Below are 46,676 nucleotides of genomic sequence, written 5' to 3'. Positions count from 1 at the left end.
ATCGTCGACGAGGTCGACTCCATCCTGATCGATGAGGCCCGCACCCCGTTGATCATCTCGGGCCCCGCCGACGGTGCCTCGAACTGGTACGCCGAGTTCGCCCGGCTGGCGCCGCTGATGGAGAAGGACACCCACTACGAGGTCGACCTGCGCAAGCGCACCGTCGGCGTGCACGAGAAGGGTGTGGAGTTCGTCGAGGACCAGCTCGGCATCGACAACCTCTATGAGGCCGCCAACTCGCCGCTGGTCAGCTACCTCAACAACGCGCTGAAGGCCAAGGAGCTGTTCAACCGCGACAAGGACTACATCGTGCGCGACGGCGAGGTCCTGATCGTCGACGAGTTCACCGGCCGCGTGCTCTACGGCCGCCGCTACAACGAGGGCATGCACCAGGCCATCGAGGCCAAGGAGCACGTCGAGATCAAGGCCGAGAACCAGACGCTGGCCACCATCACGCTGCAGAACTACTTCCGGCTCTACGACAAGCTCGCCGGCATGACCGGTACCGCCCAGACCGAGGCGGCCGAACTGCACGAAATCTACAAGCTCGGCGTGGTGCCCATCCCGACCAACAAGCCGATGATCCGCGCCGACCAGTCCGACCTGATCTACAAGACCGAGGAAGCCAAGTACATCGCGGTGGTCGACGACGTCGTCGAGCGCTACGAAAAGGGCCAGCCGGTGCTGATCGGTACCACCAGCGTCGAGCGCTCGGAGTACTTGTCGCGGCAGTTCCAGAAGCGCCGCGTGCCGCACAACGTGCTCAACGCGAAGTTTCACGAGCAGGAGGCGACGATCGTCGCCGTCGCCGGCCGTCGCGGCGGCATCACGGTGGCCACCAACATGGCCGGCCGCGGTACCGACATCGTGCTGGGCGGCAACGCCGACTTCCTCACCGACCAGCGGCTGCGTGAGCGCGGCCTCGACCCGGTCGAGACGCCCGACGAGTACGACGCGGCGTGGCACGACGAACTGCCCAAGGTCAAGGAGGAGGTCAGCGCGGAGGCCGCCGAGGTGATCGAGGCCGGCGGCCTGTACGTGCTGGGCACCGAGCGCCACGAGTCGCGCCGCATCGACAACCAGCTGCGCGGCCGCTCCGGGCGGCAGGGCGACCCGGGCGAGTCGCGGTTCTACCTGTCGCTGGGCGACGAACTCATGCGCCGGTTCAACGGTGCGGCGCTCGAGGCGATGCTCAACCGGCTGAACCTGCCCGACGATGTGCCCATCGAGGCCAAGATGGTCACCCGCGCGATCAAGAGCGCCCAGACCCAGGTGGAGCAGCAGAACTTCGAGGTCCGCAAGAACGTCCTGAAGTACGACGAGGTGATGAACCAGCAGCGCAAGGTGATCTACGCCGAGCGCCGACGCATCCTAGAGGGCGAGAACCTCAAGGAGCAGGCGCTGGACATGGTCCGCGACGTGGTCACCGCCTACGTCAACGGAGCGACCGCCGAGGGCTACGCCGAGGATTGGGACCTGGAGGCCCTGTGGACGGCGCTGAAGACCCTGTACCCGGTGGGCATCGACCACACGACGCTCACCCGCCGCGACGCCGACGCCGACCTGGATGACCTCACCCGCGAGGAGTTGCTCGAGGCGCTGCTCAAAGACGCCGAAAACGCCTACGCCAGAAGGGAAGCCGAACTCGAGGAGATCGCCGGCGAGGGGGCGATGCGCCAGCTGGAACGCAACGTGCTGCTCAACGTCATCGACCGCAAGTGGCGCGAGCACCTCTACGAGATGGACTACCTCAAGGAGGGCATCGGGCTGCGCGCGATGGCGCAGCGCGACCCGCTCGTGGAGTACCAGCGCGAGGGTTACGACATGTTCATGGCGATGCTCGACGGCCTGAAGGAGGAGTCGGTCGGGTTCCTGTTCAATGTCACCGTCGAAGCGGTGCCCAGTCCACAGGTCGCGCCGGTCGAAGCGCCGGAGGGCCTGGAGGAATTCGCCAGCGCTGCGGCCGTCGGCGCCGAAGGCGGCAGCACCGCGACGGCCGTGCGCGAAGAATCGCCAACCCGGTTGCGCGCCAAGGGGATCGACAACGAGGCGCCGGCCATGACCTACTCCGGTCCGTCCGAGGACGGCTCGGCGGCGGTGCAGCGCAACGGCGGCGAAGGCGGCAAGGCGCCGGCCGGCGTGCCCGGGGGTGCCAGCCGGCGTGAGCGCCGCGCCGCGGCGCGACAACAGGGCCGCGGTAGCAAGCCACCCAAGTCCGTCAAGCGGCGCTAGCCGGGCGATCCGACCGGAGGCGCCCTGCGCCGAGTGTGAAGCTAGCCGCACACTCGGGGCCGAACGTGCGGCTAGCCGCACACTCGGCGACAGCCTGCGCCAGCAACCCCTATGCCCTAGGCTTATCAGGCATCGGCTTTCGTGTGGCTATAGTGACGCCGCGCCGATGAGGGGTGGAGAAAGGGACGAGTTCCATGCCCTTCGACGGAGCCGTGTCGCGGACTGACGTTCTGGCGGCGCTATCTCTGGCGATCGACCTCGGGCTCGGGCAGCCGATGGATCACATGCTGCGGTCGGCGGCGATGGGCTCGCGATTGGCGACGCAACTGGGACTCGACGAGCGCGAGCGCGGAACCGTTTTCTATACGGCCCTGGTGATGTGGATCGGCTGTCACGCGGACTCGCACGAGTATGCGCAGTGGTTCGGCGACGACATCGCGGTGCGACACGACAGCCACTACATCGACTGGTCCGGTGCGCCATACCGTCGATTTCTCATGACCAATCTGGGGCGTGGGACGACGTTGCCCAAACGAGCCCAGTTGGCGGCCAAAGTCTTCTGGGACGCCCGCGGGAATCTGGGCGCATTGGTGCAGTCCCATTGCCTGTCGGCCGCTCTGCTTGCCGAGGAGATCGGGCTGGGCGCCGATGTTTGTCAAGCGCTGCCCTACGCGTACGAGCGATGGGACGGCAGCGGTCTTCCCGCCGGAGCCGCCGGAAACCAGATCCCCGTGGCGATGCGGGTGGCGCAGATCTCCGACATCGCCGATGTGCACCATCGCGCTTACGGCGCAGGCGCCGCAATCGCCGAAATTCGCCGTCGCAGCGGCAAACAGTTCGATCCGGAGATCGTCGCGGTGTTCATCGCGGCGGCCGATGACCTACTGCGCGAGGACGAAGACGTGTGGTCGATCGCCGCGGGTCTGGCTCCAGATCCGGGCGAAGCGCTGAGCGGACCCGCGCTGGACCGACTCCTGTGTGCGATGGGTGACTTCGCGGATCTGAAATGCCCCTTCACTCTTGGCCATTCACGTGCCGTCGCTCAGCTGGCGGAGAACGCCGGGCGATGCGCGGGCCTGCCGCAAGACGACATCGATATCCTGCGCCGCGCAGGCTACGTTCACGATCTCGGTCGCATCGGTGTGTCGAACCGAGTGTGGGAAAAGCCGGCCGCGCTAACCGATGTCGAACGCGAGCGCGTGCATTTGCATCCCTATCTGACCGGCAGGATTTTGGCCCGGGTCGGTGGGCTGAAGGCCGTCCGAGAGGTCGCGGTGAACCATCACGAGCGACTGGACGGCTCGGGATACCCGAATGGTCTGCGCGGTGATGACCTGTCGGGTCGTGACCGCGTGCTCGCCGCCTCCGAAAGCTATTGCTCCGCAACGGAACCGCGACCGTATCGCGACGCCAGGAACGGGGAGGCCGCGGCCAAGAAACTGCGGGACGAAGCGGTCCGCGGCCGCCTGGACGGTGACGCCGTCGAAGCCGTCCTGCAGGCCGCCGGCCACCGGCCGTCGCGCAGAGCCGCCAGGCCGGCCGGGCTGACTCGGCGCGAGGCCGAGGTGTTGCTCCATGTCGCGCAGGGACTCTCCAATAAGGAGATAGCTGCGGCGCTCTGGATTTCCGAGAAGACGGTACGCAATCACGTCGAACACATCTATGCCAAGATCGGGGTCTCGAACCGGATCGGTGCCAGCCTGTACGCCACCCGGCACGGCCTGGCCGGCGCCATCCCCGACTGAGGAATCCGATCTATGGGGTGAATGCCCCATGTGTCCGCGGGGAATCGACGCGAACATTTCGGCATGACCAGCAATGCCTTCGGCCCGGCGGCCGCGGCCACCCAGCCGGAACGGCAACCGGGGGTTTGGGACCGGGTCCTCACCGACGGCCACGCGTCTCTGGTCAGGGCGAGGCATGCGTTTCGCTACCTGCCCTCGGCGCCGCGATGCAAGCTGTGCAACAACCCGTTCGGCGGACCAGTCGGTCGCCTCTTCGCGGTGGCCGGCTTCCGCCGCTCGCGTAAGAACCCCAACCTGTGCATGCGATGCTGTGATGCGCTGCCGCCAGGGGGAGCGGAGGTGGACATCGCGGTGTTGTTCGCCGATGTTCGCGGCTCCACGGCGTTGGGTCACTGTCGACCCGCCGCGGACTTCGCCGCGCTGCTCAACCGGTTTTACTGTGTCGCAACGCAAACCCTGCTGCGTCATGACGCGGTGATCGACAAACTCATCGGTGACGAGGTGATGGCGTTTTTCGTCCGGGGCATCAGCGGTCGCCGGTATCGCCAACGGGCCGTAGAGGCGGGAGTCGATCTGCTCGAAGCGGTTGGGTACGGCGCGCCAGGCGGGGCCTGGCTCGACGTCGGCGTCGCGGTACACGCGGGCGTCGCGTACGTGGGCAACGTGGGCGGGGCTGTCGTCGATTTCACCGCCCTCGGTCGCCCGGTCAACGCCGCGGCCCGGATGCAACAACTCGCGGCCGGCGGTGAGTTGTTGATCGCCAGCGGGGTCGCCGACGAGCTGACTGCCGGCATGGCATTGCGCACGCTCAGTCTGCGGGGACAAGAAGAGCCGATCAACGTCTTCGTCCACAAGTCCTGAGCCGAACGCCCGGGGCCCGCGACCTCTGCTGAGCGTCGCGGGCCCGGAACACGGGGCCGTCACCGCCAAGATGCGCCGGGCCGGGAGCGACGGTGCAGTACCCAGGCGGTAGCCAGTGTGAGCGCGACGGCGAACGAGGCCAGCGCGATCAGACTGGCGACGGTACCCCCCTGGAAGGTGCTGCGGTAGGCGGACATCGCCGGCAGCGTGGCGGCGTAGCGGTCGAGGCCCAGCTCGCGGCCCAGCGCATCGAAGGCGTGGCGGTTGGACAGGACCAGGCTCATCATCCGTCCGGGGGTGGCCATCTGGTCCACCGGGACGATGGCCCCACCGAACAACACCTGCGGGAAGCACAGCATCGGCAGGGCGAGGGCCGCCTGCGCGGCGTTGGAGACGGCGGCCGAGGCGAGCAGTCCCAGCGCCAACGCCGAGGTCGCTTCGACCAGGATCGTCGCGAACAGCGAGGCGTACACGTCCCATCCGGCCGCGGGGAGCCGACCGAGTGCGCGCAGCACAACCAGCAGCACCGCGCTCACTCCCGCCAGAACCGGAAGCAGCGCGGTCACCTTCGATGCCACGTAAGCGCCCACGCTGAGCCCTGCCAGGCGCTCGCGCCGGAAAACGGCCATCTCGCCGACGATTTGGAGCAGGCCGTAGGTCAGGCCGAAGAAGAAGCCGTCGAAAGCTATCCAGAACACGATTTGGGCCGGGCCGACGCCGGCCGCGCTGCCCGCATCGAACTCGCCGCGCTTGAACAGCGTCGCCATCATCACCGTCACCAAGACGGGCGAGCCGAGCAGGATCGCCAGGGTCAGCCGATTGCGCGCCAGGACATCGACATTGCGCCGTGTGAGGAGCCACCATTGCCGAACCCTGCCCGTGCCCTTGACGCCGGACGGGGTAGGCGGCGCGGACCGTTGAGTCGAGCCGCCACGGTTTGCCGAATTCGCGCGGCTCGCCGCGAACCGCTCCGCCCAGCCGCCCGGAGTGTGGTCGCCGGACAGGCGCTCGTACACCTCGGTCAGGGTGTTGACCCCGAAGTAGCGCCGCGCCGCGGCCGGGCTCCCGGTGAAGGCCAGGTGGCCGTCGCGAGCCAGGAACACCACCCGATCACACCGGTCGATGCCGGCCGGCTCGTGTGTGGTCAGAACGACGGTGACCCCGCGTTGGCTGAGGCGGCGCAGCAAGCGCATCACTTCGGCCGCAGTGGAAGGATCGAGCCCCGAGGTGGGTTCGTCGAGGAAGAAGAGGCGGGGCCGGGTCAAGAGCTCCACGGCGATGCTGGCCCGCTTGCGTTGACCGCCGGACAGCGCGCGCACCGGCACGTCGGCCCGATCGGCCAGGTCGAGGTCGGCCAGCGTCTCCTCGACGACCCGGTCCGCCTCCGCCGCGGACGTCCCTGCGGGGAGGCGGAGCAGCGCCGCGTAGCGCAGCGTGCGGCGCAGGGGCATCTCCAGGTGGATGATGTCGTCCTGGGGCACGTACCCGACGCGGGAGTCGACGCGCGGACGTCGGGAAACGCCGTCATGCCGAAGCTCCCCGGCGCTCGGCGGTTGCAGGCCCGCGAGGACCTCCAGCAGGGTGGTCTTGCCCGCCCCGCTGCCGCCGGCGATCGCGACCAATTCGCCCGGTTCCACCGACAGCGACAATGCGTGGAGGAGCTGACGCCCGCCCACCTGCCGGCTGATGTCGATCGCGTCGACCCGCGCGCCACCGGGCGCTCCTACCGCGTGATCCGATCGCTGAGTACCGAGCCGATCCATTGTCGCTGCGGTGCATGTCGCTTCGGTCATGATCTGGCCTCCGTACCTTTCGAAATGGCTTTGTCGTGGCCGATCATCGGTCTGGGGAGTCCGTGCTCGCATGAGGCGTTTGCCTCAAAATCGCCGAGTCCGCCGGCGGGCGCGCCCCGACAATGGACTAGTCAAAATTGGCTAGGGCAGGCCAGGGAAGAAAATGAGGCAAATGGCCCATAGGCGAGCGCCCGCCGGCGGCCCACACTTGGCCTATGAAGCGATACTTGACGGTCGGTTACGGCGCCGGCGCATACCTGATGTTTCTCGCCGCATTCTTATATCTCGTGGCTTTCGTGGCCGGGCTCTGGGTGCCGCGCACCGTCGATCACGGGCTCTCTGCGCCCATCGGCCAGGCGGTACTGGTCAACGTGCTGCTGGTTGCCGCGTTCGGCGCCCAGCACAGTGTGATGGCGCGGCCGGCATTCAAGGCGTGGTGGACGCGATTCGTGCCGGCGTCGATCGAACGCAGCACGTATGTGGTGCTGTCAAGCGCTGTGCTGGTGCTGCTGTATTGGCAATGGCGGACGATGCCGGCCGTCGTCTGGGACGTGCGGCTGCCGGCCGGGCGTCTGACGCTGTGGACGTTGTTCTGGCTGGGGTGGGCGATCGCGCTGGCCTCGACCTTCATGGTCAGCCACTTCGATCTGTTCGGCCTTCGGCAGGTGTATCTGGCGTGGCGCGAAAGGCCCTACACCCACATAGGTTTTCACGCTCGACTGCTCTATCGCCTGGTGCGTCATCCGCTCATGCTCGGCTTCCTCATCGCCTTCTGGGCGACGCCGACCATGACGGCCGGACACCTGCTCTTCTCGATCGGCATGACGAGTTACATCCTGATCGCGGTGCAATTGGAGGAGCGCGATCTGGTCGCTGTGCTCGGCGATGAGTACCAGGAGTACCGCCGCAGTGTGTCGATGCTGGTGCCCTTCACCCGTCGCCAGCAACGCCGGCTTGGTCGGCAACCGGCCCAACCGGCCGGCCAGCATTAGCTTTCCAGCAGCGCGGCGATCCGCTCCAGCGTCGCGGCCATGCCCCGCTCGGTTTGGCGGGGCATGGAACCGCTGGTGATCATCCACTTCTGCTTGTCGCGTGACACGTCCCAGGTTTCGCGCACCAGGGTGCCGTCGTCCGTGGCAACGAGTTCGTATCTCCAGATGCGGCCGCCGACCAGACCGCCCATGCCGAAGGTCTGCCACGCGATGCGGCGATCCGGTTCGTACTCGATGACCGTGTTGGTGGTGCGGTAGGGCAGGAACAACGTCTCCTTGCGGCCCCGCATCGCCATCGAGAATTTCGAACCCATCGTCAGTGGGATCGATTTGTCCGACGCGTGGTTCACGGTGCCGGAGCCGTCGAACGCGGCGTGCCTGCCGGCGTCGGCCAGCAGCGCGAAGATCGCGGCGGGCGGCGCCTTGATGACACGCTCGACGCTGACCGTGTTTTCCTGCATCCGCTTACAGTAACGCCGGGCGACCTGTCAGGATTGACGTATGGACGTCAAGGAGGTGTTGCTGCCCGGGGTCGGTCTTCGCTACGAATTCACCGATCAGAAGGGCGACCGCATCGGCATCATCGCGCGGCGCGGCGGCGATTTCGACGTCGTCTCGTATGCGCGCGAAGATCCAGACGAGGCCCGGCCGCTGCTCCACCTCAGCGATCAGGAGGCCGAGGCCGTGGCCCAGATCCTGGGGGCGCCGCGGATCGCCGAGCGGTTCACTGAGCTGGCCCGCGAAATCCCCGGACTCGAGACGGGCCAGGTGCACATCGTGGCCGGCAGCCCCTTCGTGGATCACCCGCTGGGAGATACCCGGGCCCGCACCCGCACCGGCGCGTCGATCGTGGCGATCGTGCGCAATGAGGAAGTGCTCGCCTCGCCCGGGCCCGCCGAGATGCTGCACGCCGACGACGTGCTGATCGTAATCGGCACCGAAAACGGCATCGCAGGCGTCGAGAAAATTATCGACAAAGGTTGAGCCAGTGGAAATTTCGGGGACGCTGCTGTTGCAACTCGGCGCCCTCCTGGCCACTCTGGCCGTATTGGGCGCCGCCGCACGGCGATTCGCATTGTCGCCCATACCGGTGTACCTGCTGGCCGGTCTGGCGCTGGGCAACGGCGGCATCCTGCCGGTGGCCGCCGGCGGGCAGTTCATCACCACCAGCGCACCCATCGGCGTCGTCTTGCTGCTGCTCACCCTGGGCTGCGAGTTCTCGGCGGCGGAATTCTCCAGCAGCTTGCGCCACCACCTGCCGTCAGCGGGCGTCGACATCGTGCTCAATGCCGCACCCGGCGCGATCGCGGGCTGGCTACTGGGTTTGGACGGCGTGGCCATCCTGTGCCTGGCCGGCGTCACCTACATCTCCTCCTCGGGCGTCATCGCGCGGCTGTTGGAGGACTTGCGCCGGCTAGGTAACCGCGAGACACCGGCGGTGCTGTCGGTGCTGGTGCTCGAAGATTTCGCGATGGCCGCCTACCTGCCGCTGTTCGCGGTCTTGGCCTCCGGCGGCGGATGGCTGCACGCCGTCGGTGGCATGGTCGTGGCGGTGGGCGCTCTGGTGGCGGCCTTTGCCGCGTCCTACCGGTGGGGTCACCATGTGGGGCGGCTTGTGGAACACCCCGACTCCGAACAGCTCATGCTGCGGGTGCTGGGCATCACCCTGATCGTGGCGGCCATGGCCGAGTCCCTGCACGCTTCGGCCGCGGTCGGTGCGTTCCTGGTCGGCCTCACGCTGACCGGCGAGACGGCCGAGCGGGCGCGTCAGGTGCTGGGCCCACTGCGCGACCTGTTCGCCGCCATCTTCTTCCTGGCGATCGGCTTCTCGGTGGACCCGTACGAGCTGATTCCTATGCTTCCGGCGGCGCTCATCCTGGCGGTGGTGACCGCGGCGACCAAGGTGGCCACCGGGATGTTCGCCGCCCGGCACGACGACGTTGCCCGGCGCGGACAGCTGCGGGCGGGCACCGCGCTGATCGCCCGCGGTGAGTTCTCGTTGATCATCATCGGATTGGCCGGCAAGTCGCTGCCCGCCGTCGCGGCGCTGGCGACGTCCTACGTTTTCATCATGGCGATCATGGGGCCCATTCTCACCCGCTACACCGGCGGCCCGCGGCCGGCCGGCGCGGCATCGACGACCTGAGCGGTGTCCCGCCGTCACCCGATATGCAGGGCCACCACCATCCACCGGGTTGCGCCCGCGGCGGTGACCTGCTCGACGCGGCAAGCGATGGCGTGCATGCGGTTCCCGCGGCTGTAAGAACCGAAGACCTCGGCCGCCGAATCAGGATCGCGGTGACCGGCCGGCTGCAGCCGCATGCGGCGCAACACGGCTGCGTCTCGATTACGGCTCGCGGCGCCACGGCCGACCGCCGCCACCGAATCCACCAGGCTCGTCGCCAGCAGCGGATTCAATTGGGCGGCAGGGCGGCGGCGGTCGATGACTTCCAGCACGCGGCGCAGCGCGGCATCGGCGAAGGCGGCCGCCTGACGCAGCCGGGGAGACATGACCGCGGCCGGATCCGGTGCCGGCGTCCTGCTGGGCCGGCCGGTGTAGGGCCGTGGCGGTGCGTGACTGCTGCCGCGGCGCAGCGGCGGGCGGGGGGATTGCCTGCAGTGTGGGGCGGTGCGCGACACGTCCTGCGCCGGCGGCTCGTACTCGCCGACTGGTATGACGGTGAAAGCGTCAGGTGGATTCGCAACTGGACTACTGTTCAACGCGCACTCTCCAACTCCTCGGCCGGACCTTCGAGCCTGCTGGAGAGGGGCAGACGTGGTGAGTCAGTGGTCATCATGGCACAACTCGACCGCACGCGTACCCACGCTGACTGGTGCACGGCGACACGATTACCGTGGGCGGGACATCGGGCCCAGCGGCCCCAGCGGCCCCGGGGGCCCGGGCGACGAACGACCAGGAGGACAGCGCCGCATGGTGACTCGCTTGTCCCCGGCGGACGCATCGTTTTATCGGCTGGAGAACACCGCGACCCCGATGTACGTCGGATCGCTGTCGATCCTGCGCCGCCCCCGTGCCGGCTTGAGCTACGAGACGCTGCTGGCCACCGTCGAGCAGCGGCTGCCGCAGATACCGCGCTACCGGCAGAAGGTGCGGGAAGTGCGCGTCGGCACGGCCCGGCCGGTCTGGGTGGACGACAACGACTTCGACATCACCTATCACGTGCGGCGCTCGGCGTTGCCCTCTCCGGGCAGTGACGAGCAGCTGCACGAGCTGATCGCGCGGCTGGCAGCGCGGCCGCTGGACAAGTCGCGCCCGCTCTGGGAGATGTATCTGGTCGAAGGCCTGTCCCAGAACCGGCTGGCCCTCTACACCAAGTCGCATCAAGCGCTGATCAACGGCATGTCGGCGCTCGAGATCAACCACGTCATCGGCGATCGGAGGAAGCGCCCGCCACCTTTCCCCGAGGACATCTGGATTCCGGAGCGCGACCCCGGCAACACCCGGCTGGTGTTGGGAGCGATCAGCGAATGGGTCACGGGGCCGGGCGCCCAGCTGCAGGCCGTCGGGTCGATGCTCGGCGGTCTGGTGACCAACCACGGCGAGCTGATCGACGCCGGCCGCCGGGCCGCCGACCTGGTGCGCACGGTTACCCGGGGGACCGCACCCAGCAGCCCGCTCAATGCCACCGTGTCGCGGCACCGGCGCTTCACGGTCGCACGGGGCAGCCTGGAGGATTACCGCACCGTGCGCGCCCGGTATGACTGCGACGTCAACGACGTGGTGCTCGCGGTCATCGCCGGGGCGCTGGGTAACTGGCTGATGTCGCGGGGAGTGGCGGTGTCGCCGACCGCGACGGTGCGGGCGATGGCGCCGTTGTCGGTGTACGACGATGGCGACCTCGACGCGAGCGGTCCCGGTCAGGCGATCGGCCAAGTGACGCCGTTCCTCGTCGACCTGCCGGTGGGAGAGCCCAACGCCGTGGTGCGGCTGTCGCAGATCGCGCACGCCACCGAGTCGAACCCGACGGCCGCCCGTCTGGTGGACGCCAGGACCATCGTCACGCTCTCGGGTTTCGCCCCACCGACGCTGCACGCCATGGGAATCCGCGTGGCGACCAGTTTCCCGAGTTTCTCCAAGCGCACGTTCAATCTGTTGATCACCAACGCGCCCGGCGCCCAATCGCAGATGTACATCGCCGGCACCAAATTGCTGGAGACCTACGCGGTGCCGCCGCTGCTGCACAACCAGGCGCTGGCCATCGGCGTGACGTCGTATAACGGCGAGCTGTACTACGGAATCAACGCCGACCGCGAAGCCATGAGCGATGTCGACCTGCTGCCCGGGCTGCTGAACCAAGCGCTCGAAGAACTGCTCGAGGCGTCCCGGTCCTAGTCGGCGGTGAAAGGCGGTGCGCGCGGCTATCATTCGAAGGTGTGAGTACCGCGACAAACGACGGCAAGTCGAAGGCGGCGAAATCGTCCACGCCGCGCAAGATCCCCGATGACGTCTATCGGGCCGAATTGTTCCGGCTGCAAACGGAATTGGTGAAACTACAAGAGTGGTTGCGCCATGCCGAACAACAACTGGTCGTCATCTTCGAAGGCCGTGACGGAGCGGGTAAGGGCGGCACCATCAAGCGGATCACCGAATACCTGAACCCGCGTGTCACGCGGATCGCGGCGCTGCCCGCGCCGACCGACCGTGAGCGTGGCCAGTGGTATTACCAGCGTTACATCGCTCACCTGCCCACCAAAGGGGAGATCGTGCTGTTCGACCGGTCGTGGTACAACCGGGCCGGCGTGGAGAAGGTGATGGGATTTTGTACGCCCCAAGAGCATGCGTTGTTCTTGCGGCAGACGCCGATCTTCGAGCAGATGCTGATCGACGACGGGATCCTGTTGCGCAAGTATTGGTTCTCGGTGTCCGAGCACGAACAGCTGCGCCGGTTCAAGGCCCGGCGCAATGACCCTGTGCGGCAATGGAAACTATCCCCGATGGACCTGGAATCGCTGTATCGGTGGGATGATTACTCGCGTGCCAGGGACGAGATGATGGTGCACACCGACACCCCGGTGAGCCCGTGGTACATCGTGGAATCGGACATAAAGAAGCACGCGCGGCTGAACATGATGGCCCATCTGCTGTCGACGATCCCTTACCAGGACGTCGAGCGGCCCGTAGTCAAGCTGCCCAAGAACCCGGTGGTGAGCGGCAACTACCAACGCCCGCCGCGGGAGCTGTCCACCTACGTCGACGACTATGCGGCCACACTGATCGGATGACGCTCGTCTACATTCCGGCCACGCTGGCGATGTTGCAGCAGCTCGTCGCGGACGGCTCGCTGCGCCCGGTCAACGGCACCGCGTTCGCACTGACGCCGCGGTTGCGCGAGGCCTATGCCGAGGGCGATGACGACGAGCTGGCCGACGTGGCGCTGCGCGAGGCGGCGCTGGCGTCGCTGCGGCTGCTGGCTGCCCGGGAATCGGATGCGGCACAAGGGGCCGGCACGCCATCGCAGTCCTTGCCGCCCCGGCGCGCGGTGCTGGCCGCCGACGTCGAGGACGTCACGTACCGACCCGACCTCGACGACGCCGTGGTCCGGCTGTCCGGGCCGGTGCCGATCGACGACGTGATCGCCGCCTACGTCGACAACGCCGGGGCTGAACCGGCAGTGGCGAAGGCCATCGAGGCCGTCGACGCCGCCGACCTGGGTGATGAGGACGCCGACCTGATCGTCGGCGACGCGCAAGACCACGATCTGGCCTGGTACGCCAACCAGGAACTGCCATTCCTGCTGGAACTGATGTGACGCCGATGTGACGCGATCGGGGCACCAGCGCTAGCTACGACACCGTAAGTTACGGTACCGTAGGTTTCGTGAGGCGCACAGAATCGATCAGAATGTGAGTGCAAGCAAGACGACGCATCGCGAGCAGGAGCTTCCCCTGGGCAGACGTAACCCATCGATCACGGGCAACGTCGTCGACACCAAGCGACCTGTTGTCGCCGGCGCGGACCGGCATCCCGGCTGGCACGCGCTGCGCAAGCTCGCCGCCCGCATCACGACGCCGCTGTTGCCCGACGACTATCTGCATTTGGCCAACCCGCTGTGGTCGGCGCGCGAGCTGCGGGGCCGCGTCCTGCAGGTGCGCCGAGAGACGGAAGATTCCGCGACCCTGGTCATCAAGCCGGGCTGGGGCTTCAACTTCGACTACCAGCCGGGCCAGTACATCGGTATCGGGCTGCTGATGGACGGGCGCTGGCGCTGGCGGTCGTACTCCCTCACCTCGGCTCCGGCCGGCGCACGCTCCGGCTCCGGTTCGGCCCGCACCGTGACCATCACCGTGAAGGCGATGCCGGAGGGCTTCCTGTCGTCGCACCTGGTGGCCGGGGTCGAGCCGGGCACCATCGTCCGGCTGGCCGCGCCGCAGGGCAACTTCGTGCTGCCCGACCCGGCGCCCGCGTCCATCCTGTTCCTCACCGCGGGATCCGGGATCACTCCGGTGATGTCGATGCTTCGTACCCTGGTGCGCCGCAACCAGATTGGTGACATTGCCCACCTGCACTCGGCACCCACCCAATCCGACGTCCTGTTTCGGGCCGAGTTGGCCGAGCTGGCCGCCGAGCATCCCGGCTATCGGCTACAGCTGCGCGAGACGCGCACCCAGGGCCGGATCGACCTGTCCCTGCTGGACCGGGAGGTGCCGGACTGGCGCGAACGCCAAACGTGGGCCTGCGGGCCGGAGGGCATGCTCGCCGAGGCCGAGCGGGTCTGGTCGGCCGCGGGCGTCGGCGACCGCCTGCACCTCGAGCGATTCGCGGTGTCGAAGGCCGCACCCACCGGCGCCGGCGGCACTGTCACCTTCGCCCGAAGCGGGCGCACCGTGGCTGCCGACGCGGCGACGTCGCTGATGGATGCCGGTGAGGGCGTCGGGGTGCAGATGCCCTTCGGGTGCCGCATGGGGATCTGCCAGTCGTGCGTAGTGAATCTGGTGGAGGGCCATGTCCGTGATCTGCGGACCGGCCAGGAGCACGATCCGGGTACCCGGGTGCAGACGTGCGTGTCTGCCGCTTCCGGCGACTGCGTGCTCGACATTTAAGGCTACTCACAGGTAACCTACGGATTCGTAGGTTACGATAGCGTAGGTCTGGAACACGTTAAGACCACAATCAACCGCAGGGAGATGACGACGATGGCCGTCACAGACGTCGACGTATTCGCCCATCTGACGGACGCCGATATCGAAAGCCTGGCCGTTGAGCTCGATGCCATCCGCCAGGACGTGGAAGACTCACGCGGCGAGCGGGACGCTCGCTACATCCGCCGCACCATCGCGGCCCAGCGCGCGCTTGAGGTGACCGGCCGGCTGCTGCTGGCGGCCAGCTCGCGGCGTTCGGCCTGGTGGGCGGGGACGGTGACCCTGGGCGTGGCCAAGATCGTCGAGAACATGGAGATCGGCCACAACGTCATGCACGGCCAGTGGGACTGGATGAACGACCCCGAGATCCACTCCTCGACGTGGGAGTGGGACATGAGCGGGTCGTCCAAGCACTGGCGCTACACGCACAACTTCGTCCACCACAAGTACACCAACATCCTGGGCATGGACGACGACGTCGGCTACGGCCTACTGCGCGTCACCCGCGACCAGAAATGGAAGCGCTTCAACATCCTCAACCTGGTGTACAACACCCTGCTCGCGCTGCTCTTCGAGTGGGGAGTCGGCTTGCAGCATGTGGAGCTCGGCAAGATCCTCAAGAAGCGGATGGACCAGGACGACGCCCGGCAACGGACCGACGAGTTCCTGGCCAAGGCCGGCCGCCAGGTGCTCAAGGACTACGTCGCGTTCCCGGCGCTGACCTCGTTATCGCCCGGCGCGACCTACATGTCCACGTTGAAGGCCAACGCGCTCGCCAACGTGATTCGCAACGTGTGGGCCAACGCGGTGATCTTCTGCGGCCATTTCCCCGACGGCGCAGAGAAATTCACCAAGACCGACATGATCGGCGAAACCAAGGGGCAGTGGTATCTGCGTCAGATGCTGGGTAGCGCCAACTTCGAGGCCGGCCCGGCGCTGCGCTTCATGAGCGGCAACCTGTGCCACCAGATCGAGCACCACCTGTACCCGGACATGCCCAGCAACCGGCTGCACGAAATCTCCGCGCGGGTGCGCCAGGTCTGCGACAAGTACGACTTGCCTTACACCACAGGCTCTTTCCTGTTCCAGTACGCCAAGACGTGGCGGACGCTGGCCAAGCTCTCGCTGCCGAACAAGTACCTGCGTGACGACGCCGACAACGCGCCGGAGACGCGCAGCGAGCGGATGTTCGCCGAGCTCGAGCCCGGCTTCCTGGGCACCGATCCGGCGACCGGCCGCCGCCGCGGTCTCAAGTCCGCGATCGCAGCCGTGCGTGACTGGCGGCGTGGGAAGCGGGCGGCCACGGCCGGCCGTGTGGTCGACGATCTGGCCGCTTAGTCCGCTGCATCGGCCGGTGACGGCCCGGGCCAGCAAAGGGAAACACGCCGAACGTGTTCTCTTGGCGAATATTCCGCCGATTTCGCGCCCTGAGCGCACGCTCGGCATGGCCGTTGAGACTAGCTGGTCGCATAGAAGTCCGTAGCACGTATCGGGGCGACACCGAGTTCGCCCGCGATCGCGTCGATCGCCTGTTGCGCGACGCCCAAATCAACCCGATAGTCGGCGGTGAAATAGGGTCCGACGTAGCGCTCGTAGTGCCAGCACGCTTCTTCGGAAGTGAGCCGGTCGAGGAACCAGTTGATGTAGTCGACGGCATGGCCTGGTTGTTCGACGAGAAGCCGCAGCGCCCGGCGGTTGGCCCGCATCAGGGCCAGCAACGCGGGGCTGTCCGGTGGGATGTGCACCGGGTCGACGGCAACGCCCACCGTGGGGATCTGGAAGTGATCGCCGACCCAGGCCAGCAGGTGAAACCCCTCTTCGGCGGCGATTTGTTCGGGGGAGAGGGTGCTGCCGACGTAGGCGGCATCGATCGATCCGTCGCGTAGCCGGCGCAGGTCCATCTGGTAGTCGCCCGGATGCCGCACCACGCAGCGCAGGTCGCGGTCCGGGTCCAGCCCGTGCTTGCGCAGGACGATGCGGGCGAAGGTGCCCGGGGGGTTATCGGCGGCGTGCACGGCCAGGCGCCGCCCGCGCAGATCCGCCATCGACTTCACTTCGGCGTTGCCGATGAACCAGAACAGCGGGCCATCGGTGTTGACGCTCAACGCTTTCCAGCCGATCCCGTCCTGCAGCCGGGACAGCAGGGCGCGGCCCAGGCCGATCACCGCGGCGTGGCGCAGCCGCTGCGCGTTCCAACCGACCCCGTCGCGGATGGCGACGTGGACGCCTTCGTCCTGGTAATACCCCTCCTGATCGGCGACATGGGCGACCAACTCCTCGTGAATGCCACGCCCGACGTAAGCGAGATCGATCGTCTGCACCCTGACCCCTTCCCGATAACCGATCCGGTGTCAATTCATGGCCAAGCCGCCGTTGACCTCGAGGCAGTGGCCGGTGATGAAACCGGAATCCTCGCCGGCCAGAAACACCACCGCGTTGGCCACCTCGCCGGGGCTGACGAGCCTGCCCATGGGATTCGTCGCGCCGAGCTGGTGTATTTCTTCGGCCGTCAACAGCGCGTTCGCCGTGGGATCGGCGACGGTGGCCGGCGCAATGAGATTGGCGGTGATCTGGTGCGGAGCCAGCTCGAGCGCGACGTACCGGACAAACTGGTCCATTGCCGCCTTGGCGGTTCCCACCGTGATCATGCCCTGTCGGGGCCGGCGGGACAACACCGTGGTGAGATAGATCAGCCGGCCATAGGATCTTGAAATCATGTCGGGGACAACGGATTTGGTCATCAAGAACGCGGCGTGCAGTTCGCGGTCCAGCTTGCCGCCGAGCTGCTCCCAGCTAAGGTCGGCGAACGAGGTGACGTCGTAGGCGATCAGGGCGTTGTGGACCAGCACATCGATGCCGCCCCACTTTTCGGTCGTCGCGCTGCTCATCGCCGCGACGTCCTCGGGTTCGGTGACGTCGGCCCGAATCGCGATGGCCTCGCCACCGGCGGTGGTCGCGGCCGCGACCACCTCCTCGGCCTCCGCGGCGCTGGACCGGTAGTTGACGACCACCCGAAATCCCTGCTCCGCCAAGGCCAATGCGGTTGCTGCTCCTATTCCCCGGCTGGCTCCTGTGATCACCGCGACACGACCCACCCGCGCTACCTCCGACCGCGCTTACCGCGCCTGGCTGGCAGTCGCGAACGATACTCCCGCGGTGCACCCGGGTAAAGGGTTGCCCGCCTGTTGGCCATACTGAGAGATGTGCAGGTGTTCGTCGGATCCCAGGTGTCGCATTGGGATTTCGCGCGCAGCACGGCCAGTGTCGCGTTGATGACCGAGTTCGGTTGCAAGAACGGGCTTGCCGTCGCCGACGTGCTCAACGGGTCGGGTCTGTCGGAGGCTGACCTGCGCGATCACGATCGGATGATCGTCGGGCGTCAGGAGTTGGCGGTGGCGACGAATCTGGTGAACCAACTGGGTGACGCGGCCAACTTGGGAATGCGGGTGGGCGGCAGTTATCACGTCGGGTCCCTGGGAATCTTCGGCTTCGCCTGCCTGACCAGCTCGACGCTGGGCGATGCCGTCCGGTTCGCGGCCCGGTTCTACGAGCTCAGCTACGGCTTCTGCCTGCCGACCGTCACGGTCGAGGGACCGGTGGCGGCGCTGCGACTCGACCTGCCCGACCTGACCGGTCCGGTCGCTGAGTTTCTGGTGCGGCGGGACCTCGCGGCGATCGCGCGCGTCATGGGCGAGTTGCTCGGCAGCCCGGTCCCGTTCACGTCGATCGAATTCAGCGGCCCGGCGCCGTCGTCGGGTGACGACGCGGCCCGCGAGGCGTTCGGCGTCGGACCGCAGTACGGCTCGCCGGCCAATGTCGCACGCCTACCGCTCGCGCTGCTGGACGAACGGCTGCCCCGCGCCAGCGAGATGAGCGTGGCCATGTGCGAGCAACAGTGCCGCGCCCTGTTGGAACGCCGTCGGGCCCGGACCGGTGTCGCCCTGCGGGTGCGAGAACGGCTGGCGTCGATCGACGGCGAACCGCACACGATCGCGGCCGTCGCCCGGCAGTTGGCGATGAGTGAGCGGACGCTGCGCCGGCGGCTGGCCGAGGAGAACACCACCTTTCGGGAACTGGTCGAGGAGGTCCACCGCGTGCTGGCCGAGGAGCTGCTGGCCACCGGCGCGCTGTCGGTGGAGGACGTCGCACTGCGCCTGGGGTACGCGGAGGCGACCAGCTTCATCGCCGCGTTCAAACGCTGGACCGGCACGACGCCGGCCCGCTACCAGCGCTCGGTGGCTCCCCGTGGCAGGTCGCTGGCCGTCTGAATGCCCCAGCGGCCGCTGTGGCCGCAATTATGGATTTCGCGACCGCAATCGGCTGCAGGGATGCCGGCGCTCGCTCCTAACGTCTGAGTCATGACTTCAACCCATCGCCCCCGCGTGCTGATCGTCGGGGCGGGCTTCGGTGGGCTCGCCGCCGCCTACGAACTGTCCAAGGACGGCCTCGCCGACGTGACGGTGCTGGAGAAGGCCGGCGACGTCGGCGGTGTCTGGCGGGAAAACACTTACCCCGGTGCCGCCTGCGACGTCCCGTCGAACCTGTATTCGTATTCCTTCGCACGAAAGACGAACTGGGGACGCCGTTACGCCGAGCAACCCGACATTCTGGCCTACATCCGTGACACCGCGGACCGGTTCGGCCTGCGCGACTTGGTGCGGACGGGCGTAGAGGTCACCTCCGCCCACTACGACGACGAAACCGCCACCTGGCAGCTGCGGACGTCGGACGGCGAGACCTTCGAGGCCGACGTTCTGGTGCCGGCGGTGGGCCAGCTGTCGCGGCCGGCGCTGCCGGCGATACCGGGCATCGACGCTTTCGCGGGGCCGTCGTTCCACTCGGCGCAGTGGCGCCACGACGTCGACCTGACCGGCAGGCGCGTGGCGGTCCTCGGAACCGGCGCATCGGCGATCCAGTTCGTCCCGCGCATCCGCGAGGTCGCGGCCCACGTCACCGTCTTTCAGCGCTCCGCGCCCTACGTCATCCCGAAACCGGATCGCGCCTACACCGCGGCGCACCACGCCGCCTTCAGAAAGGTGCCAGGATTCGCCGCCGCCATGCGAGAGCTGATCTGGGAGATCTCCGAGTTCTTCGGTCTCGCGCTGACCAAGGTCGCACCGCTGGCCGGCCTGATAGGCATCGCCGCGTCGCTGAACATCAAGCGGCACATCAAGGATCCGGTGCTGCGCGCCAAGGTGACCCCCGACTATCCGATCGGCTGCAAGCGGGTGCTGTTCAGCAGCGAGTGGTATCCGGCGCTATCCCGCGACAACGTCTCGGTCGAGACCGGTGCGATCACCGAGGTGACGGCGGCCGGGGTGCGCACCGCCGACGGCCGGCTGCACGAGGTCGACGTCATCATCTACGGCACCGGGTTCAAGGCCACCGAATTCCTTGCGCCGATGACGATTACCGGCCGCGACGGGCGCGACCTGCACTCGCAATGGGCCCGGGGGGCCCGCGCCCACCTCGGCATGGCCGTACCCGGCTTCCCGAACATGTTCATGATCTACGGCCCGAACACCAATCTGGGCAGTAGCTCGATCATCCTGATGATGGAGCAGCAGGCCCGCTACATCCGCCAGATCGCCGAGCAGCTCGCCAGTGGCGGTCCGGGCCGCGCGTTCGAGGTGCGGGAGGCCGTCGAGCAGGCCTACGACACCGAGATCCAGTCCCGCCTCGACAACGGGGTCTGGACCGCCTGCGACTCCTGGTACCGCACCGCTTCGGGCCGGGTCACCACCAACTGGCCGGGCCTGGTGCGCGAATATCAGCGGCGCGCAGAGGCGGTCGCGTTCGACGACTACCTGGAAGTGTCGCCAAGTTCCGCAAGAGAAACCGAGCAGGTCGGCGCATGACCCCGTTCGACTACGACGTAGTCGTGATCGGATCCGGTTTCGGCGGTTCCGTCACCGCGCTGCGCCTGAGCGAAAAGGGTTACCGCGTAGGCGTCCTCGAGGCGGGCCGGCGATTCCGTGACGAAGACTTCGCCAAAAACAGTTGGCATGTCCGGGATTACCTGTTCAAGCCCGCCGTCGGTTGCTACGGCATTCAGCGGATCGACCTGCTCTCCGAAGCCGTGGTGCTCAGCGGCGCCGGAGTGGGAGGCGGATCGCTGGTCTACGCCAACACGCTCTACGAGCCGGGCGACCCCTTCTACGCCGACGCGCGTTGGAGTCAGATCACCGACTGGAAAGACGAGCTCGCCGCGGCTTACGACCAGGCCAAGCGGATGCTCGGCGTGGTGACCTATCCGCGAATGACGCCCTCGGACAAGGTGATGTTGCAGATCGCCACCGACCTCGGCGTCGCGGATTCCTTCCACGCCACGCGGGTCGGGGTGTGCTTCGACGGCGGCCCGGATGCGCGGGGCCGCCCGGCCGACCCGGGCGCGCCGGTCGGCGATCCCTACTTCGGCGGGGCCGGACCGGACCGCAACGCCTGCCTGCACTGCGGCGAATGCATGACGGGCTGCCGGCACAACGCCAAGAACACACTGGTCAAGAACTACCTGTATCTCGCGGAGAAACTCGGCGCCAAGGTCCACCCGCTGACCACGGTCGTCGATGTCCGGCCGCGCCCCGGTTGGGGGTTTGACGTGATGACGCGTCGCAGCGGCGGCAAGATTCGCCGGCGCAGCCGCACGTTCACCGCCGAGCAGGTGGTGTTCTCGGCTGCCGCCCTGGGCACGCAGCGGCTGCTGCACCGGTTGCGCGACCGCGGCAGCCTGCCGCATGTGTCGTCACGGCTGGGGGAGCTGTCGCGGACCAACTCCGAGGCGATCCTGGCGGTGCGGGCGCGCCGCGACGACGTGGATTATTCGGAGGGCGTGGCGATCACGTCGTCGATCCACCCGGACAGCCACACGCACGTGGAGCCCTGCCGCTACGGCCATGACTCCAACCTGATGGGACTGCTCGGCACCATCTTGGTCGACGGCATGGACGGACCCGGAAAGGGCCGGGGTCGCTGGCGAACCGGGTTGAAAGAGTTTGTGCGCCAACGCCAAGACCTGCGCCGCCTGCTCAACCCGAAGCACTGGTCGGAACAGACCATCCCGCTGCTGGTGATGCAGACCCACGACAACTCGTTGACCACCTACACGCGGCGCTCGTTGTTAGGGCGACGCATGGCGACGCGTCAGGGCGTGGGAGAGCCGAACCCGACCTGGATCCCCGTCGGCCACGAGGTTGCCCGGCGCGCGGCAAAACACCTCGACGGCATCGCCGGCGGCGCGTGGGCGGATCTGGCGGATATCCCGATGACGGGACATTTCATCGGCGGCTGCGTGATCGGTGAGACCGCGGCCGACGGCGTCGTCGATCCCTACCACCGCATGCATGGACATCCCGGACTGCACGTGATCGACGGATCCACGATCACTGCGAACTTGGGGGTGAACCCGTCGCTGACCATCACCGCACTCGCCGAACGCGCAACCTCGTTGTGGCCCAACAAAAGAGAGCCGGACCCGCGCCCGCCGCTGGGATCGCCCTACCTGCGCGTCAGCCCCGTGGCACCGACCAATCCGGCCGTCCCGGCAAGTGCGTCCGGCGCTTTGCGTCTCGCGTACGGCGCTGGGCGCACCTAGGTTCGGGCGGAAAGGATTTTGCGCTCGACGCCCGGCCTCATTGACGCTGTGGGCGGCCGCCGTTAGCCTCTGAACAAAGATTTGGTCTACTGCCCGGGCTCGTTCAGCGTGTCAGAGGAGCACCCCCATGGCAACCGAACAGTTCGACAGGCGGGGCGCCGAGCGTCAACGCCTGTCGGCCCGGCAGGCGTTCGGCATCGCCGCCGGCCTTATGGTGCTAAGCCTGATCGTGCACAGCTGGAGCGAAGGACAGGCGTGACGAACAAGCGGGCCAGGGCTCGCCCCCTTGCCATAACCAACGCTGCACTGCGCATCGGCGTGAAGGTGGTGCCCTGGCTTCCGCCTTGGCTCAAGCGCCTGCTCGCCGGCGGTGGCAGGATCACCGTCGACGGCAACACTCTCGACCCGACGCTCCAATTGATGATTGCCGGTCAACGAAGTACTCGCACCGGGGGCCTGTCGGCTTCCGGCGATCCGGAAGTCGCCCGCGCCATGATGCGTAGCTCACACTTGCTCATGGCGCCCAGAATCGATGTCCCCACACGAGATTTCGCGATCCCAGGTCCCGAAATCCCGCTGCGGACACGCCACTACCGTCCGGCAGTTGACGAGGCGGCTCCGATGCTGGTGTTCTTCCACGGCGGCGGCTTTGTGGTGGGCGACATCGAATCCCACGACGGACTCTGCCGAATGATCTGCCGCGACGCGGCGGTACATGTGCTGTCGGTCGACTACCGGTTGGCACCAGAGCACAAAGCGCCGGCCGCGGTCCACGATTGCTTCGCCGCGTATCGATGGGCACTCGGACACGCCGCGGAACTGGGCGCTGACCCGTCCCGAGTCGGCGTTGGCGGTGACAGCGCGGGGGGGAACTTGGCGGCGCTGGTCGCGCTGCTAAGTCGCGACGACGGGATTCCGCAGCCGGTGCTGCAAGTACTGATGTATCCGGTCGTTGATCTGTCCGAAGAAACTCAGTCTCGAAAGTTGTTCTCCGATGGGTTTTTTCTGTCCAAGCGCGACAGGGATTGGTTCACGGAATTGTATCTGGGCGGCACTGATGTTGCCGCAGACGAGACGCGGGTATCGCCGCTGAAGTCGGCGAAGCTTCACGGTCTGGCACCGGCTCTGGTGCTCACCGCGGGATTCGATCCGCTGCGTGATGAGGGCAACGAGTACGCCGCGGCGTTGCGCGCGGCCGGTGTCACGGTGGACCACCGGCAGTTCGATGCACTCGCGCACGGCTTCGCCAGCGTCGCAGCGTTCGGCGGCGGCAGCGCCGATGCGTTGATCGCCACCATCTCGGCGATCCGCGCCCACTTCAGCCGCAGCTGAGAGCCGGTCCGAGTCTGCCGTCAGGGGCGTGTGACGAGGTAGGTCTCGTTGTTCAGGTCGGCGGTGAGTTCCTCGACATCGAAGGGGCGGTCCAGCCTTGCGTGCAACGCCTTCGGATCGGTCAGCAAGCTTATTTCCGCGGTTTGATGGGCGAAGAGTCGGCCGATCAGTGGATAGATTCGACGCATGATCGCTCGCTCTGCCGATGTGCAGCGCGACGCGCAGTAGCCGACGTGGCCGATTTCGTCGGTGAGGATTTCGCTGTAGAGAAGTTCGATTCGTTGCGCGACTTCCGGTTCGTCGGCGAAAAGCCTTCTGCCGGCGCGGCGTATGCGCGAACTCGTCTTCTACCCGACGGGTGGAGAAGAAGTGCAATCCGAGCATGTCCCGAAAAACCGTTTGACCCAAGCGGCTTTCGGCGCTGAGCACATGATGCACGAGTTGGGAGAGCACCGACGCCAGATCGCCCTTGGCGTCACCGAGTTCACTGATGATCCGGGTCTCATCGACACGTTCCGCGTCGATGAGCACATGCTCCTTCGTCGCGAAGTGGAAATAGAACGTCCCTCGGGCCACGCCCGCGTCGGCGACGATCGCGCTGACATCGGCCGCGGCCGCTCCTCGCCGCGAGATCTCCGCCAGCGCCGCGTCGAACAGGCGGGGGTTTTTAGGCGTCGCGCCTGGCGGACTCCCGCGGCCGGCGATCGGGTCGCGGACGGCGCCGGGGGTGACCCCATGGAGGCACGGTACGCCAATTCACTGATAGTCGTCAATGACGGGTGTCAGCGAGGTGCATTGCCAAACCGATGATCTCGGCGTTACCAGGGCGATGACGTCTGCCAGCGGTACTAACCCGACGCCACTCGCGCGCTGCGCGTTCAGGTCGCAGGTCACCCAGCCGGCGGCGCCGCCAACTTTGCGTAGCCGATTACGCTATCGAGCGCCGAAGCGCGGGCGCATGATTGTTACCGGTGCAAGGAAAGGTGGTCCGATGTCCGCGTCCCAGCCCCTACCGGTAGAGACCTGCGACGTTTGCATCGTCGGAGCAGGCGTCGCCGGGCTGAATGCTCTGTTCGCCGCGAGCCGTTACCTGTCACCGGACAACAAGGTGATCCTGATCGATCGTCGGGCGCGCGTCGGCGGCATGTGGGTCGACGTGTACCCGTATGTGCGGCTGCACCAACCGCACCCGATGTTCACCGCGGGCAACATCGCGTGGACCATCGGCAAGGATCGCGCCTACCTGGCAACCAAAGGCGAGGTGCTCGACCATTTTCAGCACTGCATGGACGTGATAAGGGAACGCGTACGGGTGGACGAGTACTTCGGCTGGGACTTCGAGTCCGGGGACGAAACGAACGGCATCGTGCGGGTCACCGCCAGGGCCGCCGACGGCCGGACTCTCGCCGTCGAGGCCAAGCGACTGATCAAGGCCTATGGCCTGGGAATCACGCCGAACGAACCGCTTGACATCTCCAGCACACGCATCCATTCCGTGTCTCCCGACTACTGCGACGTCCGGGCGGGCGACATCAGCGAAAGTGATGCGCCGGTGTGGATCATCGGTGGCGGAAAAACCGCGATGGACACCGCGCATGTGTTGATCACTGCGTATCCCGGGCGGGAGGTGAACCTCGTAGCAGGACGGGGAACTTTTTTCTCCAACCGCGACAGCCTGTTTCCGTGCGGTACCGGTCGCTGGTGGAAGGGCACCCCGCCGGCGGCCGTCGCCACGCGGCTGAGTCGCCGGTACGACGGCACGAACGAATCAGACGTCCAGGGTTGGTACCGAGGCACCCATGGCACGTTCTTGACCCCTCAGGCGGACAACTTTGTGTTGGGAGTGTTATCTGAGGCTGAGAACCGCACCATCTCCGCGGGGCTAAACGATGTCGTCATGGACTATTTCGCGGATGCAGTCGATCACAACGACACCACCGAGTTGGTGTTCCGGAGCGGATCCACGAAGACGATTCAACCGGGCAGCTGGGTCGTCAACTGCACCGGATATGTCAAATTTCCGGTCGAAACCGCGTACGAGCCTTACGTTTCGCCTGGCGGCGCAATCGTTTCCATCAACGTGCAGTCCGCCGTGCTGCACTTGCCCGCGTTCATGGGATACTTCCTGGGGCATCTGCTGTTGTTGGACAAGCTCAGTGACGTCCCGCTCTACGAAATCGACTGGAAGAAACTGAGGCAGAAGGCGCCGGTGGCATTTCCGTACGTGCTGTTCGCGCTCGTCCAGCACAACCTGAGTCTGATCTACGACAACGTGCCCAGGCGCGTATTCGAGGAAAACAACCTCGATTTCGACAAGTGGTACCCGCTACCGCGCCGCCTGCCAGGTCTGGCGCGGTTCGTGCTCACGCACCGCCGGGAACGCGAACGCCAGCGCCGTGTTCTTGACACTGTCCGGGAGCGTTTCGATATCCGCTGCGGCCCACTGGGCCAGGAGTTTGCACCCAGCGTCACAACGTAACTGGGCGAAAGGCTAGCCCGGTTCGCTCGATGGTGGTGGCGTTGACCATTCCGCCACAAATCACGACCCGCCGGCAACCTTTTCGACCAGCGCAGCCAACTTCGCATCGAGTTGCTCTGCGGCGCTCAGCAATTCGGGATTTGACTCAACCACCATCAGCGACGACGGCTTGACGTAGGTCAAGCTGCTGTGGCCCTCGCCCTCGTCGGCGAGCAGCAGCTCCACCGGGGCGAACAAGCCGGCCTTGATGTCATGGCGCAGCATGGTGATCGCGATCAGCGGGTTGCCGAGGATCACACGTATCGCTTTGCGGTCGATGCCGGCCTTCGTGATCCAGGCGCCGTGGTCAAGCGTGCCGAACAACATGAATCCGCTTGGTCCGACGTGAGGTTCGACGCGCGCTTGATACGATTTCCAGTCGCCGGTGGCCGTTGCAATGTCGTCGATCGGCACCGGCTGCTCGCCGATGTCGGCAAGCAGCGCAGCGAGGAGCTCGTCATAGTTCTTGGTGCTGTCGTAGCGCACCCGCACGCCGTCGAAGCGGATTTCGCGGGGATCAGAGGCGGACATCGTCGGCTACAGCTTCCCTAGCCGCTGGTCCTCGCCGATCTTGAGTATCGGGGTCCGATTCTCCGGCTGGATCCGCTCCCAAAGGCCGCCCCCACCCAGCTCCCTGGCAATTTGATCTTGACGCCTGAACCACTCCTCGGCATTCCTGATCCGGTTCGGGTGGATCTCATCGAGCAGCGCATAATCCCGTTTGACCACACGGTATTTCCAGAGATTCCAGAAGCCGGTGAAGTTGTCGCGTACGTTCATGGTGCTCTTGTCTTTCCGGTCAGCGTTGTATCCCGCGGGCGCGTCGGCGATGACGCTCAGTGGGCCGTCTCGCCAGTACGTGTCCAGGTCGGTGTCGACGTACCGCGCCGGATGCCCGGTAACCTTCTCGAACGCGGCGGCGAGATCGGCGTAGGCGACATCGTCGACAGCGACCTCGAGGTCCATGCCGTTCGCGCGCTCGGGATGGTCGAAAAGCCAACGCACATAGAAACCGCAGTCCTCGAGCGACACGTGCGGCACCGCCCCGTCGCCGAGTGGAACACGCCACGTCAGGACGCCGTTCTCCACGGTGGGGGTCATCGGCGTACCCGGCGAGATCACCATCTCGATGTAGGGACCCGAGGTGAACAGGGCCGCGCCCATCCGATCGCGATTCACTTGATTTTGGAACAGAATCCACTCGCCAACGCGGCCCTTACCGTCGTAGTGACCGGCGCGGAACCGAGAGTCGTATCCCGCCTTCTTCAGCCCGTAGTCGAGGTTCCCGTACACGAAGAACCTCACTTTTTCTTCGATGGCGATTTCGTAACTGCGGAGCGCCCAGTAGGTCTCGCTCTTCTCGCCCGCGTTGAACCCGTCGATGTTGACGAATGCTCCATCGCAACTGCGGAATCCCTCACGCAGCGTGGCTTCGTCAGCGAAGGATCCCTCGACGGCGGAGACGTTTTCCAGTTCAAGCAGTTCCCTGGCTCGCCGGCCGCCGACATCACGGGTGAGGAACCGAACCGAATACTTCTTGTCGGCGACGAGCGCGCCGATGACGGGCATGCCCTGGGCTCCGGTGCCGCCGACAACGAAGATGTTCGAGGTGGTGTGGGTCGACATTGGCCGGCTCACAGCCGCTCGATGATGGTGGCGTTGGCCATGCCGCCGCCCTCACACATCGTCTGCAGCCCATACCGACCGCCGCGCTGTTCCAGCGCGTTGACCAGCGTGGTCATGATGCGAGCACCGCTGGCGCCCAACGGGTGACCGATCGCGATCGCCCCGCCGTTGACGTTGGTCTTGGTCAGATCCGCGCCGGTGTCTTTCGCCCATGCGAGCACGACGGGCGCGAACGCCTCGTTCACCTCGAACAGATCGATGTCGGCGAGCGTCAACCCGGCGCGCCGTAACACCTTCTCGGTGGCCGGAATGACACCGGTCAACATGTACAGCGGGTCGGAGCCCACCACGGTGGTGGTGTGGATTCGCGCCAGCGGACGCAACCCCAGCTTCCGGGCGACCTCGCTACTGGTGATCAGCAGCGCCGCACTGCCGTCGGACAGCGGCGACGAATTGCCGGGTGTGATCTCCCAGTTGATCTGCGGGAAGCGGGCTTTGGCCGCGTCGCTGTAGAACGCCGGTTGCAACCCGGCCAGCGTCTCGACCGTGGTGCCCGGGCGGATGATCTCGTCGGTGGCCAGCCCGGCGACCGGAATGAGCTCGTTGTCGAACAGGCCTTCCTTGGTGGCGCGGGCGGCCTTCTCGTGGCTTCCCGCGGAGAACTCGTCGAGCTGGGCGCGCGAGAAGCCCCATTTCGCGGCGATCAGTTCGGCGCTGATGCCCTGCGGCACCAGCCCGTCGGGGTAGCGCCGTGTCATGTCCTCGCCCATCGGGTTGCTGCCCGGCAACACCTGGGTGCCCATCGGCACGCGGCTCATCGACTCCACGCCACCGGCGATGACCAGGTCGTAAGCACCGGCGATCACGCCTTGGGCGGCGAAGCTGATGGCCTGTTGGCTGCTGCCGCATTGGCGGTCGATCGTGACGCCGGGGACCGACTCGGGGAACCCCGCGCCCAGCAGGGCATTGCGCGCGATGTTGGCCGCCTGGTCGCCGACCTGGGTGACGGCCCCGGCGATGACATCGTCGACTTGCGCCGGATCGACGCCGGTGCGCGCCACCAACTCGCGCAGGCTGTGGGCCAGCAGATCTGCCGGCAGCACGTCGTGCAGCGCGCCACTGGCCTTGCCCTTGCCGATGGGGGTGCGGACGGCTCCGACGATGACGGCGTCGTGGACCTGGTTCATGACTCCTCCTCGAGCCCGATCGATCTAGGTATAGATCTCTATACCCAGATAAACACCTCGGTATGCTTAAAGCAACCCAGCTGCGGAGGTGATTTAGATGACACTGCTGCAAGGACCGCTGGCCGATCGCGATGCCTGGTCGGCGGTGGGCGAGTGCGCGATCGAGAAGACCATGGCGGTCGTCGGAACCAAATCCGCGATGCTGATCATGCGCGAGGCCTACTACGGCACCACCCGATTCGACGACTTCGCCCGACGGGTGGGCATCACCAAGGCCGCCACCTCGGCGCGGCTGAGCGAACTGGTCGGGCTGGGGTTGCTGCGGCGACAACCCTATCGGGAGCCCGGACAGCGCAGCCGTGACGAATACGTGCTCACCGATGCCGGCATCGATTTCATGCCGGTGGTGTGGGCGATGTTCGAGTGGGGGAGGCGTCACCTGCCGGGCCGCAATCGGTTGCGGCTGATCCACCTGGCCTGCGGCGCCGAGGCGGGCGTCGAAATCCGTTGCACCGAAGGCCATCTGGTGCCACCCGACGAACTCGGTATGCGACTGGCTAAGCAGTCTGGTTGAGCGCGGCCAGCAGCCGGCGCGCCGCGGCGACGCGGCGCACGGCGGGGCCGGTCAGTGTGTCCAGGGCGCACTCGGGGTCGGCGGGCGGCCCCATGTGCCCGCAGCCGCGCGGGCAATCCGCAATAGCCTCGGCCAGGTCGGAAAACGCCATCATGACGTCGTCGGGCCGGATGTGCGCGAGCCCGAAGGATCGGATGCCCGGCGTATCGATCACCCACCCGGTGGTGCCCAGCGGCTCCGTCAACGGCAGCGCCACCGACTGCGTCGAGGTGTGCCGTCCCCGGCCCATGCCGGTCACGTCGCCGACGGCGCGGTCCGCGTCGGGCACCAGGCGGTTGACCAAGGTGGACTTGCCGACGCCGGAATGCCCGAGCAGCACCGTGATCTTGCCCGCGAGCAGGTCCGCCACGGCGAGCAGGGGATCGTCGCGGCCCGCGGTGACCACCGTCAGGTCCAGGTCGACGAACTGCTCCGCGAACGGCTCCGGCGGGGCGAGGTCGGTCTTCGTCAGGCACAGGATGGGCGTGAGGCCGCCGGCATAGGCGGCGATCAGCGTCCGGTCCACCAGGCCGGTACGGGGTGGGGGGTCGGCCAGCGCCACCACGATCAGCAGCTGATCCGCGTTGGCGACCACAACCCGTTCGGTCGGATCGGTGTCATCGGCGGTGCGCCGCAACACCGTTCGGCGTTGGCCGCGGCGCACGATGCGGGCCAACGTGTCGGGTCGCCCGGATAGATCGCCGACCACGTCGACGTCGTCACCCACGACGATCGGAGTGCGGCCCAGTTCGCGGGCACGCATGGCAGTGACCCTGCGATCGACGTCGCCGCCCAGCACGCATCCCCACCGGCCCCGGTCGACGCTGACCACCATCGCGGCCTCCGCGTCGGCGTGCTCGGGGCGAGTCTTGGTCCGCGGTCGCGAGCCCCGGCCGGAGCGGACCTTGACGTCGGACTCGTCGTAGTCGCCTGGCCTCACATGCCGTGCTCCAGCATGCGGGCCCACAGCCGCGGGAAGTCCGGCAGCGTCTTGCTGGTGGCTCCGATGTCGTTCACTTCGACGCCGTCCACCCGCAGCCCGACGATCGCGCCAGCCATCGCCATCCGGTGGTCGGCATATGCGTGCCACACCCCGGAGCGCAGCGAAGTCGCGGTGATCACCAGGCCGTCGGACGTTTCCGCGCAATCGCCGCCCAGGCGATTGATCTCGGCGCTCAGTGCGGCGAGCCGATCGGTCTCGTGCCCCCGCAGGTGAGCGATGCCGGTGAGGCGCGACACCGATCCGGGCGTCGCCAGCGCCGCCAGGGCGGCCACCGACGGTGTCAGCTCGCCGACGTCGCGAAGGTCGACGTCGAAACCGCCGTACTCCCCGGACCCGCGCAACTCCAGATACGAATCGGTCTGCGTGACAACGGTGTTCAGCTTGCCCAACACCGACAGGATGTTCTCGGCGGGCTGCACGCTGTCGGCCGGCCAGCCGGTGATACGCACGGTGCCGCCGCTGACCACCGCCGCCGCCAGGAACGGAACGGCGTTCGTGAGGTCCGGCTCGACCTCCCAATGCCGCGCCGCGACCGGCCCCGGGCGCACCGTCCAGCGGTTGGGCACGGAGTCGTCGACGTCGACGCCCGCCTGACGCAACATCACCACCGTCATGGCGATGTGGGGCGCCGACGGCAACGCTGCGCCGGTATGCCGCACGGTCACTCCTTCGTCGAAGGAGGCGGCGCACAACAGCAACCCGGAAACGAATTGCGAGGAGGCCGAGGCGTCGAGTTCCACGGTGCCGCCGGTGATCGAACCGGCGCCCAGCACCCGGAACGGGAGACCGGAGCCGTCGATCCGGACGCCGAGCCCGCGCAGCGCGTTCAGCAGTGGCGCGATGGGCCGTGCCCGTGCCTGCTCGTCGCCGTCGAACTCCACCGCCGACTCGGCCAGCGCCGCCAGCGGCGGCACGAACCGCAGTACCGTGCCGGCCAGGCCGCAGTCGACTTGCGCCGGCTGCTCGGGTGCGACGCGACCGCTCACGGTCAGCTCCGTCTCGTCACCGTCCACCCGCAAGCCAAGGGTGCGCAGCGCCCCGATCATCAGGTCGGTGTCCCGGCTGCGCAGCGCCCCGCTGATGGTCGGGGTGCCCTGATCTTGGGCTGCCGCCAGCCCTGCGAGCACCAGCGCCCGGTTGGTCTGCGACTTCGAACCCGGAACGGTCACGGTCGCCCGCACGGGCTGCGAGGCCAAGGGGGCCGTCCAGGTACTCATCGCTCCATCATTGCGTGTCGCCGGTTTCTGCCACCATGGAATGCATGTGTGGACGGTTCGCGGTAACGACCGATCCGGCCTTGCTGGCCGAAAAGATCAAGGCGATCGACGAGGCCACCGGCGCCCACCCGGGCTCCACCGCGCCCAACTACAACGTGGCCCCGACCTCGACCATCGCGACCGTCGTGAGCCGGCATTCCGAGCCCGACGACCAGCCGACACGGCGGGTGCGGCTGATGCGCTGGGGTTTGGTGCCGCCGTGGGCCAAGGCCGGTTCCGATGGCGCGCCCGACACCAAGGGCCCGATGCTGATCAACGCCCGTGCGGACAAGGTCACCACGTCGCCCGCCTTCCGGGCCAGCGCCAAGTCCAAGCGCTGCCTGATCCCAATGGACGGCTACTACGAATGGCGGGTCAACTCCGACGATGCGGCCGGCAGGAAGACCCGTAAGACGCCGTTCTTCATGTTCTCCGAGGACGGAGAGCCGCTGTTCATGGCGGGCCTGTGGTCGGTCTGGAAACCGGCCAAGGACGCTTCGCCGCTGTTGAGTTGCACGATCATCACCACCGATGCACCGGGGGAACTGGCCCAGATTCACGATCGGATGCCGCTGGTGATGCCCGAGCGGGACTGGGACCGGTGGTTGGACCCGGACGCCCCGATCGACGAGGACCTGCTGGCTCGCACGCCCGATGTGCGCGCGATCCGGATGCGCGAGGTGTCGACGTTGGTCAACAACGTCCGCAACAATGGCCCGCAGTTACTCGAGGCGGCCGAGCCGCAGCCCGAGCAGACGACGCTTCTTTAGCACGGTGGTCGTGCCGCCTCCGCGCTTCCGTCCTCCTCGTCGTCGCCATCGCGAAGGAGTTTCTCGGGGTGATGGAAGGTATTGATGCGCGGTCGGCCTCGGTCCAAGTGCGGGGGCGGGATCCATTCGGTATCACCTTTGGCATTCTTGCGGGTGGTCCAGCCCCCGGGGCGTAGGAGACGGTGCTGAGGTCCACATGCGAAGGTCAAGTCGTTGACATCGGTGGTATGACACTTGGACCAGTCGGTGACGTGATGCACTTCGCAGTAGTAGCCTTTCACGTCGCAGCCCGGTGCCGAGCAGCCGCGATCCTTGGCGTACAACACAATTCGCTGCCCGGGTGAGGCGAGCCGTTTGGTGTGATATAACGCCAGCGCCTTGCCCTTGTCGAAGACGGCCAGGTAATGACGGGCGTGGCGAGCCAGGCGGATCACATCGCTCATCGGCAGTATCGTGCCGCCGCCGGTCAGTCCCCTGCCGGCGGCGGCTTCGAGCTCATTGAGTGTGGTGGTGACGACGATCGAGGCCGGCAAGCCGTTGTGCTGACCCAACTTTCCGGAGGCAAGCAGTGCGCGCAGTCCTGCGTTGAGGCCGTCATGGTTGCGTTGCCCGGCTGATCGCGGGTCGCGGTCGATGGCGTCCTGGGTGGGTGTGCCGTCCACGCACGGCGTCTCATCGAGGGGATTGCACATGCCTGGTGCGGCCAGCTTGGCCAGCACGGCTTCCAGAGTGGCGCGCAATTCCGGCGTCAGCCATCCGCGAATCGCGGACATGCCGTCGGCTTCCTGGTGGCCGAAAGCCAAGCCGCGGCGGCGGGCTCGGTCCTCGTCGCTGAACGTACCGTCGGGGTTGAGGCAATCGGTCAGCGTGTCGGCCAGCCCGGCCAGCTGCTCGGGCCGATAGTGACTGCCTTGCTTGGCCAAGTCGGCTTCGGCGCGCTCCCGGGTGAGCTGGTCCACCCAGCCGGGCAGGTGATGCCAGAAGCGGCGGATCACGGCGACCTGCCCGGCTCCCAGTGTGCCCTCGCGCTGCGCCGCGGCGGTGCTCGCCAGTGCCGGCGCAATCGGCTCGCCGGTCAGTCCGTGGCGGGGTCCCAGGTCGGCGGCTTCTTTGATGCGCCGCGAGGCTTCGGCGCGGCTGATCAGGACCCGTTCGGCCAGCGCGTGGGACAGCTTGCCGCCGAGTTCGGCCGGGGTCGCTTGGCGTGCAACGTGATTGATCAATTGATGTTCGGCGGCCGGCAGCCGTCGGCGCACCTTCTCGCAGCGCTCCAAGAGAGCCAGGCACTCCCGCGGGGCCAACGCGTCGAAAGTCAGGTTCCCTACGCCGTCCAGCGCGTCATCGAGGGCATCGAAGGCCGCCGTGATCGCGTCCCGATCGATGATGCCGCCCGAACTCATACAGCGAAACTATCGGAGCCCACCGACAAAAAGCGCCGGCCGGCGACTCCTGAACCCACAGTGGCACAAGTGATTTCATTATGCGTTTTCCGTATGCGAAATGGGGCTAGTCTTTGCGGTTCAGCGGCCACCCGACTCCATCGGATGCTACGCGCGCTCAGCTCCCTTTGAGACGGCTTTGGCCACGGCTTCCAGCAGGCGGCCGAGTTGCTCGGCGTCCCCGACGTCGCGGTCTCCGGCGGCCAGTCGGGTGAAGACGCCGACGATGAACGTGGTGACGGCGGTGCTCTGCGCGGCCAGCAGCGTGGGATTTTCGGTCTCCGGTTGCAGGTGGGCGATGGCATCGCGGGCCATGCCGTTGATCCGGGCGACGAACACCTGCGACGTTTCGGCCAGACCGGGATCGCGTGCGGCGGCCCGCGGATGCGCTTGAGCGCGGCAGTCTGCTGCGCGGCGTCGACGGCGACGTCACCGACCACCACCCGGCAGCCCTGCTCGCCTAGGCGGGTGGCTGCGGCCGCCCCGAGGCCGGTTGTGCCGCCAGCGATGATCGCCACCTTCTCAGCCAGACCGCGCAGTCCCATGAGCGCCCCCTCCGCATCGAAAATGTTGACTTAACCTCTAGAACTGAAGAGGATCGCCAGTCATGGCAGGCTTTCATCGGGAGCGTCCTGGAGTAGGTGACCTCTCGGCGGCGACGGGCACACCCGCGCAGCCCCTGGGCGACGGCGTCTGGATGTCGCCAGGCGTCTCCAACTCCTACGCGGTCGCCACCGATGACGGGCGGGTGATCGTCAACACCGGACTGGTCTTCGAAGGGCCCTTGCACCGCAAGGCTTTTGGCGACGTGGCCGGTCCCGCTTGAGCCATCATCGTCACCCAAGGACACGCCGATCACTGGGGCGGGGTGAACTCGCTGCGTCACGAGGGCACCCAAGTGGTGATGCACCCGCGGGGGATCGGTATCGTGATCCGATCCTTTACATCGAGTCGCTGAGCACGGTGCTGGAATATGGACCCCGGCAGCTGATCACGCGCCACCTCGATCCCATCGAGGGCGCCGATCGTATCGCCGAAGAGGTCACCGCGATGCGCGACGCAATGCATGCAGTGCACGACCGGACCGCCGAATTGATGAATTCCGGCGCCGACATCCACCCGGCCATGCGCGATGTCAAAGTGCCCGAGCACCTTGACATCGGCGAGGGTTACGGCAAGACCTCCTGGAACGTGCGGGCCATTTGGGAAATGTACACAGGCTGGTTCCGGCATCACTCCACCACCGAACTGTATGGCGTGCCGGCGGATTCGGTTGCCGCCGACGTGGTGAGCGCCGCCGGCGCCGGCGCACTGGTACACGCGGCCCGGGCTCACCTGGCCGCCGAGGCGCACGAGGACCCTTGGCCGGCACCGACAACTTCTGGGAGAAGGCCTGGCTCACCAAGTCGATCAATGAATTGAGGACGACCGAATGAACACCGTCACCTTCGATTTCACCGGCGCCCACGTGCTGGTGACCGGCGGCACCAGCGGCATCGGCAACGCGGTCGCCGCCGCCTTCGCCGGCGCGGGGGCCGCCGTCACGGTGACCGGCACCCGCGGTTCGGTCGCGGACTATCCCGAAACCGAGCTGGGCGCGTTCACCTACCGCCAGTGTCAGATCCAGGATCCTGAATCGGTTGACGCCCTGGCGGATTCGATGGGTGACCTGGACATCCTGATCAACAACGCGGGCGGCCCCTATCCCGCCGGCGACGAATACGACCCGGAGGGCTACGTCGCGTCGGTGACGCAGAACATGCTCGGGCCCATGCGGCTGACCATGCGCTGTCATGAGCGCCTCAAGTCCAGCCAGGCGCCGGGCGGCGCGAGCGTCGTCAGCGTGGTCTCGATGTCCGCCTTCCGCTCGGCGGTCTTCGTCCCGGGCTACGCCTCATCGAAGATGGGACTGGTCGCCCTGACCATGAACCTGTCCCGCCGCTGGGCCGACGACGGGATCCGGGTCAACGCGATCGCGCCCGGGTTCATCGACACCCGAATGACGCGTCCGGCCATGGGAATTCCCGAGGTGATGGACGTCGAGATCGGATTCCACACCCCGTTGGGCAGGCCCGGTACTCCCCAGGACTGCGCCGGCGCGGCGCTGTTCTTGTGTACCGACGCCGCCTCGTACATCACCGGCAGCACCATCGCCGTCGACGGCGGATACCTGACGGTCTAGCGCGATGAGCGACCGCAACGATTTCGACAACCTCGCCACCGCCGACGACGTCTTCAGGCTGGCGGCTCAACGCACCGGCCGCACCGAAATCGACTCCGACTCATGGCGGGAGGGATTGCAGCTCATCCTCGAAACGAGGTCAACACCTCGCCAATCTTCACCCCGTTCGGCCGTGAACGAGTCCTCGACGACGCCACCAACGCGCTGGGGCGGCGCATGCAGGTGCACGGGTACACACCCGGTCCCACGCCAGCGCGCTGGAATCGACGACCGTCGGCAGCCTGCTGGGCCGACCGAAGGGCGACACCGCACGCACCGACCACGTAACCCGTTGCTCCGCTCGGCGACCGGGGCTTCGGCCATAAGGGCCTTCGCGACTCCGAGCGCCGCGGCGGCCGCCTTCAGCGAGAGCCGCGCGGTCGCCGGCACGATCGCGACCGCCACTGAGTCGGGGACCGCGATGATCAGCGTCTTGAAGATCTGTCCGGGCTCGATGCCGGCGCCCTCGGTGAGCGCTTTGACCGCCTCCGCGCCGAACGACTGTTCGCGTCGATCGAAGGTCAGGACCTCATGCGGCACAACGGCTTTCACCAGCGCGGCGATGCCCGGTGTGGCGGCGCTTGCGGGATTCTTTCGATGGTCGTGGCCCCTGCGCCCGGCTCCGCCGCGCTTGCGAACACGACGGGTCAGGGGCCCGAATACCCGGGCGGGTTGACGCCATCGACCCAGAAGTCGACGCCCAGCTTCGAGCCGGGAACGCAATTGTAGACCGACAGGTCGGTGACGCCCGCGTCCACCAGCACGTCCTCGCACAGCAGCATGTTGCCGGTGAATTCCTTGGCCGGCTTGTTGAGGATGACGTAGGCCGCGTCGGAGTAGACCTCCGGCTTGCGGGCGCGTCCCATGGCCTCGTCGCCGCCGAGCAGGTTCTGCACTGCGGCCGTCGCCACCAGCGTGCGCGGCCACAATGTATTGGACGCGATGCCCTCCTCGCGCATCTCCTGCGCGATACCCAAGGCGCACAACGTCATACCGAACTTGGCCATCATGTACGCCGTTGGCTTCAGCCACTCCTGGCCCAGCAGCACCGGCGGGGACAGCGTGAGGATGTGCGGGTTCTCCCGGCCCTTCATGTGGGGCAGGCACGCTTGGGACACCGCGTACGTGCCACGCACCTGAATGCCGTTCATGAGGTCGAATCGCTTCATCGGGACCTCGAGGATGGACCCCAGGTTGATCGCGGACGCGTTGTTGACGCAGATGTCGATGCCGCCGAACTGCTCGACGGTCTTGGCCACGGCAGCGGCCACCGAATCCGGGTCGCGGACGTCGCCGACGATCGGCAAGGCCTGGCCACCGGCCTCTTCGAGTTCTTCGGCGGCCGTGAATACGGTTCCCGGCAGCTTCGGGTGCGGCTCGGCCGTCTTGGCGATCAACGCGATGTTGGCACCGTCTTGTGCGGCGCGCTTGGCGATCGCCAGGCCGATACCGCGGCTGGCCCCGGAGATGAACATGGTCTTGCCTTGGAGCGACGTGGCGTGGGACATGGCGTCACACTAACGCCACGCCCAAATCGCACCGATGGGGGTCCGATCCGGGCGGCCGGGGCCGGTACGCGGCCGAATCGCGCGGCCGAGATAGCGCGGAAATAGCGAGGTCGCGCACGGCGTTGACCCAATCGGTCTCACATGTGGTGGAGAGGACCCGGGCGAACAATGTCGGGGTCAGGCTTTAGATTGGGAGGAGCAGCGTGGTGTCAACGGCGACGAGCCTGTTAGGCGAGGAGCGGTTGGCTGGCTTCCTTGCGAGTCTGGCGGCACTTTCGGTGCTCTCCGACACCGCCGCAGAAGGGACCAGGTTAATCGACATGGCCGATGCTTTGAGTGGCAGCGATGGCGCGACGGGGCCCGAGATTTCCGGGCCCGCGGCGCACGAAGAGACGGACGCGGAATTAACGGCGCGATTCGAGCGCGATGCGATTCCCCTGCTGGACCAGCTTTACGGCGGTGCGCTGCGCATGACGCGCAATCCCGCCGACGCCGAAGACCTGCTGCAAGAAACCATGGTCAAGGCCTATGCGGGATTCCGCTCATTCCGGGCCGGCACCAATCTCAAGGCCTGGCTGTACCGGATCCTGACCAACACGTACATCAACAGCTACCGCAAGAAGCAGCGCCAGCCCGCGGAGTATCCGACCGAGGAGATCACCGACTGGCAGTTGGCCTCTAACGCCGAGCATTCGTCTACCGGGCTACGTTCGGCAGAGGTCGAGGCCCTAGAGGCGCTGCCGGACTCGGAGATCAAAGAGGCGTTGGCGGCTTTGCCGGAGGAATTCCGGATGGCGGTCTATTACGCCGACGTCGAAGGCTTTCCGTATAAGGAAATCGCCGAGATCATGGATACGCCGATTGGAACGGTAATGTCACGGCTGCACCGCGGCCGACGGCAGCTACGTGCCCTGTTGGCCGACGTTGCCAAGGAGCGGGGCTTCAACCGCGGTCAGCAGACGCACGAGGAGGTGTCGTCATGAGCGAGTTTTCCGGCCAGGGCGGTTCCTCGCCCGACGCCTGCCCTAACGACGAGTCGCACGGCAGCGTCGGTTGCGCGGAGGTCATCCGCCAGGTCTGGCTGTTGCTCGACGGTGAATGCGGCCCGGAGACCCGCGAGCAGCTGCGCCGGCACCTCGAGGCGTGCCCCGGCTGCTTCAAGCACTACGGGCTCGAGGAACGGATCAAGGCGTTGATCGCCACTAAATGCAGGGGTGAGAAGGCCCCCGAGGGGTTGCGCGAGCGGCTACGGGTCGAGATCCGGCGCACCACGATCATCCGGGGTACGCAGTAGCGTCCGTCAGGCGTTGGGCCGCTTGCCGTGGTTCGCCTTGCTGTGCTTGCGGTCGCGCTTCTTACGGCCTCGTTTGGCCATGGTGAAAACCTCCGTGATTGCTGTCAAACCAGGCGCCCGGCGCCCGTTGGCCTGATCGCCATTCTCGCACGCGACGTCACATGCAGTGTCTTCGCCCTCGTGGGGACCCATCCCGGCCCGTGCGCCGCGGCCGCGACGAGCCCTGTGGTTCGATGTATCCGAGCCTGATGGTCCTGATTGAACCGTGATGACCAGCAGCCAGCGTGCGCGAAGTCCGAGACGAGTGGGGTGAAGATGGCGGAGGATGTGCGTGCCGAGATCGTGGCCAGCGTGCTCGAAGTCGTTGTGAACGAGGGCGACCAGATCGGCAAAGGCGACACCATCGTGCTGCTGGAGTCGATGAAAATGGAGATCCCCGTCCTGGCCGAAGTCGGCGGCACAGTCAGCAAGGTCAGCGTGTCGGTGGGCGACGTGATTCAAGCCGGCGACCTCATCGCGGTGATCAGCTAGCCGTCGGGCCCCTCGATCAGTTGCCGGGGAACGACCCGGGGAGTAAGCGATGTCAACTCTCGGTGATCTGCTCGCCGAACACACCATGCTGCCGGGCAACGCGGTGGACCACCTGCACGCCGTGGTCGGGGAGTGGCAGCTGCTGGCCGACCTGTCGTTCGCCGACTACCTGATGTGGGTGCGTCGCGACGACGGGGTGCTGGTCTGCGTGGCGCAGTGCCGGCCGAACACAGCGCCCACGGCACTGCAGACCGACGCGGTGGGCACCGCCGTCGGATCCGACCGCTTGAGCCTGGTGGCCGAGACGTTCGCGTCGGGCACCGCCAAGCGGAAAGACGTTGCGGAGCACGAAGATTCGTGGTTGCCCGGGACCCACGTCGAGGCGTCTCCCGTGCGCTACGGCGGCAAGGTGGTGGCCGTGCTCACCCATCATCAGACCGCGTTGGCCGCCGAGCGCAGGTCCGGTCAGCTAGAGATCGCCTACCGGGAATGCGCCACCGATCTGGTCCGCATGCTCGGCGAGGGAACTTTTCCGGACGTGGGGGACGTGGTGATGTCGCGCTCGACCCCGCGGGCGGGCGATGGGTTCATCCGCCTCGATGTGGACGGCGTCGTCGCCTACGCCAGTCCCAACGCGCTGTCCGCCTACCACCGGATGGGCCTGACCACCGAGCTGGAGGGGCGCAACCTCATCGAGGTCACGCGTCCGCTGATCTCCGACCCCTTCGAGGCGCAGGAGCTCGCAGAGCACGTGCAGGATCTGGTGGCCGGCGGGCGCAGCATGCGCATGGAGGTCGACGCCGGGGGAGCCACCGTGCTGCTGCGTACCCTGCCGCTGATGGTCGACGGCGCTAGCACCGGGGCCGCGGTGCTGATCCGCGACGTCACGGAGGTCAAGCGGCGCGACCGGGCTCTGATATCCAAGGACGCCACCATCCGCGAGATCCACCACCGGGTGAAGAACAACCTGCAAACCGTGGCGGCACTGTTGCGATTGCAGGCCCGCCGGACCGTCAACGCGGAGGGGCGGGAGGCCCTGATCGAGTCGGTGCGGCGGGTGTCGTCGATCGCGTTGGTGCACGACGCACTGTCGATGTCGGTGGACGAGCAGGTCAACCTCGACGAGGTGATCGATCGGATCCTGCCGATCATGAACGACGTGGCGTCGGTGGACCGGCCGATCCGCATCAACCGGGTCGGCGACCTGGGTGTGCTGGATTCCGACCGGGCGACCGCGCTGATCATGGTGATCACCGAACTGGTGCAGAACGCGATCGAACACGCCTTCGACCCGGCGGCCGAAGAAGGCTCGGTGACGATTCGCGCGGAGCGATCCGCCCGCTGGCTCGACGTCGTGGTGCACGACGACGGTCGCGGACTCCCGGAGGGGTTCAGCCTCGAGACCTCCGACAGCCTCGGGCTGCAGATTGTGCGCACCCTGGTGTCGGCCGAGCTGGACGGCACCCTGGGCATGCGTCAGGCGCCCGCCCGCGGCACCGATGTGGTGCTACGGGTGCCGATTGGCCGGCGGAACCGTTTGCTGCTGTGAAGGCGCACTGCAGCCGCACGCAAATGTGCGGCCCCGACTTTCGTCGAGGCCGCACTATTTGCGTTAGGTGGGTTATACCCCGCTGCGGGCCTTCGTCCGGGCGTTGCGGCGCTTCAGTGCACGCCGCTCGTCTTCGCTCATGCCGCCCCAGACGCCCGAGTCCTGGCCCGTGTTCAGGGCCCAGCCGAGGCACTCTGTGGTCACCGGGCACCGATTACAGACCAGTTTCGCGTCAGCGATCTGCGCGAGCGCCGGGCCGCTGTTCCCTACCGGGAAGAACAGCTCCGGGTCTTCGTCACGACAGACCGCCTTGTGGCGCCAATCCATACGTCTTTACTCCTCACTGAGTGCGCAGCAAGGCGCACGGCTATTTTCTTCGGCTGTTTGACGCGTGCAGAATAAAAGGAGTCCGGACTCCTACGTAGTTTCTGCATGCAACCTTTTGATCGTTTCACAGGCTCAACAGATGTCAATAGCGTTAGTTCGCTCGTGGGCTATCTCACTTTGATCAAGTCGTAGCCAAGCCCTCACTCCGTTGTACTACACTGCACGGGCTACTTCGGCGAAATATCCTTATCTCGCGCTGGCTGGGCGCAGTATTAATGCAGGTCAGTGCGTCTTTTTACTGGGCGGCGCCACCACCGCCAGCGCGTCCGGGACCGCTTTGAACGTCATGGTTTCGCGCACGCCGAGATAATCGCCGTCGAACTGGCAGGCAACCGCACCTCCGGTCGAGGTGACTCGCACGCACGGCAGGTCGTCCTCGGTGATGAGGTGCTTGAAGTCGAAGGTGGGCCGCTTGGCGAACATCTGCCGCACGATCCGCAGGGTGGGGATCGGCTTCATGGTGGTGGGCGCAAACACCCCCAGGCCGGACTCGAAGCTGCAGCCCGGATTGGTCCACACGGGCCGTTCGTTGGCGAAAGTCCACGGGCTGGAGTTCGAAACGAAGGCGAAGCTGACCCCGGTAATGGGTTCGCGGCCGGGAAGTTCGAGCGTCAGCATCGGTTCACGCCGGGTGTAGGCCCACACCGCGGGCACCGCCGCGCGGATGTAGCGCCACGCCGAAACCTTGCCGCCCTTGTTCCGTTCGGCCTCGACCGCGGCCACCACCTCGGCGTCCACTCCCATGCCCGTGTTGAACACTGCCCAGCGCTCGCCGCAGTCGATCAGACCGATGCGCCGCCAGATGCGGCGCCGCTGGTAGTCGTCGAGCAACTGGATGAGCTGATTGGTGGCCGCGACCGGATCCCCGGAGATGCCCAGGGATCGCGCCAGTACGTTCGCCGAACCGCCGGGCACCACGGCAACCGCAGGGACCGGTCCGCTGGGAAGTGGCCCTGGCCGGCCGAGCAGGCCGTTGACCACCCCGCTCACCGTGCCGTCGCCGCCGTGCACTACCACCAGATCGATGCCGTCGGCGACAGCTTTCTGCGCCAGCTCGGTGCCATGACCACGGTGGTTGGTGTGTTCGACGGTGAGCTGCAGGCGGCTTTTGAGCGCGTGGGCCAGCAGGTCGCGACCGGCCGGGGTGGTGGATGTGGCTGTGGGATTGACGATCAGCACGGCCCGCATGAGGCACGAGCTTAGGCGGTGTGACGATGCGCGCCGCAGGGCGGCGTGAGGAGGAGCGCCGCAATCGGTCTGGCGGTGCGACGATGCGCGCCGCAGGGCGGCGTGAGGAGGAGCGCCGCAATCGGTCTGGCGGTGTGACGATGCGCGCCGCAGGGCGGCGTGAGGAGGAGCGCCGCAATCGGTCTGGCGGTGCGGTTAAGGCGCCCCTGTGGGGGAACCGCCGGGGAGTGGGAGGCCGCCCTTACTACGCTGACGCTGTGACGCCGCCAGCCGCCCCGACCCCCGTTCGCCGCGCCGGCCTGATCGTTGTGCTGCAGGGGATTGCGGCGTTGATCGTCGCGGTGGTCCTGGTGGTGCGGGGCATCGCGGGAGCCGATCAGCACGTGGTCAACGGCCTGGCGACGGCGGGCTGGTTCGTATTGGTCGGCGCCGGGGTGATCGCCGCGGGGCGCGCGCTGATCGTCGGGAAGCGCTGGGGCCGCGGCCTGGCCGTGATCACCCAGCTACTGTTGCTGCCGGTGGCGTGGTACCTCGCGGTCGGATCGCATCAGCCGGGCTTCGGGATCCCGACGGGCGCGGTGGCGCTGATCGTGCTGGGGTTGCTGTTCAGTCCCGGCGCGGTGCGCTGGGCCGCCGGCGATCAGGGCGATTCCGCCAGCGCGGCCAGCGACGCCCCGGACAGCCGGTAGGTCGTCCATTCGTTCTGTGGCTCCCCGCCGATGCCTTCGTAGAGCGTGATGGCGTCGGCGTTCCAGTTCAGCACCGCCCAGGACAGCCGCGTGTAGCCTCGCTGCAGGCACTCACAGGCCAGCGCGGCCAGCAGTGCGCGGGCCAGCCCCCGGCGGCGGAAATTGGGTCGCACGAACAGATCTTCTAGATAAATGCCCGCCACGCCGTCCCAGGTGGAGAAGTTGAGGAACCACAGCGCCATCGCCGCGGTCTCGCCATCGACCTCGGCGACGTGTCCTTGCACCTTCGGCGGGTCATCGAAAAGTGCTGCGCCGATTTGTGTTTCGGTCACAGTGCACTGATCGGCGGCGTGCTCGAACTCGGCCAGCGCGCGGATCATGTCGGTGATCGCGGCGACGTCCTGTGGCGCGGCGCGGCGGATGCGGTGGCTCATTGCACAACTCCCAGGGCGTTGAGGATCGTGCCGAATTTCGTTGTCGTCTCGGCGACTTCCTCGTCTGGGTCGGACTCGGCGACGATGCCGCCGCCTGCCCGAGCCAGCACGCTGCGCCGGTCCGTCGACAGCTGCGCGCAGCGCAGCGACACCACCCAGCGTCCATCGCCACGGGCGTCACACCAGCCCACCGCCCCGGCGTAGAACCCGCGGTCGCCTTCCAGTTCGGTTATCAGCCCCATCGCGGCCTTCGTCGGCACCCCGCCGACCGCCGGGGTGGGGTGCAGCGCCAGTGCCAAATCGATTGCGGTGCTTGATGTATCACGTAGTCGAGCGGTGATGGGCGTGCACAGATGCCAAACGGTGGCGGTGCTGCCCAGCTGCGGTTCGGCGGCAATCGACAGGTCGTCGCACAGCGGCTCGAGGGCGGCCCTGATGGTTTCGATAACCAGCTGGTGCTCGTGGCGGTTCTTGGCCGAGGCGGCCAGTGCGGCGCCGTTCGCGGCGTCGGTCTCCGGGTCGGCGGCGCGCGGCGCCGACCCGGCGAACGGCTTGCACTCGACGCGATCTCCGGTCAGGGCCACCAGCAGCTCGGGGCTGGCGCCCACCAGGGCAGTGCCCGCGTACTCGTCGCCGGCCGCGGTCAGGTCGACCAGGTAGCCGTAGGCCGCCGGGTCCGCGGCAATGAGGCGGTGCAGGATCACGCGGGCATCCAGCGGGGCGTCGGCGACCAACCGCAGGGCACGGGCCAGCACGACCTTGTCCAGCGGATTGTCGGCCGCGGCGAGCTGCTCGCACGCCCGGCGGATCCGGTCCCGGTATTCCGCCGGTGGCGGCACCGCTTCGGCCACCCGTACCGGCGGTAGGCCATCGGGCGGCCAGTCCGGGAGCCGATCCGTCGCGTTCACCGTCTCGGCCGTCAACAACGAGGCCGGCCGGGTGACGTCGAAAGGCAACGCGCCCAACACAATCGGTGCTTCCCCCGAGCGCAGCGCGGCCTGCGCCGCAGCCACCTCGCCGTACCGGCGCCGCACACCGTCGGCAATCAGGGTGCCCGTCGGCCCGCACAGCACGAAGGGCGGTTCGGTGTTTTGATGCTCGACGAGTGCTCGCGCCGCTGCGCGGCGAGCATCGTCGTCTTCGCTGCTCACCCGGGCTGGATCGCCTGTGGCTGGCTGGTCAATCCGAGCGCAGCGAGCTGTCGCACGCCATGCTCGAAACCGCACACAGCGACGGAGCCGGCCAGCATCCAGAAGCGGCTGCCCTCGACCAGGGGTAGCTGCACCCAGCGGGTGATCACCGAACGGGAGAAGTGGCTGTGCCCCACGAAAACGACGTCGCGCGAGCCCATCTGCTCCAATGCGAAGGCGACGGCCCGATCGGCGCGGTCGCTGACCTGCGCCACCGTCTCGCCGCCGGGGCAGCCGTGCGTCCAGATCAGCCAGTCGGGCACCGATTCGTGGATCTGCGGGGTGGTCAGCCCCTCGTAGGATCCGTAGTCCCATTCGGCCAGTAGGGGGGAGACCTCGTCGACGGCGAGGCCGGCCAACTTGGCTGTTGTCAGGGCACGTATACGCGGGCTGCTGACCACCAAAGGGTCGGCGAGGTTCAGTTCACGTAGAACGCGCCCGGCCAGCTCGGCCTGGACGCGTCCGCCGTCAGTGAGTTCCAGGTCGGTCCGACCCGTGTGCCGGCCTGATTTCGACCACTCGGTCTCGCCGTGGCGGAGCAGCACCAGGCGGTGGTTGTGCAAGCCCATATCGATTGATTCTGCCGGACGACATGCCGGACCCGTCGGCCGCAGCGGACAACGAGCGAACGTGCCAGGATGGGCGGTGTTGAGCGCATGGCGATTACTCAGAGGGGAGAGCAGCGCCTATGGCTGCTGGGACGCGGGTATTGGCGGTGGCCAACCAGAAGGGTGGTGTCGCCAAGACCACCACGGTCGCGTCGCTGGGCGCGGCGATGGTGGACGAGAACAAACGGGTGCTGCTGGTCGACCTCGATCCGCAGGGCTGCCTGACCTTCTCGCTGGGCCAAGACCCGGACAAGCTACCGGTCTCCGTGCACGAGGTACTGCTCGGTGAGGTCGAGCCCAACGCCGCGCTGGTCGAGACGGCGGAGGGAATGACGCTGCTGCCGGCCAACATTGATCTGGCTGGCGCCGAAGCGATGCTGCTGATGCGCGCCGGCCGCGAATACGCGCTCAAGCGCGCCTTGGCCAAACTGGGCGGCCAATTCGACGTGGTGATCATCGACTGCCCGCCGTCGCTGGGCGTGCTCACCCTCAATGGGCTGACCGCCGCCGACGAGGTCATCGTGCCGCTGCAGTGCGAAACCCTGGCGCACCGCGGGGTGGGCCAGTTCCTGCGCACCGTTGCCGACGTCCAGCAGATCACCAATCCGGAGCTGCGAATGCTCGGCGCCCTGCCGACGTTGTACGACTCCCGCACCACCCACACCCGCGACGTCCTGGCCGACGTCGCCGACCGGTACAACCTGCCGGTGCTGGCCCCGCCGATTCCGCGCACCGTGCGTTTCGCCGAGGCCAGCGCCTCGGGGTCGTCGGTAATGGCCGGTCGCAAGAACAAGGGCGCGGTGGCCTACGGCGATCTGGCCGCGGCGTTGCTCAAGCACTGGAAGAGCGGCAAACCGCTGCCGACATTCACCGTCGAGGTCTAGTGGCGATCGCAAGCGCGGCGGAGCCGGGCGCGGCGGGTCGCCACCATTTGGTCTAGCTACTTCGACCTGAAAAAGGGTTGATGGTTAGTGCGCCTGGATGTTGGTCCCTGGCTGGAATCGCTGAGGGTGGCGTG

General features: G+C 67.0%; 44 protein-coding genes and 7 pseudogenes. 28 read left to right on the top strand and 23 right to left on the bottom strand.

All coding sequences use genetic code 11. The features are described from left to right. The 3 genes from secA to A5686_RS20800 all read left to right on the top strand — a co-directional run. On the top strand, nucleotides 1-2,232 hold a 2,232-nt coding region (secA, locus tag A5686_RS20810; protein ID WP_067938171.1), incomplete at its 5' end, for a preprotein translocase subunit SecA. A 194-nt stretch (nucleotides 2,233-2,426) separates the two neighbouring features. Further along, nucleotides 2,427-3,977 (top strand): HD domain-containing phosphohydrolase, encoded by a 1,551-nt coding sequence (locus tag A5686_RS20805; protein WP_067938170.1) that lies wholly within the window; start codon nucleotides 2,427-2,429, stop codon nucleotides 3,975-3,977. A 63-nt stretch (nucleotides 3,978-4,040) separates the two neighbouring features. After that, complete coding sequence (locus A5686_RS20800; protein ID WP_067938169.1) at nucleotides 4,041-4,838, top strand: adenylate/guanylate cyclase domain-containing protein; 798 nt, start codon at nucleotides 4,041-4,043, stop codon at nucleotides 4,836-4,838. 59 nt (nucleotides 4,839-4,897) lie between these two features. Here A5686_RS20800 and A5686_RS20795 read toward each other — a convergent pair whose 3' ends face one another. After that, on the bottom strand, nucleotides 4,898-6,601 hold the full coding sequence (locus A5686_RS20795; RefSeq protein ID WP_067938187.1) for an ATP-binding cassette domain-containing protein: 1,704 nt from the start codon (nucleotides 6,599-6,601) through the stop codon (nucleotides 4,898-4,900). A gap of 245 nt (nucleotides 6,602-6,846) precedes the next feature. On the opposite strand from A5686_RS20795, the gene mddA reads away from it, so the two are divergent. Next, nucleotides 6,847-7,623 carry a methanethiol S-methyltransferase gene (gene mddA / locus A5686_RS20790; RefSeq protein WP_067938167.1) on the top strand — a complete coding sequence of 259 codons (777 nt, stop codon included), beginning with the start codon at nucleotides 6,847-6,849 and terminating at the stop codon, nucleotides 7,621-7,623. On the opposite strand, the gene A5686_RS20785 is transcribed toward mddA, so the two are convergent. Beyond that, nucleotides 7,620-8,084 (bottom strand): SRPBCC family protein, encoded by a 465-nt coding sequence (locus tag A5686_RS20785; protein WP_067938165.1) that lies wholly within the window; start codon nucleotides 8,082-8,084, stop codon nucleotides 7,620-7,622. The two genes, mddA and A5686_RS20785, sit on opposite strands and share 4 nt — an antisense overlap. Before the next feature lie 40 nt (nucleotides 8,085-8,124). Here A5686_RS20785 and A5686_RS20780 point away from each other — a divergent pair, with 40 nt between their 5' ends. Then, nucleotides 8,125-8,607 carry a cation:proton antiporter regulatory subunit gene (locus A5686_RS20780; RefSeq protein ID WP_067938163.1) on the top strand — a complete coding sequence of 161 codons (483 nt, stop codon included), beginning with the start codon at nucleotides 8,125-8,127 and terminating at the stop codon, nucleotides 8,605-8,607. Between the two features lie 4 nt (nucleotides 8,608-8,611). After that, nucleotides 8,612-9,769, top strand: coding sequence for a cation:proton antiporter (locus tag A5686_RS20775; RefSeq protein WP_067938161.1), 1,158 nt, complete (start codon nucleotides 8,612-8,614; stop codon nucleotides 9,767-9,769). A 14-nt stretch (nucleotides 9,770-9,783) separates the two neighbouring features. On the opposite strand, the gene A5686_RS20770 is transcribed toward A5686_RS20775, so the two are convergent. Continuing rightward, nucleotides 9,784-10,344 carry an Rv3235 family protein gene (locus A5686_RS20770; protein WP_197520656.1) on the bottom strand — a complete coding sequence of 187 codons (561 nt, stop codon included), beginning with the start codon at nucleotides 10,342-10,344 and terminating at the stop codon, nucleotides 9,784-9,786. A gap of 211 nt (nucleotides 10,345-10,555) precedes the next feature. Between A5686_RS20770 and A5686_RS20765 the strand changes: the two genes are divergently transcribed. The 5 genes from A5686_RS20765 (at nucleotide 10,556) to A5686_RS20745 (ending at nucleotide 16,062) form a co-directional block, all read left to right on the top strand. Then, entirely contained in the window at nucleotides 10,556-11,977 is a 1,422-nt protein-coding gene (locus tag A5686_RS20765) for a wax ester/triacylglycerol synthase family O-acyltransferase (protein WP_067938159.1), read from the top strand. A 41-nt stretch (nucleotides 11,978-12,018) separates the two neighbouring features. Beyond that, nucleotides 12,019-12,867, top strand: coding sequence for a polyphosphate kinase 2 (gene ppk2 / locus A5686_RS20760; protein ID WP_067938157.1), 849 nt, complete (start codon nucleotides 12,019-12,021; stop codon nucleotides 12,865-12,867). Beyond that, the gene (locus A5686_RS20755) at nucleotides 12,864-13,394 is read left to right on the top strand and encodes a hypothetical protein (RefSeq protein WP_067938154.1); all 531 of its coding nucleotides are present in this window, start codon (nucleotides 12,864-12,866) and stop codon (nucleotides 13,392-13,394) included. The genes ppk2 and A5686_RS20755 overlap by 4 nt, the downstream gene beginning before the upstream one ends. Nucleotides 13,395-13,530: 136 nt before the next feature. Continuing rightward, a complete protein-coding gene (locus A5686_RS20750; protein ID WP_067938183.1) occupies nucleotides 13,531-14,685 on the top strand; it encodes a ferredoxin reductase in 1,155 nt (384 codons plus the stop codon). A 93-nt stretch (nucleotides 14,686-14,778) separates the two neighbouring features. Next, nucleotides 14,779-16,062: a fatty acid desaturase gene (locus A5686_RS20745; protein ID WP_067938181.1), complete on the top strand. Its 1,284-nt coding sequence runs from the start codon at nucleotides 14,779-14,781 to the stop codon at nucleotides 16,060-16,062. A 119-nt stretch (nucleotides 16,063-16,181) separates the two neighbouring features. Here the strand turns inward: A5686_RS20745 and A5686_RS20740 are convergent, their stop codons facing one another. After that, complete coding sequence (locus A5686_RS20740; RefSeq protein WP_067938152.1) at nucleotides 16,182-17,045, bottom strand: ABC transporter substrate-binding protein; 864 nt, start codon at nucleotides 17,043-17,045, stop codon at nucleotides 16,182-16,184. 30 nt (nucleotides 17,046-17,075) lie between these two features. Next, nucleotides 17,076-17,804 (bottom strand): SDR family NAD(P)-dependent oxidoreductase, encoded by a 729-nt coding sequence (locus A5686_RS20735; protein WP_255405048.1) that lies wholly within the window; start codon nucleotides 17,802-17,804, stop codon nucleotides 17,076-17,078. Between the two features lie 105 nt (nucleotides 17,805-17,909). On the opposite strand from A5686_RS20735, the gene A5686_RS20730 reads away from it, so the two are divergent. The 5 genes from A5686_RS20730 (at nucleotide 17,910) to A5686_RS20715 (ending at nucleotide 23,647) form a co-directional block, all read left to right on the top strand. Beyond that, nucleotides 17,910-18,992 (top strand): AraC family transcriptional regulator, encoded by a 1,083-nt coding sequence (locus A5686_RS20730; protein WP_231986440.1) that lies wholly within the window; start codon nucleotides 17,910-17,912, stop codon nucleotides 18,990-18,992. 90 nt (nucleotides 18,993-19,082) lie between these two features. After that, the gene (locus A5686_RS20725) at nucleotides 19,083-20,582 is read left to right on the top strand and encodes an NAD(P)/FAD-dependent oxidoreductase (RefSeq protein ID WP_067938148.1); all 1,500 of its coding nucleotides are present in this window, start codon (nucleotides 19,083-19,085) and stop codon (nucleotides 20,580-20,582) included. Next, nucleotides 20,579-22,315 (top strand): GMC oxidoreductase, encoded by a 1,737-nt coding sequence (locus A5686_RS20720; RefSeq protein WP_067938146.1) that lies wholly within the window; start codon nucleotides 20,579-20,581, stop codon nucleotides 22,313-22,315. Before A5686_RS20725 ends, A5686_RS20720 begins: the two co-directional genes overlap by 4 nt. A 127-nt stretch (nucleotides 22,316-22,442) precedes the next feature. Further along, nucleotides 22,443-22,574 carry a hypothetical protein gene (locus A5686_RS28225; protein WP_255405047.1) on the top strand — a complete coding sequence of 44 codons (132 nt, stop codon included), beginning with the start codon at nucleotides 22,443-22,445 and terminating at the stop codon, nucleotides 22,572-22,574. Next, nucleotides 22,571-23,647 carry an alpha/beta hydrolase gene (locus A5686_RS20715; RefSeq protein WP_231986439.1) on the top strand — a complete coding sequence of 359 codons (1,077 nt, stop codon included), beginning with the start codon at nucleotides 22,571-22,573 and terminating at the stop codon, nucleotides 23,645-23,647. Before A5686_RS28225 ends, A5686_RS20715 begins: the two co-directional genes overlap by 4 nt. Before the next feature lie 20 nt (nucleotides 23,648-23,667). Here A5686_RS20715 and A5686_RS20710 read toward each other — a convergent pair. Next, a pseudogene (locus A5686_RS20710) lies at nucleotides 23,668-23,979 on the bottom strand (hypothetical protein); the annotation flags it as partial. After that, nucleotides 23,963-24,384: pseudogene (locus A5686_RS26890) on the bottom strand (helix-turn-helix domain-containing protein); the annotation flags it as partial. The pseudogenes A5686_RS26890 and A5686_RS20710, both read right to left, overlap by 17 nt. 254 nt (nucleotides 24,385-24,638) lie before the next feature. On the opposite strand from A5686_RS26890, the gene A5686_RS20700 reads away from it, so the two are divergent. After that, nucleotides 24,639-26,126, top strand: coding sequence for an FAD-dependent oxidoreductase (locus tag A5686_RS20700; RefSeq protein WP_067938143.1), 1,488 nt, complete (start codon nucleotides 24,639-24,641; stop codon nucleotides 26,124-26,126). Nucleotides 26,127-26,186: 60 nt separating this feature from the next. Here the strand turns inward: A5686_RS20700 and A5686_RS20695 are convergent, their stop codons facing one another. From A5686_RS20695 to A5686_RS20685, 3 genes are read right to left on the bottom strand one after another with little or no spacing between them, the layout of a single operon-like run. After that, nucleotides 26,187-26,696, bottom strand: coding sequence for a DUF302 domain-containing protein (locus tag A5686_RS20695; protein WP_067938141.1), 510 nt, complete (start codon nucleotides 26,694-26,696; stop codon nucleotides 26,187-26,189). A gap of 6 nt (nucleotides 26,697-26,702) precedes the next feature. Continuing rightward, nucleotides 26,703-27,791 (bottom strand): NmrA family NAD(P)-binding protein, encoded by a 1,089-nt coding sequence (locus A5686_RS20690; protein WP_067938140.1) that lies wholly within the window; start codon nucleotides 27,789-27,791, stop codon nucleotides 26,703-26,705. 8 nt (nucleotides 27,792-27,799) lie between these two features. Beyond that, on the bottom strand, nucleotides 27,800-28,978 hold the full coding sequence (locus A5686_RS20685; RefSeq protein ID WP_067938138.1) for a thiolase family protein: 1,179 nt from the start codon (nucleotides 28,976-28,978) through the stop codon (nucleotides 27,800-27,802). A gap of 97 nt (nucleotides 28,979-29,075) precedes the next feature. Between A5686_RS20685 and A5686_RS20680 the strand changes: the two genes are divergently transcribed. After that, complete coding sequence (locus A5686_RS20680; protein WP_067938136.1) at nucleotides 29,076-29,552, top strand: helix-turn-helix domain-containing protein; 477 nt, start codon at nucleotides 29,076-29,078, stop codon at nucleotides 29,550-29,552. Here the strand turns inward: A5686_RS20680 and rsgA are convergent. Further along, nucleotides 29,536-30,531: a ribosome small subunit-dependent GTPase A gene (rsgA, locus tag A5686_RS20675; protein ID WP_067938135.1), complete on the bottom strand. Its 996-nt coding sequence runs from the start codon at nucleotides 30,529-30,531 to the stop codon at nucleotides 29,536-29,538. The genes A5686_RS20680 and rsgA overlap by 17 nt on opposite strands. Continuing rightward, entirely contained in the window at nucleotides 30,528-31,811 is a 1,284-nt protein-coding gene (gene aroA, locus A5686_RS20670; protein ID WP_067938133.1) for a 3-phosphoshikimate 1-carboxyvinyltransferase, read from the bottom strand. Before aroA ends, rsgA begins: the two co-directional genes overlap by 4 nt. A gap of 44 nt (nucleotides 31,812-31,855) precedes the next feature. Here aroA and A5686_RS20665 point away from each other — a divergent pair, with 44 nt between their 5' ends. Continuing rightward, complete coding sequence (locus A5686_RS20665) at nucleotides 31,856-32,620, top strand: SOS response-associated peptidase (RefSeq protein ID WP_067938175.1); 765 nt, start codon at nucleotides 31,856-31,858, stop codon at nucleotides 32,618-32,620. Here A5686_RS20665 and A5686_RS20660 read toward each other — a convergent pair. From A5686_RS20660 to A5686_RS28465, 3 genes and pseudogenes are all read right to left on the bottom strand, one after another. Continuing rightward, on the bottom strand, nucleotides 32,617-34,020 hold the full coding sequence (locus A5686_RS20660) for an HNH endonuclease signature motif containing protein (RefSeq protein WP_067938131.1): 1,404 nt from the start codon (nucleotides 34,018-34,020) through the stop codon (nucleotides 32,617-32,619). The two genes, A5686_RS20665 and A5686_RS20660, sit on opposite strands and share 4 nt — an antisense overlap. A gap of 147 nt (nucleotides 34,021-34,167) precedes the next feature. After that, nucleotides 34,168-34,434, bottom strand: a pseudogene (locus A5686_RS20655) (TetR/AcrR family transcriptional regulator); the annotation flags it as partial. A 23-nt stretch (nucleotides 34,435-34,457) separates the two neighbouring features. Continuing rightward, nucleotides 34,458-34,604 (bottom strand): annotated as a pseudogene (locus A5686_RS28465) (oxidoreductase); the annotation flags it as partial. Nucleotides 34,605-34,666: 62 nt separating this feature from the next. On the opposite strand from A5686_RS28465, the pseudogene A5686_RS20650 reads away from it, so the two are divergent. The 3 genes and pseudogenes from A5686_RS20650 to A5686_RS28050 all read left to right on the top strand — a co-directional run. Then, nucleotides 34,667-35,495, top strand: a pseudogene (locus A5686_RS20650) (alkyl sulfatase dimerization domain-containing protein). Next, complete coding sequence (locus tag A5686_RS20645; RefSeq protein ID WP_067938130.1) at nucleotides 35,492-36,241, top strand: SDR family NAD(P)-dependent oxidoreductase; 750 nt, start codon at nucleotides 35,492-35,494, stop codon at nucleotides 36,239-36,241. Before A5686_RS20650 ends, A5686_RS20645 begins: the two are co-directional and overlap by 4 nt. A gap of 4 nt (nucleotides 36,242-36,245) precedes the next feature. Next, nucleotides 36,246-36,475: pseudogene (locus A5686_RS28050) on the top strand (sulfotransferase); the annotation flags it as partial. On the opposite strand, the pseudogene A5686_RS28460 reads toward A5686_RS28050, so the two are convergent. Both A5686_RS28460 and A5686_RS20635 read right to left on the bottom strand, forming a co-directional pair. Beyond that, nucleotides 36,399-36,844: pseudogene (locus A5686_RS28460) on the bottom strand (YbaK/EbsC family protein). The pseudogenes A5686_RS28050 and A5686_RS28460 overlap by 77 nt on opposite strands. 83 nt (nucleotides 36,845-36,927) lie before the next feature. Then, nucleotides 36,928-37,788, bottom strand: coding sequence for an NAD(P)-dependent oxidoreductase (locus A5686_RS20635; RefSeq protein ID WP_067938127.1), 861 nt, complete (start codon nucleotides 37,786-37,788; stop codon nucleotides 36,928-36,930). Between the two features lie 320 nt (nucleotides 37,789-38,108). Here A5686_RS20635 and A5686_RS20630 point away from each other — a divergent pair, with 320 nt between their 5' ends. Then, on the top strand, nucleotides 38,109-38,771 hold the full coding sequence (locus A5686_RS20630; protein ID WP_067938125.1) for a sigma-70 family RNA polymerase sigma factor: 663 nt from the start codon (nucleotides 38,109-38,111) through the stop codon (nucleotides 38,769-38,771). After that, nucleotides 38,768-39,082 carry a mycothiol system anti-sigma-R factor gene (gene rsrA / locus A5686_RS20625; RefSeq protein WP_067938123.1) on the top strand — a complete coding sequence of 105 codons (315 nt, stop codon included), beginning with the start codon at nucleotides 38,768-38,770 and terminating at the stop codon, nucleotides 39,080-39,082. Before A5686_RS20630 ends, rsrA begins: the two co-directional genes overlap by 4 nt. Nucleotides 39,083-39,088: 6 nt before the next feature. Here rsrA and A5686_RS28455 read toward each other — a convergent pair whose 3' ends face one another. Then, nucleotides 39,089-39,163 (bottom strand): 50S ribosomal protein bL37, encoded by a 75-nt coding sequence (locus tag A5686_RS28455; protein ID WP_011728008.1) that lies wholly within the window; start codon nucleotides 39,161-39,163, stop codon nucleotides 39,089-39,091. Between the two features lie 234 nt (nucleotides 39,164-39,397). On the opposite strand from A5686_RS28455, the gene A5686_RS20615 reads away from it, so the two are divergent. Beyond that, the gene (locus A5686_RS20615) at nucleotides 39,398-39,613 is read left to right on the top strand and encodes a biotin/lipoyl-binding carrier protein (protein WP_067938173.1); all 216 of its coding nucleotides are present in this window, start codon (nucleotides 39,398-39,400) and stop codon (nucleotides 39,611-39,613) included. A gap of 49 nt (nucleotides 39,614-39,662) precedes the next feature. Beyond that, nucleotides 39,663-41,162: a sensor histidine kinase gene (locus A5686_RS20610; protein ID WP_067938119.1), complete on the top strand. Its 1,500-nt coding sequence runs from the start codon at nucleotides 39,663-39,665 to the stop codon at nucleotides 41,160-41,162. A gap of 72 nt (nucleotides 41,163-41,234) precedes the next feature. Here A5686_RS20610 and whiB1 read toward each other — a convergent pair whose 3' ends face one another. Together whiB1 and A5686_RS20600 are read right to left on the bottom strand one after the other, a co-directional pair. Continuing rightward, nucleotides 41,235-41,489 (bottom strand): transcriptional regulator WhiB1, encoded by a 255-nt coding sequence (gene whiB1, locus A5686_RS20605; protein WP_003874607.1) that lies wholly within the window; start codon nucleotides 41,487-41,489, stop codon nucleotides 41,235-41,237. A gap of 282 nt (nucleotides 41,490-41,771) precedes the next feature. Beyond that, complete coding sequence (locus tag A5686_RS20600; RefSeq protein ID WP_067938117.1) at nucleotides 41,772-42,737, bottom strand: diacylglycerol kinase family protein; 966 nt, start codon at nucleotides 42,735-42,737, stop codon at nucleotides 41,772-41,774. A 257-nt stretch (nucleotides 42,738-42,994) separates the two neighbouring features. On the opposite strand from A5686_RS20600, the gene A5686_RS20595 reads away from it, so the two are divergent. Continuing rightward, nucleotides 42,995-43,426 (top strand): hypothetical protein, encoded by a 432-nt coding sequence (locus tag A5686_RS20595; protein ID WP_067938115.1) that lies wholly within the window; start codon nucleotides 42,995-42,997, stop codon nucleotides 43,424-43,426. On the opposite strand, the gene A5686_RS20590 is transcribed toward A5686_RS20595, so the two are convergent. The 3 genes from A5686_RS20590 to A5686_RS20580 all read right to left on the bottom strand — a co-directional run bounded on the left by A5686_RS20590 (nucleotide 43,378) and on the right by A5686_RS20580 (nucleotide 45,619). Then, nucleotides 43,378-43,860, bottom strand: coding sequence for a GNAT family N-acetyltransferase (locus A5686_RS20590; protein ID WP_067938113.1), 483 nt, complete (start codon nucleotides 43,858-43,860; stop codon nucleotides 43,378-43,380). The two genes, A5686_RS20595 and A5686_RS20590, sit on opposite strands and share 49 nt — an antisense overlap. Beyond that, a complete protein-coding gene (locus tag A5686_RS20585) occupies nucleotides 43,857-44,933 on the bottom strand; it encodes an isochorismate synthase MenF (protein WP_369829732.1) in 1,077 nt (358 codons plus the stop codon). The genes A5686_RS20590 and A5686_RS20585 overlap by 4 nt, the downstream gene beginning before the upstream one ends. A 74-nt stretch (nucleotides 44,934-45,007) precedes the next feature. Next, on the bottom strand, nucleotides 45,008-45,619 hold the full coding sequence (locus tag A5686_RS20580; RefSeq protein ID WP_067938109.1) for an acid phosphatase: 612 nt from the start codon (nucleotides 45,617-45,619) through the stop codon (nucleotides 45,008-45,010). A gap of 119 nt (nucleotides 45,620-45,738) precedes the next feature. Between A5686_RS20580 and A5686_RS20575 the strand changes: the two genes are divergently transcribed. After that, nucleotides 45,739-46,542, top strand: a complete 804-nt coding sequence (locus A5686_RS20575) for a ParA family protein (protein ID WP_067938107.1) — start codon at nucleotides 45,739-45,741, stop codon at nucleotides 46,540-46,542. Nucleotides 46,543-46,676 lie beyond the last annotated feature (134 nt).

Origin of the sequence: Mycobacterium sp. E2479, assembly GCF_001667925.1 — a bacterium.
Lineage (GTDB): Bacteria > Actinomycetota > Actinomycetes > Mycobacteriales > Mycobacteriaceae > Mycobacterium.
The sequence above is the reverse complement of the archived record's forward strand: the minus strand, read 5'-3'. Positions and strand labels throughout refer to the sequence as shown.

Excerpts from the sequence above, each read along its gene's own strand:
- A5686_RS20805 (WP_067938170.1), top strand. The coding sequence starts at position 2,427 with ATGCCCTTCGACGGAGCCGTGTCGCGGACTGACGTTCTGGCGGCGCTA.
- A5686_RS20800 (WP_067938169.1), top strand. The coding sequence starts at position 4,041 with ATGACCAGCAATGCCTTCGGCCCGGCGGCCGCGGCCACCCAGCCGGAA.
- A5686_RS20795 (WP_067938187.1), bottom strand. The coding sequence starts at position 6,601 with ATGGATCGGCTCGGTACTCAGCGATCGGATCACGCGGTAGGAGCGCCC.
- mddA (WP_067938167.1), top strand. The coding sequence starts at position 6,847 with ATGAAGCGATACTTGACGGTCGGTTACGGCGCCGGCGCATACCTGATG.
- A5686_RS20785 (WP_067938165.1), bottom strand. The coding sequence starts at position 8,084 with ATGCAGGAAAACACGGTCAGCGTCGAGCGTGTCATCAAGGCGCCGCCC.
- A5686_RS20780 (WP_067938163.1), top strand. The coding sequence starts at position 8,125 with ATGGACGTCAAGGAGGTGTTGCTGCCCGGGGTCGGTCTTCGCTACGAA.
- A5686_RS20765 (WP_067938159.1), top strand. The coding sequence starts at position 10,556 with ATGGTGACTCGCTTGTCCCCGGCGGACGCATCGTTTTATCGGCTGGAG.
- A5686_RS20755 (WP_067938154.1), top strand. The coding sequence starts at position 12,864 with ATGACGCTCGTCTACATTCCGGCCACGCTGGCGATGTTGCAGCAGCTC.
- A5686_RS20745 (WP_067938181.1), top strand. The coding sequence starts at position 14,779 with ATGGCCGTCACAGACGTCGACGTATTCGCCCATCTGACGGACGCCGAT.
- A5686_RS20725 (WP_067938148.1), top strand. The coding sequence starts at position 19,083 with ATGACTTCAACCCATCGCCCCCGCGTGCTGATCGTCGGGGCGGGCTTC.
- A5686_RS20720 (WP_067938146.1), top strand. The coding sequence starts at position 20,579 with ATGACCCCGTTCGACTACGACGTAGTCGTGATCGGATCCGGTTTCGGC.
- A5686_RS28225 (WP_255405047.1), top strand. The coding sequence starts at position 22,443 with ATGGCAACCGAACAGTTCGACAGGCGGGGCGCCGAGCGTCAACGCCTG.
- A5686_RS20700 (WP_067938143.1), top strand. The coding sequence starts at position 24,639 with ATGTCCGCGTCCCAGCCCCTACCGGTAGAGACCTGCGACGTTTGCATC.
- A5686_RS20695 (WP_067938141.1), bottom strand. The coding sequence starts at position 26,696 with ATGTCCGCCTCTGATCCCCGCGAAATCCGCTTCGACGGCGTGCGGGTG.
- A5686_RS20690 (WP_067938140.1), bottom strand. The coding sequence starts at position 27,791 with ATGTCGACCCACACCACCTCGAACATCTTCGTTGTCGGCGGCACCGGA.
- A5686_RS20685 (WP_067938138.1), bottom strand. The coding sequence starts at position 28,978 with ATGAACCAGGTCCACGACGCCGTCATCGTCGGAGCCGTCCGCACCCCC.
- A5686_RS20680 (WP_067938136.1), top strand. The coding sequence starts at position 29,076 with ATGACACTGCTGCAAGGACCGCTGGCCGATCGCGATGCCTGGTCGGCG.
- aroA (WP_067938133.1), bottom strand. The coding sequence starts at position 31,811 with ATGAGTACCTGGACGGCCCCCTTGGCCTCGCAGCCCGTGCGGGCGACC.
- A5686_RS20665 (WP_067938175.1), top strand. The coding sequence starts at position 31,856 with ATGTGTGGACGGTTCGCGGTAACGACCGATCCGGCCTTGCTGGCCGAA.
- A5686_RS20660 (WP_067938131.1), bottom strand. The coding sequence starts at position 34,020 with ATGAGTTCGGGCGGCATCATCGATCGGGACGCGATCACGGCGGCCTTC.
- A5686_RS20645 (WP_067938130.1), top strand. The coding sequence starts at position 35,492 with ATGAACACCGTCACCTTCGATTTCACCGGCGCCCACGTGCTGGTGACC.
- A5686_RS20635 (WP_067938127.1), bottom strand. The coding sequence starts at position 37,788 with ATGTCCCACGCCACGTCGCTCCAAGGCAAGACCATGTTCATCTCCGGG.
- A5686_RS20630 (WP_067938125.1), top strand. The coding sequence starts at position 38,109 with ATGGCCGATGCTTTGAGTGGCAGCGATGGCGCGACGGGGCCCGAGATT.
- rsrA (WP_067938123.1), top strand. The coding sequence starts at position 38,768 with ATGAGCGAGTTTTCCGGCCAGGGCGGTTCCTCGCCCGACGCCTGCCCT.
- A5686_RS20615 (WP_067938173.1), top strand. The coding sequence starts at position 39,398 with ATGGCGGAGGATGTGCGTGCCGAGATCGTGGCCAGCGTGCTCGAAGTC.
- A5686_RS20610 (WP_067938119.1), top strand. The coding sequence starts at position 39,663 with ATGTCAACTCTCGGTGATCTGCTCGCCGAACACACCATGCTGCCGGGC.
- whiB1 (WP_003874607.1), bottom strand. The coding sequence starts at position 41,489 with ATGGATTGGCGCCACAAGGCGGTCTGTCGTGACGAAGACCCGGAGCTG.
- A5686_RS20600 (WP_067938117.1), bottom strand. The coding sequence starts at position 42,737 with ATGCGGGCCGTGCTGATCGTCAATCCCACAGCCACATCCACCACCCCG.
- A5686_RS20590 (WP_067938113.1), bottom strand. The coding sequence starts at position 43,860 with ATGAGCCACCGCATCCGCCGCGCCGCGCCACAGGACGTCGCCGCGATC.
- A5686_RS20580 (WP_067938109.1), bottom strand. The coding sequence starts at position 45,619 with ATGGGCTTGCACAACCACCGCCTGGTGCTGCTCCGCCACGGCGAGACC.
- A5686_RS20575 (WP_067938107.1), top strand. The coding sequence starts at position 45,739 with ATGGCTGCTGGGACGCGGGTATTGGCGGTGGCCAACCAGAAGGGTGGT.